The 57097-nt window shown below is 60.9% G+C and carries 55 protein-coding genes and 1 riboswitch (1 of these 56 running past the window's edge); of the genes, 34 read left to right on the top strand and 21 right to left on the bottom strand.

Annotated elements, in window-relative coordinates; genetic code table 11:
- The 11 genes from OIT41_RS16595 to OIT41_RS16545 all read left to right on the top strand — a co-directional run.
- Positions 1-1409 carry the 3' portion of a PEP/pyruvate-binding domain-containing protein gene (locus OIT41_RS16595; RefSeq protein ID WP_264636889.1) on the top strand. Its footprint begins 1366 nt before the window's first position, so 1409 of the gene's 2775 nt are visible here — the last part of the coding sequence; the start codon falls outside the window, past its left edge; its stop codon occupies positions 1407-1409.
- A 606-nt stretch (positions 1410-2015) separates the two neighbouring features.
- Entirely contained in the window at positions 2016-2252 is a 237-nt protein-coding gene (locus OIT41_RS16590) for a Flp family type IVb pilin (protein WP_241709351.1), read from the top strand.
- Positions 2253-2319: 67 nt separating this feature from the next.
- Positions 2320-2556, top strand: coding sequence for a Flp family type IVb pilin (locus OIT41_RS16585; RefSeq protein ID WP_241709352.1), 237 nt, complete (start codon positions 2320-2322; stop codon positions 2554-2556).
- A gap of 124 nt (positions 2557-2680) precedes the next feature.
- The gene (locus OIT41_RS16580; protein WP_264636888.1) at positions 2681-3055 is read left to right on the top strand and encodes a TadE/TadG family type IV pilus assembly protein; all 375 of its coding nucleotides are present in this window, start codon (positions 2681-2683) and stop codon (positions 3053-3055) included.
- Complete coding sequence (locus OIT41_RS16575; RefSeq protein ID WP_264636887.1) at positions 3043-4077, top strand: Tad domain-containing protein; 1035 nt, start codon at positions 3043-3045, stop codon at positions 4075-4077. The genes OIT41_RS16580 and OIT41_RS16575 overlap by 13 nt, the downstream gene beginning before the upstream one ends.
- A gap of 33 nt (positions 4078-4110) precedes the next feature.
- On the top strand, positions 4111-4884 hold the full coding sequence (locus OIT41_RS16570) for a Flp pilus assembly protein CpaB (protein ID WP_264636886.1): 774 nt from the start codon (positions 4111-4113) through the stop codon (positions 4882-4884).
- Positions 4881-6074 carry an AAA family ATPase gene (locus OIT41_RS16565; protein WP_078107731.1) on the top strand — a complete coding sequence of 398 codons (1194 nt, stop codon included), beginning with the start codon at positions 4881-4883 and terminating at the stop codon, positions 6072-6074. The genes OIT41_RS16570 and OIT41_RS16565 overlap by 4 nt, the downstream gene beginning before the upstream one ends.
- Positions 6074-7600 carry a CpaF family protein gene (locus tag OIT41_RS16560; RefSeq protein ID WP_264636885.1) on the top strand — a complete coding sequence of 509 codons (1527 nt, stop codon included), beginning with the start codon at positions 6074-6076 and terminating at the stop codon, positions 7598-7600. Before OIT41_RS16565 ends, OIT41_RS16560 begins: the two co-directional genes overlap by 1 nt.
- Positions 7601-7607: 7 nt before the next feature.
- Positions 7608-8540 (top strand): type II secretion system F family protein, encoded by a 933-nt coding sequence (locus OIT41_RS16555; RefSeq protein ID WP_264636884.1) that lies wholly within the window; start codon positions 7608-7610, stop codon positions 8538-8540.
- An 8-nt stretch (positions 8541-8548) separates the two neighbouring features.
- Positions 8549-9433, top strand: a complete 885-nt coding sequence (locus tag OIT41_RS16550) for a type II secretion system F family protein (RefSeq protein WP_078107734.1) — start codon at positions 8549-8551, stop codon at positions 9431-9433.
- Positions 9434-9559: 126 nt separating this feature from the next.
- Positions 9560-10015: an Hpt domain-containing protein gene (locus tag OIT41_RS16545; RefSeq protein ID WP_264636883.1), complete on the top strand. Its 456-nt coding sequence runs from the start codon at positions 9560-9562 to the stop codon at positions 10013-10015.
- Positions 10016-10025: 10 nt separating this feature from the next.
- Here the strand turns inward: OIT41_RS16545 and OIT41_RS16540 are convergent, their stop codons facing one another.
- Positions 10026-10844 (bottom strand): response regulator transcription factor, encoded by an 819-nt coding sequence (locus OIT41_RS16540; protein ID WP_241709359.1) that lies wholly within the window; start codon positions 10842-10844, stop codon positions 10026-10028.
- 755 nt (positions 10845-11599) lie between these two features.
- Here OIT41_RS16540 and OIT41_RS16535 point away from each other — a divergent pair.
- The 10 genes from OIT41_RS16535 (at position 11600) to OIT41_RS16490 (ending at position 19913) form a co-directional block, all read left to right on the top strand.
- On the top strand, positions 11600-12799 hold the full coding sequence (locus tag OIT41_RS16535; RefSeq protein WP_319801828.1) for a HAMP domain-containing sensor histidine kinase: 1200 nt from the start codon (positions 11600-11602) through the stop codon (positions 12797-12799).
- Positions 12800-13038: 239 nt separating this feature from the next.
- Complete coding sequence (locus tag OIT41_RS16530) at positions 13039-13431, top strand: hypothetical protein (RefSeq protein ID WP_308196806.1); 393 nt, start codon at positions 13039-13041, stop codon at positions 13429-13431.
- A 450-nt stretch (positions 13432-13881) separates the two neighbouring features.
- A complete protein-coding gene (gene paaA / locus OIT41_RS16525) occupies positions 13882-14877 on the top strand; it encodes a 1,2-phenylacetyl-CoA epoxidase subunit PaaA (RefSeq protein ID WP_078107737.1) in 996 nt (331 codons plus the stop codon).
- A complete protein-coding gene (paaB, locus tag OIT41_RS16520; protein ID WP_241709361.1) occupies positions 14874-15203 on the top strand; it encodes a 1,2-phenylacetyl-CoA epoxidase subunit PaaB in 330 nt (109 codons plus the stop codon). Before paaA ends, paaB begins: the two co-directional genes overlap by 4 nt.
- Positions 15200-16144: a 1,2-phenylacetyl-CoA epoxidase subunit PaaC gene (paaC, locus tag OIT41_RS16515; protein WP_264636881.1), complete on the top strand. Its 945-nt coding sequence runs from the start codon at positions 15200-15202 to the stop codon at positions 16142-16144. Before paaB ends, paaC begins: the two co-directional genes overlap by 4 nt.
- A gap of 8 nt (positions 16145-16152) precedes the next feature.
- On the top strand, positions 16153-16692 hold the full coding sequence (gene paaD / locus OIT41_RS16510) for a 1,2-phenylacetyl-CoA epoxidase subunit PaaD (RefSeq protein WP_264637981.1): 540 nt from the start codon (positions 16153-16155) through the stop codon (positions 16690-16692).
- A gap of 10 nt (positions 16693-16702) precedes the next feature.
- The gene (paaE, locus tag OIT41_RS16505; RefSeq protein ID WP_264636880.1) at positions 16703-17938 is read left to right on the top strand and encodes a 1,2-phenylacetyl-CoA epoxidase subunit PaaE; all 1236 of its coding nucleotides are present in this window, start codon (positions 16703-16705) and stop codon (positions 17936-17938) included.
- Between the two features lie 11 nt (positions 17939-17949).
- Positions 17950-18729, top strand: coding sequence for an enoyl-CoA hydratase/isomerase family protein (locus tag OIT41_RS16500; RefSeq protein ID WP_078107741.1), 780 nt, complete (start codon positions 17950-17952; stop codon positions 18727-18729).
- Positions 18730-18810: 81 nt separating this feature from the next.
- Positions 18811-19134: a PadR family transcriptional regulator gene (locus OIT41_RS16495; RefSeq protein ID WP_241709365.1), complete on the top strand. Its 324-nt coding sequence runs from the start codon at positions 18811-18813 to the stop codon at positions 19132-19134.
- Positions 19083-19913: a permease prefix domain 1-containing protein gene (locus tag OIT41_RS16490; protein WP_264636879.1), complete on the top strand. Its 831-nt coding sequence runs from the start codon at positions 19083-19085 to the stop codon at positions 19911-19913. The genes OIT41_RS16495 and OIT41_RS16490 overlap by 52 nt, the downstream gene beginning before the upstream one ends.
- Positions 19914-20192: 279 nt before the next feature.
- On the opposite strand, the gene OIT41_RS16485 is transcribed toward OIT41_RS16490, so the two are convergent.
- Positions 20193-21677 (bottom strand): HNH endonuclease, encoded by a 1485-nt coding sequence (locus OIT41_RS16485; protein ID WP_264636878.1) that lies wholly within the window; start codon positions 21675-21677, stop codon positions 20193-20195.
- A gap of 159 nt (positions 21678-21836) precedes the next feature.
- Between OIT41_RS16485 and OIT41_RS16480 the strand changes: the two genes are divergently transcribed.
- Entirely contained in the window at positions 21837-22493 is a 657-nt protein-coding gene (locus OIT41_RS16480; protein ID WP_264636877.1) for a cation diffusion facilitator family transporter, read from the top strand.
- On the top strand, positions 22490-23164 hold the full coding sequence (locus OIT41_RS16475; RefSeq protein WP_264636876.1) for a hypothetical protein: 675 nt from the start codon (positions 22490-22492) through the stop codon (positions 23162-23164). Before OIT41_RS16480 ends, OIT41_RS16475 begins: the two co-directional genes overlap by 4 nt.
- A gap of 32 nt (positions 23165-23196) precedes the next feature.
- On the opposite strand, the gene OIT41_RS16470 is transcribed toward OIT41_RS16475, so the two are convergent.
- Positions 23197-23712: a DUF2127 domain-containing protein gene (locus OIT41_RS16470; protein WP_264636875.1), complete on the bottom strand. Its 516-nt coding sequence runs from the start codon at positions 23710-23712 to the stop codon at positions 23197-23199.
- Between the two features lie 38 nt (positions 23713-23750).
- Here OIT41_RS16470 and OIT41_RS16465 point away from each other — a divergent pair, with 38 nt between their 5' ends.
- Genes OIT41_RS16465 through OIT41_RS16455 form a run of 3 tightly spaced genes read left to right on the top strand, consistent with a single transcriptional unit; the run spans position 23751 to position 26172 of the window.
- Positions 23751-24680 carry an ABC transporter ATP-binding protein gene (locus tag OIT41_RS16465; RefSeq protein ID WP_264636874.1) on the top strand — a complete coding sequence of 310 codons (930 nt, stop codon included), beginning with the start codon at positions 23751-23753 and terminating at the stop codon, positions 24678-24680.
- Positions 24677-25486 carry an ABC transporter permease gene (locus OIT41_RS16460; RefSeq protein ID WP_264636873.1) on the top strand — a complete coding sequence of 270 codons (810 nt, stop codon included), beginning with the start codon at positions 24677-24679 and terminating at the stop codon, positions 25484-25486. Before OIT41_RS16465 ends, OIT41_RS16460 begins: the two co-directional genes overlap by 4 nt.
- Positions 25483-26172: a hypothetical protein gene (locus OIT41_RS16455; protein ID WP_264636872.1), complete on the top strand. Its 690-nt coding sequence runs from the start codon at positions 25483-25485 to the stop codon at positions 26170-26172. The genes OIT41_RS16460 and OIT41_RS16455 overlap by 4 nt, the downstream gene beginning before the upstream one ends.
- A gap of 2 nt (positions 26173-26174) precedes the next feature.
- Here OIT41_RS16455 and OIT41_RS16450 read toward each other — a convergent pair whose 3' ends face one another.
- Both OIT41_RS16450 and OIT41_RS16445 read right to left on the bottom strand, forming a co-directional pair.
- On the bottom strand, positions 26175-26642 hold the full coding sequence (locus OIT41_RS16450) for a peptidase (protein WP_264636871.1): 468 nt from the start codon (positions 26640-26642) through the stop codon (positions 26175-26177).
- Positions 26639-27004: an ArsR/SmtB family transcription factor gene (locus tag OIT41_RS16445; RefSeq protein ID WP_264636870.1), complete on the bottom strand. Its 366-nt coding sequence runs from the start codon at positions 27002-27004 to the stop codon at positions 26639-26641. Before OIT41_RS16445 ends, OIT41_RS16450 begins: the two co-directional genes overlap by 4 nt.
- A gap of 47 nt (positions 27005-27051) precedes the next feature.
- A riboswitch (M-box (ykoK) riboswitch) is annotated at positions 27052-27223 on the top strand.
- A 309-nt stretch (positions 27224-27532) separates the two neighbouring features.
- Between OIT41_RS16445 and OIT41_RS16440 the strand changes: the two genes are divergently transcribed.
- From OIT41_RS16440 to OIT41_RS16430, 3 genes are all read left to right on the top strand, one after another.
- Complete coding sequence (locus tag OIT41_RS16440; protein ID WP_264636869.1) at positions 27533-29170, top strand: NRAMP family divalent metal transporter; 1638 nt, start codon at positions 27533-27535, stop codon at positions 29168-29170.
- Between the two features lie 114 nt (positions 29171-29284).
- Positions 29285-30619 carry an LCP family protein gene (locus tag OIT41_RS16435; RefSeq protein WP_264636868.1) on the top strand — a complete coding sequence of 445 codons (1335 nt, stop codon included), beginning with the start codon at positions 29285-29287 and terminating at the stop codon, positions 30617-30619.
- A gap of 38 nt (positions 30620-30657) precedes the next feature.
- On the top strand, positions 30658-31140 hold the full coding sequence (locus OIT41_RS16430) for a carboxymuconolactone decarboxylase family protein (protein ID WP_264636867.1): 483 nt from the start codon (positions 30658-30660) through the stop codon (positions 31138-31140).
- Between the two features lie 116 nt (positions 31141-31256).
- On the opposite strand, the gene OIT41_RS16425 is transcribed toward OIT41_RS16430, so the two are convergent.
- Together OIT41_RS16425 and OIT41_RS16420 are read right to left on the bottom strand one after the other, a co-directional pair.
- Positions 31257-31565, bottom strand: a complete 309-nt coding sequence (locus tag OIT41_RS16425) for a hypothetical protein (RefSeq protein WP_264636866.1) — start codon at positions 31563-31565, stop codon at positions 31257-31259.
- A 120-nt stretch (positions 31566-31685) separates the two neighbouring features.
- A complete protein-coding gene (locus OIT41_RS16420) occupies positions 31686-32204 on the bottom strand; it encodes a hypothetical protein (RefSeq protein ID WP_264636865.1) in 519 nt (172 codons plus the stop codon).
- 438 nt (positions 32205-32642) lie between these two features.
- On the opposite strand from OIT41_RS16420, the gene galU reads away from it, so the two are divergent.
- Positions 32643-33533: a UTP--glucose-1-phosphate uridylyltransferase GalU gene (galU, locus tag OIT41_RS16415; RefSeq protein ID WP_264636864.1), complete on the top strand. Its 891-nt coding sequence runs from the start codon at positions 32643-32645 to the stop codon at positions 33531-33533.
- On the opposite strand, the gene OIT41_RS16410 is transcribed toward galU, so the two are convergent.
- The 7 genes from OIT41_RS16410 to gmd form a co-directional block, all read right to left on the bottom strand.
- Positions 33530-34132 (bottom strand): low molecular weight phosphatase family protein, encoded by a 603-nt coding sequence (locus OIT41_RS16410; protein ID WP_264636863.1) that lies wholly within the window; start codon positions 34130-34132, stop codon positions 33530-33532. The genes galU and OIT41_RS16410 overlap by 4 nt on opposite strands.
- A 319-nt stretch (positions 34133-34451) precedes the next feature.
- Entirely contained in the window at positions 34452-35066 is a 615-nt protein-coding gene (locus OIT41_RS16405) for an LPXTG cell wall anchor domain-containing protein (RefSeq protein WP_264636862.1), read from the bottom strand.
- Positions 35067-35257: 191 nt separating this feature from the next.
- Positions 35258-37141 (bottom strand): DUF4012 domain-containing protein, encoded by a 1884-nt coding sequence (locus tag OIT41_RS16400; protein WP_264636861.1) that lies wholly within the window; start codon positions 37139-37141, stop codon positions 35258-35260.
- A gap of 2 nt (positions 37142-37143) precedes the next feature.
- Positions 37144-38457 (bottom strand): UDP-glucose dehydrogenase family protein, encoded by a 1314-nt coding sequence (locus OIT41_RS16395; RefSeq protein ID WP_264636860.1) that lies wholly within the window; start codon positions 38455-38457, stop codon positions 37144-37146.
- A 42-nt stretch (positions 38458-38499) separates the two neighbouring features.
- A complete protein-coding gene (locus tag OIT41_RS16390; RefSeq protein ID WP_413542291.1) occupies positions 38500-39858 on the bottom strand; it encodes a sugar transferase in 1359 nt (452 codons plus the stop codon).
- A gap of 115 nt (positions 39859-39973) precedes the next feature.
- Positions 39974-40948 carry a GDP-L-fucose synthase family protein gene (locus tag OIT41_RS16385; protein WP_264636859.1) on the bottom strand — a complete coding sequence of 325 codons (975 nt, stop codon included), beginning with the start codon at positions 40946-40948 and terminating at the stop codon, positions 39974-39976.
- Positions 40948-41976 carry a GDP-mannose 4,6-dehydratase gene (gene gmd, locus OIT41_RS16380; protein ID WP_264636858.1) on the bottom strand — a complete coding sequence of 343 codons (1029 nt, stop codon included), beginning with the start codon at positions 41974-41976 and terminating at the stop codon, positions 40948-40950. The genes OIT41_RS16385 and gmd overlap by 1 nt, the downstream gene beginning before the upstream one ends.
- Positions 41977-42293: 317 nt before the next feature.
- On the opposite strand from gmd, the gene OIT41_RS16375 reads away from it, so the two are divergent.
- Complete coding sequence (locus OIT41_RS16375) at positions 42294-43094, top strand: WecB/TagA/CpsF family glycosyltransferase (protein ID WP_264636857.1); 801 nt, start codon at positions 42294-42296, stop codon at positions 43092-43094.
- 126 nt (positions 43095-43220) lie between these two features.
- Here the strand turns inward: OIT41_RS16375 and OIT41_RS16370 are convergent, their stop codons facing one another.
- The 6 genes from OIT41_RS16370 to OIT41_RS16350 form a co-directional block, all read right to left on the bottom strand.
- Positions 43221-44078 carry a glycosyltransferase family 2 protein gene (locus tag OIT41_RS16370; protein WP_264636856.1) on the bottom strand — a complete coding sequence of 286 codons (858 nt, stop codon included), beginning with the start codon at positions 44076-44078 and terminating at the stop codon, positions 43221-43223.
- Positions 44079-45347: 1269 nt separating this feature from the next.
- Positions 45348-46520, bottom strand: a complete 1173-nt coding sequence (locus OIT41_RS16365; RefSeq protein ID WP_264636855.1) for a glycosyltransferase family 4 protein — start codon at positions 46518-46520, stop codon at positions 45348-45350.
- The gene (locus OIT41_RS21025; RefSeq protein WP_413542336.1) at positions 46501-46977 is read right to left on the bottom strand and encodes a glycosyltransferase; all 477 of its coding nucleotides are present in this window, start codon (positions 46975-46977) and stop codon (positions 46501-46503) included. The genes OIT41_RS16365 and OIT41_RS21025 overlap by 20 nt, the downstream gene beginning before the upstream one ends.
- 647 nt (positions 46978-47624) lie before the next feature.
- Positions 47625-48890, bottom strand: coding sequence for an O-antigen ligase family protein (locus OIT41_RS16360; protein ID WP_264636854.1), 1266 nt, complete (start codon positions 48888-48890; stop codon positions 47625-47627).
- Positions 48891-49168: 278 nt separating this feature from the next.
- A complete protein-coding gene (locus tag OIT41_RS16355; RefSeq protein ID WP_413542335.1) occupies positions 49169-50599 on the bottom strand; it encodes a polysaccharide biosynthesis tyrosine autokinase in 1431 nt (476 codons plus the stop codon).
- Between the two features lie 718 nt (positions 50600-51317).
- Positions 51318-51782, bottom strand: coding sequence for an Lrp/AsnC family transcriptional regulator (locus OIT41_RS16350; RefSeq protein WP_264636852.1), 465 nt, complete (start codon positions 51780-51782; stop codon positions 51318-51320).
- Positions 51783-51953: 171 nt separating this feature from the next.
- Between OIT41_RS16350 and pdhA the strand changes: the two genes are divergently transcribed.
- Genes pdhA through OIT41_RS16335 form a run of 3 tightly spaced genes read left to right on the top strand, consistent with a single transcriptional unit; the run spans position 51954 to position 55755 of the window.
- On the top strand, positions 51954-53186 hold the full coding sequence (gene pdhA / locus OIT41_RS16345; protein ID WP_264636851.1) for a pyruvate dehydrogenase (acetyl-transferring) E1 component subunit alpha: 1233 nt from the start codon (positions 51954-51956) through the stop codon (positions 53184-53186).
- Positions 53183-54310, top strand: a complete 1128-nt coding sequence (locus OIT41_RS16340) for an alpha-ketoacid dehydrogenase subunit beta (protein ID WP_264636850.1) — start codon at positions 53183-53185, stop codon at positions 54308-54310. The genes pdhA and OIT41_RS16340 overlap by 4 nt, the downstream gene beginning before the upstream one ends.
- Positions 54311-54312: 2 nt before the next feature.
- Positions 54313-55755, top strand: coding sequence for a dihydrolipoamide acetyltransferase family protein (locus OIT41_RS16335; RefSeq protein ID WP_264636849.1), 1443 nt, complete (start codon positions 54313-54315; stop codon positions 55753-55755).
- Positions 55756-55812: 57 nt separating this feature from the next.
- On the opposite strand, the gene OIT41_RS16330 is transcribed toward OIT41_RS16335, so the two are convergent.
- A complete protein-coding gene (locus OIT41_RS16330) occupies positions 55813-56706 on the bottom strand; it encodes a polysaccharide deacetylase family protein (protein WP_264636848.1) in 894 nt (297 codons plus the stop codon).
- Between the last annotated feature and the right edge of the window lie 391 nt (positions 56707-57097).

Here is a 57097-nt window from a genome sequence, read left to right as displayed (position 1 = left end):
TCTCGCATCCGCGCTACAAGGAGGTGCTCAAAGACTGGTCGGCGAAGTCCGCAGGGGAGCTTTCGGGAGAGGAACTGCTTGGGGGCGTCCGGACGTTGCTCGAGGCCGGAACCGTGTACTACACAGCCGTGGAATCAGTCATTCCGATCGCCGCCACGAGCGAAATCTCCTTCCGGACGTTCTACGACAAACTCATCCGGCGTGCGGGAGATCCTCCAGCCGAGACATTCCTCCTGGGCTATGACAGTGAACCCATCCGTGCGGAGAAGTCGTTGTACGACCTCGCGGCATGGGCCCGGGAGGTTGAGGGGCTGGCCCAGGCGATCCTCAATCAACCGACGGCGGCGCTGGCCGAGTCGCAGAGAAACTGGCTCCCGCCTGCCGGGATGGACCCGGCCCTTTGGCAGCAGTGGCGGCCGCGTTTCCAGGCCCATCTCGATCGGTTCGGCCATGCGGTCTACAACCTGGATTTCCTCAGCCCGGTACCGGCAGATGATCCTTCGGTGCTGCTGGATACGGTGAAGTTCTACCTGCGGGGGCACGGAAATGACCCGCACGAGCGCCAGCGTCTCTCGGCCGCCCGACGAGAGGACCAGACCGATCGGATCCTCGCACGGCTGGGTCGGACCCGGCTCGGGCGGAGTCGCAGGGCCCCGTTCATCCGCCTGCTCCGCTGGGCGCAGAAGTCCGCGCCGGTCCGCGAAGACGCGCTCGCCGACGTCGGGCTCGCCTGGCCGCTGATCCGGCGGATGCTGCTCGAACTCGGACAGCGGCTGGTCTACTCCGGCATCATCGCCAGTCCCGCCGACGTGTTCTGGCTGCGGCAGCAGGAGCTGCAAAGCGCCGTCGAGTTCGGCCTCGCCGCGCCGCAACCGCCGGGCACGACCGAGCCGCTAGCACCGGTGGCGGTGGCGATTACTGGGGCGGCCCGACCCGTCCGGGCCGACGTCGTCGAGGAGCGCAAGATGCTTTGGCGGGGCCAGGCCAAGGCGGCTGCCCCGCAGCTGCTGCCGGAGACCCGTTGGATGAAGGGCGTCTTCGAATCAATGATGCCGGCGCGCTCCCAGGACCAGCCGAGCGACGTCATCAAAGGGGTCGGCGCCAGCGCGGGCCGGGTCACTGCTCCTGCGCGCGTCCTGACCGGGCCACAGGATTTCGGCCAGATGGCGCCCGGGGAGGTCCTGGTTGCGCGCATCACCACTCCCGCGTGGACCTCGCTGTTCGCGATGGCCTCAGCCGTGGTCACCGACGTTGGAGGCCCGTTGAGCCATAGCTCCATCGTGGCCCGGGAGTACGGCATACCCGCCGTGCTCGGCACCGGAGTCGCGACCCAGCGGCTCACGAGCGGCCAACAGATCACCGTCGACGGCGACGCCGGCACCGTGACCGTCGAACACCCGGCCGGCTAACTGAGCGCCCCCTCCCCGGACGCCCGCTCACGTATGTCGGGTTTTTGGCCGACGCCCGCTCACATATGTGGTGTTTCCGGCGGACGCTCGCTCACGTATGTGGTGTTTCCGGCGGACGCTCGCTCGGTTGATGTGAGCGAGGGTTTTGGGATTTGTGCGTATATGTGAGCGAGCGTCCTGGAGGGACCGCGGACAGGTATGTTAGAGCCCGACGGCGGGAGTCGGGTTGCGCTGTCTTCTGGCCTCTCGGGGTGCCCCCACCGACGCCCGCTCACGTATGTGGTGTTTCCGGCGGACGCTCGCTCACTTGATCTGAGCGAGGGTTTTGGGATTTGGGCGTATATGTGAGCGAGCGTCCTGGAGGGACCGCGGACAGGTCGGTTAGAGCCCAACGGCGGGAGTCGGGTTCGCTGTTCCGGCCATGGCCGGGGGCGGCAGGGATGCCCAAGATCGCCGGGTTTCCCTAGGTTTAACCCAAGAAATGCGCAGGATCGCGAGTCTTGACACAGGATGTCCCAAGGACTGCTCCACGGGGTATCGGGCGTTGCTAAGTTGCTTGTGAGCTGGTGCTGGACCAGCCCACCCCAACTCGCTCAGGAGTTTCACATGTTTGCTTTCTTCTCCAATGCCGCATCCCGGATCCGCCGTGATGAAAAGGGCGCCACCGCCGTCGAATACGGCATCATGGTTGCCCTCATCGCTGTTGTCATCATCGCCGCCGTCACCCTTCTCGGCGGTACCTTGAAAGACACGTTCACTCAGATCCAGTGCTCCGTGAGCAGCGGACACTTCACGGCTGGCACCACCACTGGCGGCGTCCACACCGCTGCCACCTGTAGCTAGGTGCAACGCGGCACTACTTAGCCCGCATCCGGCCATTTTCTTTGTCTGCGTTCAGTCAGGAGCCTAAATGCTTTCGATTTTCCGTAAGTCCGCATCCCGCGTCCGCCATGACGAGAAGGGTGCTACCGCCGTCGAATACGGCATCATGGTTGCCCTTATCGCTGTGGTCATCATCGCCGCCGTCACACTTCTCGGCGGAACCTTGAACGACACGTTCACCCAGGTCCAGTGCTCCGTCAGCAACGGACATTTCACGGCTGGCACCACCACAGGTGGCGTCCACACCGCTGCCACCTGCTCCTAGGAGCCGCGCCGGTAGTGCCCGGGAGGCACTACCGGCACGCAAGGCAATTACCGAGTGGCGGCGGCATTCACGCGGCCGCCACTCTGCTTGATCCGAACCATCTGTTCTCTGGAAGGGCAACACAATGCCGAGGTCTTCAGAGCGCGGTGCCGTGGCAGTCGAGTTCGCCATCCTGGCGCCCCTCCTGATCATGCTGCTCCTGGGCATCATGGAATTCGGCAGGGCTTACAACGTGCAGGTGTCGCTCTCGAACGCGGCCCGCGAAGGCGTCCGGGTCATGGCGATCTCAAACGACCAGACGGCCGCGAAGACAGCGGCAAAAAACGCAGCGGTGGCGTTGAATCCTGGGCTGGCAGACACGAACTTCACCTTCAGCCCGGCCAACTGCACGGCCGGAGCCCAGATGTCCGTGACGATCAAGTACACCCTCAGCACCCTCACGGGAATCGCGGGGCCTTTCCCCATGCAAGGAGTAGGAGTCATGGTATGCGGCGGCTGATGGTCCCCAAAAACGACGACGGCGAGCGCGGCGCGATTGCCGTCCTCGTCGCGCTCTTGTTGGTGGTGCTGCTCGGTTTTGCCGCCCTCGCCGTGGATGCGGGCATGCTGTACTCGGAACGGGCGCAAGTTCAGAACGGATCCGACGCCGCGGCACTCGCGGTAGCCCAGAAGTGCGCCGCGAATACGAGCGATCCGAATTGCTCCACCACCTCCCAGATCGCCAGCGACATCGCAAACAAAAATGCTAACGATGGCCTGAACAACATCAAGTCGATCAATCTGGACCTGGCAAACCGGAAAGTCACCGTGACCGCCGGAGCCCAGCAAGCAGGCGGGGCGCCGAACGCCGTCTCGCTCTTCTTCGCGCGTGTGCTGGGCGTCAACTCCACCAGCGTTGTGACCAGCTCCAGCGTTCAATGGGGTAGCCCGGTCGCGGGCACGACCGCGTTCCCTCTCGCGTTCTCCATCTGCCAAGTGCAGGGATACATCGGCGGAGCACTCCAGCTTCTTCAGGACCACAGCTCAGGCGCCAACCCCAGCTGCAACTACGGCCCTTCCGGCGCTGTCGCGCCGGGGGGTTTCGGCTGGCTCGCTCAGGATGCCGGGGTGTGTGGCGCCACGATCAACCTCGCCACGAGCGAAGCCGGCAGCTCCCAGGGGAACAGTCCGCCTAACTGTCCGCTCCAAAAGTGGGCCGATACCATCAACGCCGGGCGGGATGTCGTCGTCTTGCTCCCGGTCTTCGACGCCATAACGGGTACAGGAGTCGGAGCCGGCGCCATCTACCATTTGGTGTCCTTCGCCGCTTTCAAAGTGACGGGGTGGAAGTTCAGCGGCGGCAACAACACTCCCCCGGACAGCTTCCATAACATCAGTCCCTACGTGTCTCCAGCGGTGTCCTGCTCCGGAGGTTGCCGCGGAATCATCGGGAGCTTCGTCAAATACGTCTCGCTGGCGGACGGCTACTCGCTGGGCCCGGTAGATGCCTACGGGGCCACCATTGTCCGTCTCACCCCCTAGTTTTCATCCATCCTTTGAGCACAGGAGTTGTAAGTGAAGTCACGCTTGTTGGCCGGGTCGGCAGCGGCAGTGCTGGCACTCGTCGGTGTGATTCTCGTCTTTTCCTACGCGCAGGGAGCGGATCAACGGGCAGTCCAGAACCTGGCCCCTGTTGACGTGTTGGTGGTCAAGACGGCCATCCCGGCCGGCACCTCAGTCGATGCCATGAAGGATTCCCTGGTCACCCAGCAACTCCCGGGATCGGCGGTTCCCAAGACGGCGCTACACACCTTGGCGGACGCAGCAGGCAAGGTTGCCGCCGTCGACCTCGTCCCCGGCGAGACACTGGTGTCGGAAAGACTGGTCGCCCCGGACGCGCTCAAGACCCCCGGGGACGTCAAGGTGCCCGCAGGGCTTCAGGAGGTCTCGTTCCAGTTGGAACCCCAGCGGGTTGTCGGGGGACGACTCGTTCCTGGAGACCATGTTGGCATCTTCATCTCCATGTCCGGCGGCGGAAGTGACTCGAAGTCGGACAAAGGGACCACGCAACTGACCATCCCCAAGGTTCTGCTGACCGCGGTGCAGCGCGCTCCCCAAGCGACCGCAAGTGCGCAGCCGACGCCGGCTCCCGGGTCTGGTGCCGCTGCCAACCCGGGCGATACGAGCCTTCCCACCGGTTCCCTCTTGCTCACCGTTGCGGTCAGTGATGTGGACGCAGCCAAGATTGTCTTCGCTGCCGAGTACGCCAAAATCTGGCTGAGCAAAGAGCCGTTGGATGCCAAAGACAGCGGACCGATCGTCATACAGCAGAGCGGGGTGTACAGGTGAGCCGTTTTGTCCTCATAACTCCCAACACCGAATTTGACCAACGGTTGCGCCAAGCTGTTGCAGGTGGCCTGCCGGGAAGCGTACAGACCTTCTTCACGAGCATTTTGCCGGCCGATCCGGCAGAACTGTTCGGTGCGCTCAACCAGGAACAACTCGAAGTGCTGATTCTCGGGCCCGACGTGCCCGTGGAGGACGCCCTTCGCCTGGCCACGGTCTTCGATGTGCAGTTGCCGGAACTGAGCGTGATCCTCGTCAGTGAACTGGATCCCGCGTTTGTCCTCCAAGCCATGCGCTCGGGAATCCGCGACATCATGAGCCCGGATGCTGACCTGGCCCAGATAAGGGTCATGCTTGAGCGCGCGTGCCAGTCTTTCGCCAGCCGACAGCGCACCGGGGAACCAAAGCAATCGGGTTCGCCGAAGGGCCTGGTGATCGGCGTCTTTTCGCCCAAGGGTGGCGTGGGCAAGACAACCATTGCCACGAACATCGCAGTGGGCCTGGGCAAGATCGCGCCGATGAGCGTGGTGATCGTGGATCTCGACCTGCAATTCGGTGACGTTGCCTCCGGGCTCTACCTCAACCCGGAGCACACCGTTACTGACGCCGTCACGCCGTCGGCCAGCCAGGATTCGCTGGTGCTCAAGGCCTTTCTCACCGTCCACCCGGCGAGCATCTATGCGTTGTGCGCGCCGAAGGACCCCGTCGAAGCTGATGAAATCTCGCCGGAACAAGTGGGCAGGCTGCTCGAGCAGCTCGCTCATGAGTTCCAGTACGTGGTTGTCGACACGGCACCCGGACTGCCGGAAATCGGGCTCGCTGCCCTCGAGCAGTGCTCGGACGCAGTCTGGGTGACCGGCATGGACGTTCCAAGCGTCCGGGGCCTTCGCTCCGGGCTGGACATCCTCCGCAGGTTGAACCTCCTTCCCGAAACCCGCCACGTGGTGCTGAACATGGCTGATTCCAAGTCGGGGCTGTCGGTCCAGGACGTCGAATCGACAGTCGGCGCCCCGGTTGACGTGAGCATCCCCCGATCGAAGGCCGTAGCGTTCTCCACCAACCGCGGCATTCCCGTGCTCCAGGACTCAGTGAAGGACCCTGCCGTCAAAGGTCTCAAGCAACTTGTGGACCGCTTCAACCCCACGTGGCGTGCCACAGCACAGCGAAAACTGCACAGAAGGGTCGTCGTCTAATGAAGCTGTCTGAACGGCTGCATGCCGCCGAGGACAAGACCGAAGCGTCTCCCGGCTCCGGGGTGGATCTTGGCGCGAGCGCACCCTCTACCCCTAAACCGACATTCGCTGACTCGACGCAGCAGGTCAGGCCACTTCCCTCGGGGAAGCCTGGCGGCGCCCTGAAACCCCACACTTCGGTCAAGCTGTCCGACGTCCCTGACTCGCCGAAGCTCAGGGCCCAGCAACCCGTGGACGCTTTCGCTGCCCTCAAGGTGCGCGCGGCCACCGCGTTGTTCGAACGGCTGGGCGCGAGGTTCAACGACTCGGGTGTCAGCGAACACGAGTTGCGGTCAACTGCCCGGGAAGAACTCATCCGGATCATCGACGCCGAACAGGTCCCGCTGTCCGCGGACGAGCGCAGCCGGCTGGTCGCGGACGTGGCGGATGACGTCCTTGGCTATGGGCCGCTTCAACGCTTGCTGGACGACCCGGAAGTCACCGAAATCATGGTCAACAGGATGGACCAGATCTACGTCGAACGAAAAGGAAAGCTGACCCTCACGGACTCCGGATTCAGCTCAGAGGAGCACCTCCGGAGAGTCATCGAACGCATCGTTTCGAAAGTGGGCCGCCGGATCGATGAGTCGTCCCCGCTTGTTGACGCGCGGCTTGAGGACGGGTCCCGAGTCAATGCGGTGATCCCTCCGCTTGCGGTGGGCGGTTCGTCGCTGACCATCCGAAAATTCAGCAAAATACCGTTGACCATCAGGAACCTGATCGATTTCGGAACGCTCACGCCCGAAATGGCGGAACTGCTCAATGCGTGCGTCAAGGCGAAGCTGAACATCATTGTTTCCGGAGGTACCGGAACCGGAAAGACGACACTGTTGAATGTCCTCTCGTCTTTCATCCCGGAAGACAACCGGATTGTCACCATCGAAGATGCCGTGGAACTGCAGATCCAGCAGCAACACGTGGTCAGGCTTGAGAGCAGGCCACCGAACACCGAGGGCAAGGGGGCCGTGACCATCAGGGAACTTCTCAGGAACTCGCTTCGTATGCGGCCGGACAGGATCGTCGTCGGCGAGGTCCGCGGTGGAGAGTCCCTCGACATGCTGCAGGCCATGAACACCGGCCACGACGGTTCCCTCTCCACGGTGCACTCGAATTCCCCTCGCGACGCCGTGGCGCGCCTCGAAACCCTTGTGCTCATGGCCGGTATGGACCTGCCATTGCGGGCAATCCGCGAGCAAATAGCGTCCGCGGTGAACCTCATCATCCAGATCTCCCGGTTGCGGGACGGAACGCGCCGCATCACCCACGTGACTGAGGTCCAGGGCATGGAAGGCGACATTGTCACCCTTCAAGACGCCTTTGTTTTCGATTACTCGGCAGGCGTCGACGCCCACGGAAGGTTCCTGGGACGGCCGGTCCCCACGGGTATCCGTCCGCGCTTTATCGATCGCTTCGATGACTTGGGTATCCATGTATCTCCCGGAGTATTCGCCGCGCCGCTGGCAACAGCAACAGCAGCAAGGACGTGAGCGGAAAATGATGCTCTTGACCGGAATGGCCCTGATGTTTTCAGCCATCCTGCTCCTCGGCGTGGCCGTGATCCTGCCGAAAACTCCGGAAGTTCCGTTCGATCGACGCCGGCCCTACCACATAGGCTCCGGCTCCCAGCTGACGCGTTTTGCAGGCTCTGCCGCCGACGCAGTCCACGGGGTGTTGACCAGGCGCAATGTCCGGCTCTTCAACCGTGAACAACTGGAGAATGCCGGGCTGCGAATGAGCCAGGCGGATTTCTTCATCCTTGTCATTGTCGGTGCATTCGTGGGTGCCTTGATCGGTCTGGTCATCGGCGGTCCGTTGGTGGCCTTCCTGTTCTTTCTCCCGGCGCCCCTCGTAGCGCGGGTCATCTTGAGCTCCCTGGCCGGCAAAAGGCGCGCCAAATTCGATGAGCAGCTGGGGGACACGCTCCAACTACTGGCTGGCGGCCTGCGGGCCGGGCACAGCATCCTCCGCGCCATCGATGCTGCCGCCACGGAATCTGCCAGCCCGACGTCCGAGGAAATGCGCCGGATCATTACAGAGACAAGCCTTGGCCGTGATCTTGAGGCATCGCTGAACGACACAGCGGAGCGGATGCGGAGCGAGGACTTCGTGTGGATAGCGCAAGCCATCCAAATCAACCGCGAGGTGGGTGGAAACCTTGCGGAGGTCCTGGACCAAGTCAACGAGACCATACGCGAACGCAGCGAGATCAAGGGACACATCAAATCCTTGGCCGCGGAAGGGAAGTTCTCGGGATACATCCTGATGGCGCTTCCCTTCGGCATCGTCACCATGCTCTTGCTTGTCAACCCCGGCTACATGAACGTGATGTTCACCCAGCCGCTTGGGTGGGGAATGATCGGCTTGTCAGTCATTCTCATGACGATCGGCGGTCTCTGGATGCGCAAGATCATCGACTTGAAGTTTTGAGGTGACGAGTGAATCCCTCTCTTCTAATCTCCCTCGTCCTGGTTCCTCTGCCTATCGCCTACCTCGCCTGGTCATTCCTGTCGGTTGACCGCAAAGCCCAACGTGCCGTCCGGGATCTTTTGACCCAAGGCGCAGCCATTGCCGAAGCTGGTCCACAAAGTCGTGGCAGTGCACTCGAGCTCATTGGCTACCGTTTGACCCCCGGCGGCTACGTCCAGAAACTGGACCGGCTGCTCTCGCTGGCCGGCCGCCCGCCGTCGCTCCCTTTGGGGCGCGTCCTCGCTGCCAAACCCCTGCTCGGATTGTTCGGCGCACTTTTTGGGTTTCTCATCAGTGCCAACAGCTCAAGCGGAATCCTTAAGCTCGTAGGGATATTTGTCGTATTACTCGGATACTTTATCCCGGACCTAATGCTGTACAGCAAAGGGCAAGAGCGCCAAAAGGCCATGCAATTGGAACTCGCAAATACCATGGACCAAATGCTGATTTCGGTGGAGGCTGGCCTCGGTTTTGAAGGAGCAATGGCCCGGGCCGGAGAAAACGGGAAGGGGCCGCTGGCCGAGGAGTTGGTGCGGACGCTGCAGGACATGCAGGTCGGAAGGAGCCGCCGCGAGTCCTATCTCGCCCTCGCCGAACGAACCAACGTTCCGGAGCTCCGGAGCTTTGTACAGGCCGTGATCCAGGCGGACACTTACGGCATTGCCATCAGCCGGGTCCTCAGGGTCCAGGCGAAGGTTATGAGGGTTAAGCGCCGGCAACGTGCAGAAGAGAAGGCGATGAAGCTTCCGGTGATGGTTCTCTTCCCGCTTCTGCTCTTCATCTTCCCTGTGTTGTTCATCGCCATCCTGGGACCGGCCGTCATCAACGCTATAGCCACCTTCAGCGGAGGGTAAGCGCAATATCACATTCTCCGAATGGGTGTGCTGGATGAAAAGGATTTAAATCAAGAAAGGCCTAAGATTTCCTTAAGATAGGCATAAGTTCGGTTTTTTCCGGAATTCAGAAAGTAGCATTGGGCTATGTTCAGTTCAGGTTCAAGCGAGGTCAACGAGGACTCAGACCCCAGCCATACGGGTTCGGTCGGGGGCTCCGCTGCGCTGCCAATCGTCCCGCTTATCGAACTTCCCATTCTGGACCTGGCTGAATTCCAACTCCTGGAAGATCAAGTGGACAATCCGCTGATCGCGCGAACGTTCGCCGGCGACTTCGCGAAACTCTGGGCGAAGCGATACGAAATCCTGGCAACCGCCGTCGAGCGCGGCGACATGGCCGCAGCCCTGAACGCGGTCCTTAGCCTCAGGACCTCTTCCATCATGGTTGGCGGCGTCCGCCTCGCGGTACTTGCAGCGCAACTGGAGGAACGCATTCGAAAGAGCGAACTGCGTGAAGCCAGGCCGCTCCTCAAGGAAGTTGCAGAATGCGGGCACCTAACGGTCCAGGAACTCAAGGACAGCTACGTACTCAGGAACGATTGACGGCCGCAGCTTAATCCGAACTTTTCGGCGTCAGGCGATAGCCGACTCCTCGGACAGTCTGTAAAAAGCGCGGCGATTGTGGATCTTCACGAAGCTTTCGGCGGAGGTTCCCGATGTGGGTCTCAACGGCCCGTTCGTCGGCGTCGCTGATGTACGCATCGTCGTCATAGTACTCACCGCGCGCCGCCCGCACCAGGTCAGCCCGGGTGCGCACCTCGCCATTGGCCCGAAGCAAGTCGAGAAGCAGATCGAACTCGCTTCGCGTCAACGTCACGGCTGAACCTTGAAGCGTCACCGTGCGTGATTTGTGGTTCAGTGCCAAGCCATTGTGCTTGATCACTGCATGGTCGACGCCGGCAGAGCCGCCGTCGGCGCCTCTCGAAACAGCGCCGGCGTTAGCACCGCCGTCGGGCACCGAACCAGAGCGATCCTCCTCCAGCAACGCAAGCCTGCCGTCCGCGCGGGGCCGCCGCATCATGGCCGTGACCCGGGCCCGCAATTCACGCGGCAGGAACGGCTTCTTGACGTAGTCGTCTGCGCCGGTCAGGAACGCGGTTAACGTGTCCGGCTCGTCGCGCCTGGCCGTCAGCATCACCACATATGCGTCGCTGAATTGCCGAATCCGACGCAGGACCTCGTGGCCGTCCATATCGGGAAGCCCGACGTCGAGCGTCACCACGGTGGCGTGGTGGTCCCGCACGACCTCCACGCCTTCGCGTCCGGTGGCGGCAGAGTGCACCACAAATCCAGCTTCTTTAAGGATGGCGTCGACCAGATTTCGCACGTCTTCGTCATCCTCAATGACTACAGCTACCCCAGGCTCGCTCATAGAACATCCTCGAGGGTGCACATCGCCGCACAGCCCAGCGCAATGCGGTAAATGCCACCCAAATACTCACGATACAAGCATTGAAGCCATCTGGCATCTAATATGTGGATTAAGCGCATGCTTCGAACTTCCAGTTGGATGGTTTGGGCCGTCGTATTGTGGTTCCTTGGGGGAATAGTGGGCTCCGGGTGCTTCCTTCGGGAAGCGCGCGGAGCGGTAATTGGTTCGCGATTCTCCAAGGAAGGGTCTTGACTTTGAGTGAGCAGCCATTTTTCCGCGCGGCCGCCCGTTTCTTCCGAAAACTCACACCTCGTGCCCGCCTGGCTGTCTGCGAATTACCACTAACGCTCATCGTCGCCGGCCTTGCGATCGCAGCCCCAACTGTTTGGCCAGGGTTAATCCAGAATTGGCTGTTTGTTACCGGGGTTTTCCTTCATGGGGCGCTGTTCCTTGGCTGCCTGCTGGTTCCCTGGGAGCGATTGTCGCCGAGCGCGGGCCTGGCAATCCCCGTTTTGGATTTTGTCGCCCTCTGGTTCACCCGAAACGGCGCTTTCAGCGCAATACCGGGCCTCATCACTTTGGCTATCTTTCCCGTGATCTGGTTGTCTGCCTCAGGCATGCTTTCGAAGACAAGCCTGGTCCTCAGTTTTGTGGGTCCTTTTGTCATTGCGTTTCCGCCAGTGGTTACGCACTTGCCACGTCCCACGCCGTCGGACATTTCTTCCGTACTGCTATTACCGCTGATGATGTTCGCAATGGCAGTGTCCATTCGCTTGGCTGGCTCCAATGCCCGTCTCCAGCAACGGCGGGTAAGCCAGCGCGACCAGTCCCTGCGGCAATTGTTGGCTGCCAGCCGGGAGCGGGAAACGCTGCTCAAGACGATCCTGGACACGATCGACGTCGGAATTGTCGCCGTCGATTCGAAGGGCGAAACCCTCCTGATCAACAATCAACAAAAGGCGTTCCTCAAGATGGCGATGCCCGCGGGAGGCTCGCGGGGTCCCGCGGAACGGGACTGGCTCGTTTTTGGCCAGGACAGGCGGACGCCGATTCCGCTTGAAAAGGGCCCCGTTCGGAGAGCCGTTCAAGGGGAAACATTCTCCGACTATCTCCTTTGGTTCGGCGCCGGAACCGACCAACGGGTCATCTCAACCGCCGCGCGGGGTATGAAGAGCGACGTCGACGACGGGTTTGGCGGTGCGGTGATCGTTTTCAAAGACGTGACGGATGTTGTCGATGCCCTTGCCGCCAAAGACGAATTGGTTGCCAACGTTTCGCACGAATTCGGTTCTCCGCTCACATCGATCTTGGGCAACATCGATCTTGTGCTGCGCGGCGCCCAGGAACTCCAACCAGCAACAAGGCTTGGATTGGAAATTGCGGAGCGGAATGCCGAGCGGCTCCGGGCCCTGGTGGAGGACCTGCTCTCGTCGGCCGCGGCAGTAGAGAGCGTACATCTGAGGCGCACGGATTTGGCAGGGTTGGTCGAAAACAGCCTGGTTTCTGCACGCGCACAGGCCGACGCTGCCCACGTGGGCCTCGTCGCCGACGTTCCTGCACCCCTGTGGGCAAACGCCGACCCCTTGAGGCTGGGACAGGCCTTGGACAATCTGGTGTCCAACGCCATCAAGTATTCGCCCGGTGGCGGACTGGTGACCGTCAGGGCGGAGCGGAACGACGGTTGGGTCCGGCTTGAAGTGAAAGATACGGGAATGGGCATGACCACTGACGAGTCGGCCAGGATCTTCACCCGGTTCTTCCGGACAAACGCCGCCCGTCAGGCCGCGATTCCCGGCGTCGGCCTCGGGCTGTCCATCACCAAGTCCATCGTCGAGCGACACGGAGGCAGCATCTCCTGCCGCAGCGAGCCCGGCAGCGGAAGCACTTTCACGGTGGCACTGCCGGCTGGACCGCCGCAGGAGCCGTCCCAGGCAGACGTGCCGGCGCTGTACTAAGCCGGCACCGCAAGGCCGGATCCCGGACCGGGTAGCGGCCAGCCGTGCAAGTAGCCGACCGGGCAAATTAGAGTACCCACTACTCGTGACCGGCCCTAGAGGCAGCCGATTCAATGGAACTCAGTTGGTCTCAAACGCAGTTCCTGGTCTCTGGGGGTTATCCGTATGTGTGCTTTCTGCAATTCCGTTGTGCCCTTCCCGCGTCTCACAGTCAGTTCCAAAGCGACGGAGGCAGTCCGTTGAGCGCGGCAGCGATGTTCGCCGGGTCGTTGCCCGGGCTGATCCTGATGGACTTCGGCCAGGCAATGGTGGTGGTGTGCGTGTGTTTCGACATGGTCCGTGCCGTGTCCGTGCCTCGATCGCATCGACGTTACGTCGCCAACACCATCTTCAGGACCCTGGCGGTGCCGTCGATTCTCGTCATGGGCGTCAGCGTCCTGGCGAAGGCAATCCAATGGAATTGGACCGACGTGGTCATGGGCGTTTTCGTGATCGTGATGATCATCTTCCGCTGGCACCAGGACAAGGACGAGGACAGCTGGTGGAAAGGCAAAGGCAAGAAGCTGGCCCGCTGGGCGCGGAAGCAACTGACGCCGCGACCCGCCTTCGTCCCGGCGTCGGCGTCAGCCTAAGCGCCTAGCCTCCCCGGACGCTCGCTCACCTTTAGGCTGTTTTCCGACGACGCTCGCTCACTTTTTGTGAGCGGGCGTTCCGGCATTTGGCCCCATATCTGAGCGAGCGTCCGGGCTGATGCGCTGGGAACAATGCCTTGGCGCCCGACGGCGGCAGTCCCGTTTCGCCGTCGTCACGCCTTGTGTGCCGTTCCCCTCAGACGCTCGCTCACCTTTGAGGCGTTTTCCGCCGACGCTCGCTCACTTGATGTGAGCGGGCGTTCCGGCGTTTTGCCATATATGTGAGCGGGCGTCGGGGAAGTGAGCCATATACGTGAGCGGGCGTTGGGGGAGGGGGCTGTATAGGTGAGCGGGCGTTGGGTTGACGCCCCCGAGCGACCCGAACGCTTGACGCATCTCGCGCCTTCCGCATATTCTGAACGAACGGTCGGTAAATATTTAGGAGCAACCATGGCATCGCAGAATCTGCAGTCTGTGCCCGCTGAGCTGTCCCCCGAAGAGCTTGAGCGGGAACAGGCCGGTCAGGCGTACTTTGACCGCATCATCTCCGAGGATTCGCGCATCGAACCCCGCGACTGGATGCCGGAGGCCTACCGCAAGACCCTGCTCCGCCAGATCTCGCAGCACGCGCACTCGGAGATCATCGGAATGCAGCCGGAAGCCAACTGGATCACCCGGGCTCCGAGCCTCAAGCGCAAGGCCATCCTCATGGCCAAGGTCCAGGATGAGGCGGGCCACGGCCTGTATCTCTACTCGGCCGCGGAGACCCTCGGCCAGAGCAGGGACAAGATGACCAGCGACTTGATCGCCGGCAAGGCCCGGTACTCGTCCATCTTCAACTACCCCGCGGTTTCCTGGGCGGACATGGGTGCGATCGGCTGGTTGGTGGACGGTGCCGCGATCTGCAACCAGGTTCCCCTGTGCCGTGCTTCTTACGGCCCCTACGGACGCGCAATGGTGCGCATCTGCAAGGAAGAGTCGTTCCACCAGCGCCAGGGTTTCGAGATCCTCCTTGAACTGTCCAACGGGACGCCCGCCCAGAAGGCGATGGCCCAGGATGCCGTCAACCGCTGGTACGCGCCGGCGCTGATGATGTTCGGCCCACCCGACGATGATTCGCCCAACTCCAAGCAGTCCATGGCCTGGAACATCAAGCGGTTCAGCAACGACGAGCTCCGCAGCCGCTTCGTCGGCATGATGGTGGAACAGGTCAAGGTCCTGGGCCTCACGCTCCCGGACAAGGACATCCGTTTCAACGAAGAAACCAAGAAATGGGAGCACGGCCCCCTCGACTGGAACGAGTTCAAAGACGTTCTCGCCGGGAAGGGTCCCTGCAACGCGCAGCGGCTTGAGCGCCGCCGTGAAGCGCACGACGACGGCGCCTGGGTCCGCGAAGCGGCCGCCGAGTACGCCCGCAAGCAAGCAGAGAAGGAATACGCAGCATGAGCACCCCAGCCACGCCAGAGGCGAACCAGGCCAACGAACCCCACGAGACCCCCTGGAGCCTCTGGGAAGTCTTCGTCCGCTCCAGCCGCGGCCTGTCGCACGTCCACGCTGGATCCTTGCACGCACCCGACGCGGCGATGGCGCTGCGCAACGCCCGCGACCTGTACACCCGCCGTAACGAAGGCGTGTCCATCTGGGTGGTTCCGGCCGACGCTATTTCCTCGAGTGACCCGGACTCCAAGGGCTCCTTCTTCGAGTCCCCGCAGGGCAAGGACTACCGCCATGCGACGTATTACACCAAGAGCGAAGGCGTGAAGCACCTGTGACCGCCCCCGTAAACGAAAACGAAAACAAAGACTTCTCCATCGAAGGCCACGGCGACATCTCCGTCGGCGTCAAGGGCGCAGGTGCTTCCGGAGACGGTTCCGCAAGCGCCACGCGCATCACCCCCGGAAACGCCTTGCGCCCCGAGGACATTGCCCTCGAAATCCGCAGGGGACAAGTCAAGCCGAGCGACGACGTCGCGGAATACGCCCTGCGCATCGGCGACGACGGACTGATCCTCGCCCAGCGCCTGGGGCACTGGATCTCCCGGGCTCCTGAGCTCGAGGAAGACGTCGCCCTGGGCAACATCGCCCTCGACCAGCTCGGCCACGCCCGTTCCTTCCTGACCTACGCCGGCGCGGCATGGGACAAGTCCGAGGACGATCTGGCGTACTTCCGCCGGGAGCACGAGTTCCGCTCAGCGCACCTGTTCGAGCAGCCGAACGGGGACTTCGCCGTCACCATCGCCCGGCAATTCATCGTGAGCCACTACCAGTTCGAGCTCTACAAGCGGCTGACCAGATCCACAGATGCCACCATCGCGGCCATCGCCGCGAAGGCACTCAAAGAGGTCGACTACCACCGCGACCACAGCGCACAGTGGGTCCTCCGGCTTGCCGGCGGCACGGAAGAGTCCCGCCGTCGTATCGTTCGGGCGTTCAAGCTCGTCTGGCCCTACGTCGAAGAACTCTTCGAAGACGACGAGCTCACGGGGCGCCTCGCGGAAAGCGGAGCAGGCGTGCAGCCCTCCAGCCTCCGCGCGGACTTCGACCAGCTCACCGGAGAAATCCTGAGCGAAGCCGGCCTCGACGACGAACTCGCCCTCGAACGTATCCCGCAATCCTTGGGCGGCGGCCGCCAGGGCAAGCATTCCGAGCACTTGGGTTACTTGCTGGCCGAGATGCAGGTGCTGGCCCGCGAACACCCCGGCGCAAGCTGGTGACGGTGGACATGTTCGTTCACGAGACACCAACCCAGGCCAAGCAAACCGCCGAGCAAAAGGCCTGGGGGATTGCCGCCACGGTCTGCGATCCCGAGATTCCCGTCCTCACCATCGAAGATCTGGGGATCCTCCGCAACGTCCAATTGTTCGACGACGGCGGGCTGGTCCCCGCGGTCCAGGTCACCATTACGCCGACCTACTCGGGCTGCCCCGCGATGGACGCCATCCGCGACGACCTCAAGACCGCGTTCCACAAAGAGGGCTACCCGAGCGTCTACGTCGAGCTCGTCCTGGCTCCGGCCTGGACCACGGACTGGATGACTGAGCGCGGCAAGGCCAAGCTGCAGGAATACGGCATCGCGCCGCCGTCCGGAAGGGCAGCAGCCGGGGGACATGCCGGCAAAGTGCGGCTCAACCTCGCCGTGAAATGCCCCCAGTGTTCGTCGCTGAACACCAAGGAACTCACCCGCTTTGGTTCCACGTCCTGCAAGGCGCTCTTCGTCTGCCAGGACTGCAAGGAACCGTTCGACTACTTCAAAGTCCTGTAAGGAATCCGACATGCCCGTTGTCCGCCAGACCGCAGCCGAACAAGCGCAGGCCACCGGCCGCCGTCGTGCGTCTTTTCATTTCCTGAGCGTTTCGGAAGTCCGCCGCCTGACTGAAGACGCCATCGAGGTCACGTTCGATGTTCCGGCGGAACTTGCAGGCCAGTATGACTACCTTCCCGGCCAGTATGTGGCGCTCCGGACCACGCTTCCGGACGAGAGTGGTGAGCCCCACGAGGTTCGCCGCAGCTACTCCATCTGCGCAGAGCCGCGCAGCTTCGCGGACGGAAGCAGCGAGATCCGCGTGGCGATCAAGAAGGACCTGGGCGGCATCTTCTCCACCTGGGCGAACGCGGAGCTCAAGGCCGGCGACACCCTGGATGTCATGAGCCCGATGGGCGCGTTCATTTCGAAACATGGCAAGGACGGCAAGACTGTCCAGCAGAATGTCATGAACTCCATGAACAATCCGGAGAACATGGCAGGGGAGTTCGGCGACGCCGGTTCTTTCGTGGCCATCGCCGCGGGCTCGGGCATCACCCCGGTGATCGCGATCGCCCGCACGCTGCTGGCCGCGAACCCGGAGACGCGCTTCGACCTGATCTACGCCAACAAGGCCGCGATGGACGTCATGTTCCTCGAGGAGCTGGCGGACCTGAAGGACAAGTACCCCTCGCGACTGGCGCTGCACCATGTGTTGTCCCGCGAGCAGCGCATCGCGCCCCTCATGACGGGCCGTATCGACGCCGAGAAGCTCCAGCAGCTGCTGGGCACGGCCATCCACGCGCAGGACGTGGACGAATGGTTCCTGTGCGGGCCGTTTGAACTGGTCCAGCTGTGCCGGGATACCCTCGCAGCCCGCGGGGTTGAGCCCGAGCACGTCCGCTTCGAGCTCTTCACCACCGGCCGCCCGGACCGCCCCGAGGGCAACGCCGGCCGGCCCGTTGTGGAGGACGACTCGAAGGACACGTTCAAGATCACCTTCACGCTGGATGGTTTGACCGGCGACGTCGCCAGCCCCACCCACGCGCGGGAATCCATCCTCAACGCCGCCTTGCGCGTCCGCCCGGATGTTCCGTTCGCGTGCGCAGGTGGCGTGTGCGGCACGTGCCGCGCCAAACTGGTCTCCGGGACGGTCAGCATGGACGAGAACTACGCCTTGGAGCAGGATGAGTTGGACAAGGGCTACGTCCTGACCTGCCAGTCCCACCCCACCAGTGAATCCGTCACGGTCGATTTCGACGTCTAAGGAATAAACGAATGATCGAGCTCTCCATCGCCAACGGCATCGCCGAAATTGTCCTCAACGCCCCGGAAAAGCTGAACTCGCTTGACGAGGCAGCGCTTGCCGAACTGGATCGAGCATACGACGACGCCGCTGCCGCCGCCTCCCGCGGGATGGTGCGGGCGCTGCTCCTCCGCGGAGAGGGCCGCGCCTTTTGCGCGGGACGTGACATTGCCGGCGTGACCCCGGAGAGCGACGACGCGAAGGCGTACTTGAATGGGCTCGTCGAGCCGCTGCTCAAGAAGATGGCAGCCTTCCCGGCACCGACCTTCGCGGCAGCGCACGGCGCGTGCCTCGGCGTCGGGCTCGGCCTGTTGCTGGCCACGGACGTGGTGTACGTGGCGGAGACTGCCAAGTTCGGTTCGCCGTTCGCCAAGCTGGGCGCCACTTTGGATTCGGGCGGGCACTGGTACTTCACGGAACGCCTGGGCATGCACCGGACCTTGGACCTCATCTACACCGCGGACCTGATCAGCGGTGCAGAGGCCGTGGCGCAGGGAATGTTCAGCCGGGTCATGCCGGACGACGCCTTGCTGGAGGCCACCCGGATCATCGTGGAGCGGGTTGCGGCTGGGGCGACCGGTGCATTCACGGCCAGCAAGGAGCTCGTGGCCCATATCCGCGATCAGCGCCTGGGCTTGTGGGCCGCCATGTCCGAAGAGAACGACGAACAAGCACGGCTGTGCAAGACCGAGGACTACGCCGAAGGTTTCCGTGCGTTCCAGGAGAAGCGGGCGCCGGTCTTCAAGGGCTAGCAGGGGTCCGGGTATACAGCCGCGGATAACCCGGTCCTTTGATCTTGTCAGCACTTCGTCCCATACCTAGACTCTCTAGGTATGGGACGAAGTTCAGTGAACGGACAGCTTGACCTGCTTCTGCTCAGCTCGCTCGGAGCGGGCGAGGCACACGGCTATGCGCTCATCGCGCGCATTCACGAGCGCAGCGGCGCACGGATTGAGCTTCAGGAGGGCTCGGTCTACCCCGCGCTGCACAAGCTCGAGGCGGCGGGGTGCGTCGCGAGCCGCTGGGCGGACGACGACGGCGGCCGCCGTCGCGTCTATGCGCTCACCGGGGCCGGACACGCCGAGCTTGCCCGCAAGGTGGAGGAGTGGAGAGGCTTCTCGGCGGCGGTGCGGGGCGTTCTTGGGGCGGCATCGTGAACGCGGGGAACAGCGCCGGGGCCGACGAGGGGCCCATCGACGCATACCTCGGCGAGCTGTTCGTGGCTGCGCGCGACGGCGATCCCGCCGCGGCGCGCAGGCTCCTCGCTGAGACCGAGGCGCATTTGCGCGAATGCGCAGCCCGGCTCCGCGGGCAAGGCTTGGACCCGGAGGAGGCCGAGCGCGAGGCCGTCCGCCGCTTCGGCCCGGTCGGCACCGTGACGCCGGTCCTGCGCCCGTCACTTCGCGACGTCGCCAGGCTGCCTTTGCGAGCATTCGTGCGCCCTTTGGTTGGCCTCGCGGCTGTTGGCGCGATCGCCGTGGGCGTGAGCGGCGTCGTATCGGAGCTGTTCGGCCGGATCTGGGGCGCAGGCTTCGTGGCCGGCGACCTCCCGGGCGTGGCCTACACGGCCGCGAGGTGTGCGGTTCTGCAGGCTCCTTACGCTGGCCTCGACTGTGCCCAGGCCGCCGCTGAACACCACTGGGGCGAGGTGGTCGAATACCGCGTGGTCCTCGGGGTGCTTGGCCTGGTCCTGTTGCTTATTTGGCGGCTCCTGCCGCGCGACGCCGCGCTCCCGGCAGGCCTCGCGCCGTCGCTTGCGGCCGCGGCTTTCCTGCTGGCCGCGGCGGGGACCGGCGTCCTGGCCCTCAACGCCGCCGTCCAGGGTTGGCAGGGCACGGGGGCTTGGCTGAGCGCCGTCGTCGTCGCCCTGCCCCTCGCCGTCGTGTTCGCGGTAGCCGCCCTGCGCAGCATGCGCATGAAACCCCAGGGTTCCTAAGACCGCATAGTGGTGTTTGATGGCGCCCGAACACGGGCAGCCGTTGTAGGCACGGTCCGGTGGATTGCCGCCGCAAGAGCGCTTGAGGCCGCCCGGGCCCGATGCGAACGAAGATGTGTCCCCGACGCCGCAGCCCTCTCCGCGGGATGATCCACCTTCCTGGCGGATATTTTTGGCACCGTGCTTTTGGCGTTGGAGGGCATGGCCCGCAGAAAACTTCGGCCGGCAAACCAGGACCCCGAAGCCAGGGAAGCCGGGCAGCAACGGCGGCCTGGAGTCTCAAGCGACTCGGAGTTCCGTGAGATGGGCGTATTTCAGCGCCTTGGCTTGGTGGCGTAGTAGCCTCCGGTGGTGTTTGGAACGTGGTGGCACGGTGGCAGATGACTCGGTGCCTGGCAGGGGCGGCGCTGTTGATCGGTAGTGGTGTCCGGTGGGGGTGCGGATGTCGAGGACGTGCCGTGTTCCGGGGCTGGTTGTTGCTGTCCCGGTTTGTGCTGTCCGGGTTTGTGCTGTCCAGCCGGGGAGTTCTTTGGTGTGGTTGCAGGCTTCGCAGAGTCCTGCCCCGTTGGCCAGGCTGGTGGTGCCGCCGTGGTGCCAGGGGATGATGTGGTCGATGTGTCTGATGGGTGCGTCGCAGTAGGGGGTGCGGCAGGTGTCGTCGCGGGCCTGGATGAAGCGCCGCAGCCCGGGCGGGTACAGCCGGGCGCGGGAATCGGCTCCGACCAGTTCGCCGGTTGCGGGGGCGGTGTAGAGGCGCCGGAGCCAGACCTTGAGTTCTTGGCCGCTCTCCGGCTCGCCCGCCGTGAGCAGTGACCTGGCCCAGCGGGCGGGGACGATGCCGTAGCCGGGGAGCCGGGCTGGTTCGGCGTCGCTTTGGAAGAGGGTGCGGTCGGTCATGACGAGCTGGAGTTCGACGCCGCTGATTCCTGCGGGGGTGCCGGTGGTGCGTTCGACGAGGGTGTCGGCCATGATCTGTCCCCGGGACCGGGTGTCCTCTCCGGCGTTGCGGAGGGTGTCGGCGTGCCGGGACAGGGCCGCGTGCACGGCCACGCCTTGGGCGACGGGAAGCAGCGTGGTCAGGTAGGTCATGGTGTCCGGTGCCGGGCGGAGGCTGACGTGCCGTTCGGTGGCGGCGTGGCTGGCGCGTTGGGTGACGGTGCGGGGGTCACGCCGGTAGGCCGCGGCCCGGGCGGCCGCGAGGATGGCTTTGTCTCCGGCACCGTCGAAGGTGCCGGTGTCGGCGGCGAGTTCCTCATCCACGGCGCAGCGGTCCTCGGCGGACAGGCAGGCCGTTTCCTTCACCAGCAGGGTGGCGCGCCATTCGTTCAACCGTCCCGATTCCAAGGCGGCGAGGGTGCGCGGCATTTCGGTGACCAGCGCCTTCGCGAGTCCGAGGAGCCGGGATCCTTTGGCGGGGGATTCCCGCCGGGCCAAAGCCACCTGGGCTGCGACGCCGCGTCCGCGTTCATCGGCCGGGACACCGGCCGCGGCGTCGGCGCTGCGCTGGACGGCATCGAACGCGACGGCGATCCTCGCCTGCGCGGCCGCTGCCGCGGACTTCAAGTCCTCCAGGCCGCGCAGCTGGTCGATAAGTTCGGCGCGGTCAACTGGTGCCGTGCCGTTCGGGAGGTCTGGCCGGAATGAGGTCACGGCATCGATCAAGTCCCGCACCCAGGCACCAGACACCGGAGCCGCGCTGCCCGCTGCCGCACCGCCGGACGGCGTGCCCGTCCCGATCAGCTGCGTTCCCCGAGTCCTCTCCATAACCAAAGCATTCCAGAGGGGTACGACAATAATGGGCTCAAAAAGGCCCTCCCGCGCCCAAAAACAGGAAAATTAGTAGAACTTTTTCGGGACCGCTGATGGACCACAGCCTTGCCGGTCTTCAAGGGGCCCGCAGTCCCGCATGGTTACCCTGAAGGGGTGACTCGTACACGTCGGCTGAGCGTCGTCCTGATCTTGAACCTGGTGCTGGTGGCCGGGTTGGTAGTCGTGGGGATCTCGGCGAATTCGTTGGGCGTGCTCGCGGAGGGCGCGGACTACCTGGCAGATGCTGCCGCTATCGGGGTGTCCTTGTTGGCCGTCCGGGTGTCGAAGCTGCCGCCGACCCCCACGCGTCCACACGGGTACCCAATGGCCACGACGTGGGCTGCAGGGGTAAATGCGGGCTGGTTGCTCGTCTTGAGCGTCGCGATTCTGGCGGGCGCCGCCGGACGGCTGATCACCGGCACCAGCGAAGTTCACGGACTGCCGGTGCTCATCGTCAGCGGGATTGCCGCCGTCGTGATGTTCGTCGGCGCCCTTATCCTCGGCGGTGACGACGACGGCGGCGACGGCGGCAACAAAGCCGGCGGCGACCTGAACATGCGTGCCGTCCTTCTTGATACCGCCGGCGACGCCGCGGCTGCGGCCGGGGTGGCACTGGCCGGTGCCGTCATCTACGTGACGCAGGGCCTTTATTGGCTTGATCCAGTCGTCGCGGCGATCATTGCCCTTGTGGTGGGATATCACGCGGTCCGTTTGCTGATCGAAATCTTCGGGGCACTGAGGGCGCATCGACGCAGTGGCTCGCGGCCATGAGCGCCCCGGCGATGCGCGGGACCGAACGGGTGTTGCGGATAGTCCTCGCGATTGCGATCGTCGGCGGACCCTTGGGCTACCTCGTTGGCGGGCTGCTAGCCCCGGCCATCCACACTTCCGGAGCCTCAACTATTGACGCGAATGCGGCGGCTGATCCGGTCACGAACGCCGTGCACGTGGCAGCGTTCGTGATCGCCTCGTTCCTGCTCCCCGTTGGAGCTGCCGGCCTCGCCTACCTCTGTTACCGTCGCATGCCGTGGTTCGCCACGATCGGTGGTCTGCTGGGCGTGGTGGGCTGGCTGCCCTTCTCTGCCTTGGCCGCCTTGGATGATCTCGCGAGCACCATGGCTCAGCGTCGGGACCGCGGTTCTTATGCGGCGTTGCTGGATCAGTTCACCAATGACACGGTCATGAACACGTATCTGGTGGTCTACGTTGTTTGCCACTTGGTTGCCTACGTGCTGTTCGGAATCGGGTTGTACCGGGCGGGGGCCATCCCGCTTTGGGCGGCTTGGGCGATGATCGCCAGCAGCCCCCTGACGGTCGTCGCGTTCGCTTTCCACGACGGCGGCCGCACCGCCGTCGGCGTTGTTGCGCTGGCCTTGTTGCTGATCGGCGGCCTGCCGGCAGCTCAGTCCATGGTCACAGCCCGACGCCGGACCCTCCCGTGACAGGGCCGCGTGCTCAACCTGCGGCCGGTACCTCAGTCCGCCGGCTGGGACGTGGCCGAGGACTCTTGACTTCGTGCCTTGTGGAGCCGGTATTCGCGGGCGGTGATCCAGACGATGAAAATATCGAAGGCGGTCAGGAGGACAAGGCCCCAGGAGAAGGCCACGGCGATCCGGTAGCCCTGGTAAAGGATAAAGACCAGCAGGAACGCGATCATCCACGGGTAGGCCCAGAGCTTGTCCTTCAGGACGGCCCAGACCAGGACGATTTTTACCAGGCCATGGAGCAGCAGGTAGATCGCGCCGAACACTGATGCCGATACCGAGAGGTTCGAGCTCATGTGCACCAAGCTGTTCGCCACGAAGTCGTGGGGATCCTGGGCGAGTTCATGCTGGGTGAGGAACCGGACCAGATCACCGATTTGTTTGGGCGTCACCAGCAAAAGAAGGACGCCGCCGATCAGTTCCAGAACACCGTCCAGGCCCTTCAGGACGAGGCTCACGCGAAAAGTCCGGTCGAGCAGGGTTGTTTGAGCCGATTGCGTTGTCATGACACTTCCCTTCGGTACCTCAAGATACATTCTTTCCTATGTCCCTCTCCTCTGAGCCCGCACGAGTTCCCGCCATTGAAACACATGGCCTGAGCAAGCGGTTTGGCAGCCAAATCGCCGTCGAGGGCCTCACCATGCGTGTGCCGGCGGGAGCCATTGCGGGTTTCATCGGTCCCAATGGGGCAGGCAAGACGACTACCATCCGCCTGCTCCTCGGGCTGGTGCGGCCGGACGCGGGCAGCGCCACGGTCCTGGGCCACGCCCTCACGGAACCCGAACGCTACCTGCCGCGCGTCGGAGCGCTGGTCGAAGCGCCGGCGTTTTATCCGGGCCTTTCAGGGCAGACCAACTTGGAGGTGCTTGCCCGCCTTGGAGGCCATCCCGGATCCCGAGTGGCCGAACTGCTGGAGGTGGTGGGACTCTCCGATCGGGCGCGAGACCGTGTCGGGACGTATTCGCTGGGTATGAAGCAGCGCCTTGGAGTGGCGATGGCCCTGCTGCCCGATCCGGAGCTGCTCATTCTCGACGAGCCAGCCAATGGCCTTGATCCCCTCGGCATCATCGAAATGCGCGAGATGCTGCGCCGCTTGGCCGGCCAAGGGAAGACCATCCTGCTCAGCAGTCACTTGCTTGGCGAATTGGAACAGCTCGCTGACTGGCTGATTATGCTCAATCAAGGGAAGGTCCTGTTTTGCGGGCCGGCGCGGGAGCTGTTGGCTCAACGCGTCGAAGTAGTTGTCGAATCCCAGGACGCGATCCAGCTGGATGTGGTGGCCCGGATTGCGGGCGACGCCGGTCATGCGGTCACGAGGGAGGACGGAGTCTTGCGCATCGCTTGTCCTGCCGGTTTTGCCGAGACCTTGAACCGGATGGCCGGGGAAACCGGCGCGCCGGACCTGACCCTCCGGATACGGGAAGCCAGCCTCGAGCAGCTGTTCCTGGCTTTGATAAAGGGAGACCACCCATGATTTCCGTGATCCGTGCGTTCCGCAGCGAAGTGCCCAAGTTCCGCCGTTGGAGTGTTTTGGCGGTCGCGGGAGCCATGCTGGTGGTGAGCACCTTTATCGCTTATCTGACGTTCCACCAGATCGCATCCGGAGCCACGGGGCGCGAGATGGCAGGCCTGATTACCGCGTTCCCCACACCCCAGGGATTGGTCTCGATCATTGGCCAGGCCCGATCCTTGATCATTGCCATCGCGCTGGTGATGGTGACAGCCAATCTCGCCGCGGAATGGTCCCAAGGGACGCTGCGCAACTTGTTGGTCTGTGAGCCGCGGCGGCTGCGGTGGTTGGCGGGCAAGATGCTGGCACTAGTGCTTTTCGTGCTGCTCTCGATGCTGCTCACCCTGCTCATCAGCGGCACATTCATCCTCGTGGTTGCCCAAGGCCAGGGGATTCAGACGGCTGCCTGGACCTCCCCGGAGGGTCTGCAGGTCTTCCTTGCGTTCTTGGGCAATGAGGTGCTGTGCCTCGTCGGGGTGAGCGCCCTGGGCATGCTCATCGCCATACTCACCCGTTCGGTCGCGGCCGGCGTCGGAATCGCCCTGGCCTACATCCTGGTGGTCGAAGGCATCATCGCGGTGGTATTGCCGCAGGTCACACAGTGGTTCCCGGGCCGGGTGTTCAACACCATTGTGGGGACCGCTGTGCCCCTGGTTGGCCCGGCCCCGCCCCAGGGCTATCCGGCGGCCCTGGGCGCAGCACTCTTGTGGATTGCCGTCTTCGTTGTGGTGAGCGCCGTCATTTTCCCACGCCAGGACGTCAAAGCGTGACGGATCGAGCGCGAGGCGAGGCTTCCGGCGTCGTCGGCAACGAGCGCCTCACCGCACTGACAGGTGCGGTGGTGCTGGTGCTGTCGGTGGCGGAGATCGCTACCGTCCCGACCCTGGGCAGCCTGATGGTGGCCCACTTCTTCGTTGGCGTGCTCCTGGCGGGCCCGGTGGTGGCCAAGACGGCCAGCACCGGCTGGCGGTTCATTCGCTACTACTCGCGGGATCCCGCCTACCGTCGCAAGGGGCCTCCCCGGCCGCTTCTGCGAGTGATCGCTCCGCTGCTCGTCGCGTCGACGTTCACGCTGATCGGCAGCGGGATCGCCTTGGCCGTCACCGGACCTGCCCCGGAGATCCTGGTCCGGGTGCACGTTGTCAGCTTCTTGGCCTGGCTCGCCACTCTTGCAGTGCACGTCTTCGCCTACGTGAGGCGGGTACCCCTGCTAATAGCCGACGACTGGCGCCCCACCCCGCTGCAGAAGCGCGGGAAACCCGAGCGGTCGCGACGCCGGATACGCCTGGCAGCCAACATTGCGGCGCTCGCGCTGGCCGGGATCCCTGCCGTGCTGCTTCTGCCGACAGCCGCATCATGGGAAGCGTGGCGCGGTCAGGCCGTGACCGGACCCGGGGTCCTCGCCGTCGTAGTGTGCATTGTGACCGCGGTTGCGGTGTTGCTCAAGCGCCGCTGAACTCAGATATCGCTGAGCCCGACCCCTGAGTCATCGAGGCAAGGCGAGCGTTTTCCGGCCGGGGCGCCGATGGATCTGCGGCAGACGCAGGGATGTCCTTGGACTGAGGGCATCGATAGCCAGATAAACCGTTCCATTTTGTTGTAGTTGCCGAAGTGCAAAACCGCACGGTCCAGCTTCGGTGCAAGCTCGCGGCTGACACTGATCGCCATTTCCCGTCCGTCGTTCAGGCCGGCAGCGGACTCGTGGCCGGGCAGTTCGGTGACGAGGCACTCGAGGTACTTTTTGGGCTCCGTCCGGGAGAAGTAGAGGCCTTGTTTGCGGCAGCCAGCAGAACCCTGGTAGCAGTGCAGGGTTCCACCGAACACGTCGATCATGTGCACTGCTTCCGCCGTCACCGTGAAGCTGCCGTGGCCCGGGATCTGAACCACGACGCCGGTGAGGCTCGCCATTGCAGATGGCCGGCTCACACCTCGTCCATGACGTCTGAGTGGTGGTGGCGCGGTGTTCCGTCGAGGGAGTGCTCGGCCTGGAAGATGGCGTCGGTGACGAGCTGGCGGACGTGCTCGTTCGCGAGGCGGTAGTACACGCGGGTTCCGGCTTGCCTTGTGGTGACCACGCGGCCGAGGCGTAATTTGGCCAGATGCTGGGATACGGCCGCCTGGGATTTGTGGACCAGTTCCGCCAGCTGGTTGACGGGCATCTCACCGTCGCGCAGCGCAAGGATGATGCGGACCCGGGTGGCGTCGGCGAGCATCGCAAAGACCTCGACGGCTAACTCGACGTACTGGCTGTCCGGCTCCCGGCCGCACACGGCGTTATCTGCATCCATGCTTATATTGTTTCATACGGATAAAATGAGGTATATATATTGCGCAAGGTGCCGTTCGTTAGCTGAGGCTCCTTCGCGGAAACATGCCAGCGACCCCCAACGTCGAGAGACGCCCCGGGTCAGGACAGGCCGCCCCGGCATTAAGGGGTGGCCCCGATTGGCTCCCGGAACGCCGGGTTCACGCCGCGAAGTGCCAAAGGTCTTACGAGGAGGGGCATGTGCAGGCTCCCATGCCTGCCCTCCCCGCGGCGCGTCCAACGGCAGCAGGAGGTGACGGTTCCATCATGAACGATGGTCATAAACCCAGTCTCCCGTCCCGTTTTCCGGACACCGTTTCAGCTTCCTGAAACCCTGCGCTGGCTGATTCCGCCACGCCGGAGCCTGACCCAGCCGGAGCTTGATCCACACGGCACGCAACGTGCCCCCTTTACTTGGCAACGCCCACCCACGCCCGCCACGCCTTTTTGGCCCGGTGAGGCTTGTCCACGACTTTTTTGTGCCCGGTTCCGGGCAGAAAGCCGGTGCATCATGACCGAAACCAAGACGCTGCCAGCTCCCTCCGCAGCCCTCGACACAGCCCATGTCGGTGACATCAAGGGTGCCTTCGGTACTATCCGCGTCAATGACGAAAGGCCGCGTTCGGGCGTCAAATCACGCCTGAAGACCCTGCTGGCGATCATCGGGCCCGGGCTGATCGTCATGGTCGGCGACAATGATGCCGGCGCTTTCGGGACCTACACCGAGGCCGGACAGAACTACGGAACGTCGCTGCTTTGGACTTTGCTCCTTCTGGTCCCGGTGCTGTACGTGAACCAGGAAATGGTGCTGCGCCTGGGGGTGGTCTCCGGTGTGGGGCATGCCCGTTTGATCCTGGAGCGGTTCGGCAAGTTCTGGGGCGCGTTCAGCGTCATCGACCTGTTCATCCTCAACGCCCTGACGATCGTCACCGAATTCATCGGCATCAGCCTGGGCCTGGACTACCTGGGCATCCCGAAGGTCCCTGGAATCCTCTTGGCCACCGCGGTGATCGTGGGCGCGGCAAGCACTGGTTCGTTCAAGCGCTTCGAGCGTGTCTGCCTGACCCTGGTTGCCGGGTCCTTGCTGCTTGTGCCGATCATCTTCATGGTTCATCCCGACGTCGGACAAGTCGCCCATGACTTCGTGGTGCCCGGCATGCCCAAAGGCGCGGACCTGTCCACGGTGACGTTGCTGATCATCGGGATCGTCGGAACCACGGTGGCGCCGTGGCAACTGTTCTTCCAGCAGTCGTACATCATTGACAAGCGCATCACCCCTCGCTTCCTGAAGTACGAGAAGGCTGATCTCTGGCTGGGAATCGTCATTGTCATCGTGGGGGCAGCCGCGATCATTTCCTTCACGGCGGCGACGTTTGCCGGTACCCCACAGTTCGGCAACTTCACGGACGCCGGCGGGGTCGCCGTCGGCCTGGAACAGCACGTCGGAAAGGTTGCAGGTGTCCTGTTCGCGCTGGCACTGATCGATGCCTCGATCATCGGGGCTGCCGCCGTCGGGCTTTCCACGTCGTATGCCCTCGGTGACGTCCTGGGGCTCAAGCACTCCCTGCACCGCAAAGTGTCGGACGCCAAAGGCTTCTACGCGGTGTTCGCGGGAGTCCTGCTCCTCGCGGCCATTGTGGTCCTGATCCCGGGCAGCCCTTTGGGTTTGCTCACGGTCGGGGTCCAGGTGCTGGCGGGGGTCCTGCTTCCCTCGGCCACGGTGTTCCTGTTGCTTCTGTGCAATGACAAGCAAGTGCTGGGACCCTGGGTGAACGGACGGTTCATGAACTTCTTCACCTCGGCCGTGATTGCGGTCCTGGTGATCCTTTCCTTGGTCCTGACCGCCGGGGTGTTGTTTCCGGACATGGGTTCGGACGCCATCCTGGGCATCCTCATTGGAGGTGGCATCGTTTCCGCCGTCGCGGGGGCCGTTTTCCTGGTCTACCGCAGCATCCACCCCGCAGCGCCGAGCGCGGACGCGGTCGACCGGTCACAGCGGCAGACGTGGCGAATGCCCCCGATTGCCCTGCTCAGTGCCCCCAAACTCTCCACCGGGCACCGGATCGGCCTGACGGTTCTGCGCACGTATCTCTTGATCGCGATGGTCCTGGTGATCGTCCGGGTGGTTCAGCTCGCGCTTGGCGGTTGACGGTTTCCCGCGTCATCGGGGCCATAACCGGGATGGCCGACTACAATCTGCTTACCCGCTGGTCGCGTCGCGGACCCAGCCACCACGCCAAAACAGCGGGGACAGGAGAATTTCATGAGTGATGGACACCAGGCAAGCTCGCCGGGCCCTCGCCACATGCGCCGCAAGTCCCGGCGTAAATCCATCATCCTGATCTCGGCCACGGCGGTTGTCGCCGCCGTGGCCCTGGCAGCCGCCAGCGCCGTCACCTATGTGGGCGCGACGGCGGTTGCGGTCAACAACAACGTCCAGCGCTCGGATGTCTTGAAGGACATGAAAACCCAGCCCGCGGCGTTGCCGAAACTGACCCAGGACACGAACATCCTGGTCATGGGCCTCGATACAAGGGTTGACGAGAAGGGCAAGCCCCTTCCCCCGGAGATGTACGATGCGCTGCACGCGGGCGATGAGAATATCGGTGGTTACAACTCCAATGTCCTGATGCTCATCCATATCCCCGCGGACGGTTCCAAAGCCACGGGCATTTCCATTCCCCGGGATGACTACGTCCAGGTGGACGGCATCCCGGGGAGCGGCCCGTTCAAGGCCAAGATCAAAGAGGCGTACGGCTACGGTTTCGCAGCGGAGAAGACCTCGTTGATCAACGCGGGAAAGCCCGACGACGATACCACCTACCAGGCGGCGCGCGACGCCGGGCGCAAGGCCGAAATCGCCACCGTCACCTCGTTTCTGGGCAGCGTCCACATCGACCACTTCCTCGAAGTCACCATGGCGGCGTTCTATCAGACGGCCCAGGCCATTGCGCCCATCACCGTGTGCGTCAACAAGGCCACCCAGGACACGTTCTCCGGGGCCGACTTCAAAGCGGGCATGCAGCAGATCAATGCCAAGCAGGCCATGGCCTTCGTGCGGCAGCGCCGGGACACGTCAGACCCGACGTACTTGTTCTCGGACCTGGACCGTGAGCGCCGCCAGCAGGCCTTCATTGCCTCGGTCTCCCACCAGCTCAAGGACGCCGGGACCTTCACCGATATTGGGAAAATGCAGGGTGTCCTGGATGCCGTGAGCAAGAACATCGTGGTCGATTCCGAGCTGAACCTCATTGAACTGGCGCAGCAGGCCACGTCCCTGACCGGCGGCAACATCTCCTTCTCCACCCTGCCGATCACAGGCTTCGGCACGTCCCCTGATGGTGCCTCCATCAACACCGTGGACATCAACCAGGTGCGGGCCACCGTCAAGGATCTCCTCACCCCGGTCCCGCCGGCTCCCGCACCGACCCCGACGGCGACCCCGACGACGGCGGCTGCCTCGACGGCGGCGACCGCACCTCCCGTGGCACCCGCCCCAGGGGCTGCAGCGCCAGCCGCTCCGCCTGCACCCCCAAGCAACGTCTACGCGGATTCAACCGGGGCGCTGCAGGGCGGTGCCATTCCCTGCGTGAAGTAGCGCAGCATCTAGGTAGCTCTCTCCGATAGGCTCGGCGAATGAGTGAAAATACCCCGAAGCTCGCAGGCTATTTGGACAAGCAGCAGCCGGGGCTTTATCAGGCCCTCTCCGGCTATGCGGGTCAGGTCTCTGCCGAGGCGGACAGGACTGGGATCCCGCGCCGCACCCTGGAGTTGTTGAACTACCGGGCTTCGCAGATCAACGGCTGCGCCTTCTGCCTGGATCTGCATCACCGCCGCGCCATCGGCTACGGAGAGACTGAGCAGCGGCTTTCCCTGGTGTCGGTGCATGGCGAGGTGGGGCTCTTCGACGAGGCCGAACAGGTGGCGCTTGAGCTTGCCGAACAGATCACGCGCATGAGCACTGCCCGTCCCACTCCCGAGCTGTTCGCACGCGCGCGGAAGGTCTACACGGAGGAGCAGATCAGCGTGCTTTGCATGGCGTGCATCGGCATCAACGCCTTCAACCGCTTGTCCATCCTGAGCGAGCACCCTGTGCGCAAGGCCCGTCCGTCGTCCTGAAGGGCGCGGAGTCGCAGGATTCCCTCAGTCTGGTGGAGGCTTGGTGCTCGAATTCTTCCGCCTAATGTGCCACCACAGGTACAGACCCCAGCATCCGATCCGCAGGACGTCATTGACTAGCTAAGCGGTGTTTTCCGAAAAGGCCCGCGCTTGGCAACAACCCTGGCTTCCCAACGTGCGAGGTCCTCTGGACCATCGTAGATTAATTCAACCCCGAGGACAATGAACGTGGTTTTAGGATTTTTGCCGCGAAATTCCTCGAGGGAGACAGGGATGAAGCTGCCGTCTGGTAGTTCCATGTCAAATGTATATCCGCCATGATGTTGGAGCGCGAACTCCAGGCTGATTATTCCCTTGTTACTCGGGTCAGGAGACTCCCCTGAAGGATAATCCCCTACATATTCAAGAATTAGTTTGTTTTTCACGTCAAACTCCTTATTTTGAATAGTTTCGGCGATGTCCTGGTGGAGCCAGCAAAGCACGCATTGGTTTATCGCGCGATCCGGCCCGCAAGTCCCGAGGCAAACGGTGCAATACGCTTTGTACTATTGGTTCCTCGGCTCCAGTACAAGAAGGCTGGGGGCGATCTGCTTCCATTGGCCACCCTTGCTTGCGGCCGCAACGGCGTCGGCGCTCTTCAGCGTATTTCCGGCCGCGCCGTGGGGAGATATCAACCAAGCCTGTTCGCTACGGTCATCGTTGCCGACTCGAAGCCCATAGCCCTCGAAGCCCTTGACGTTGGTGCAGGCCAAACCGAGCGGCTCGGCAGCTTTCCCGATGGTTGCGATGCAAATCTTGTCCGAACCGCGAGTGACGGCGAAGTATCGAGCGTTCTGGCCGGCCCCAAGAAACCGGGCGTTTGTGAGATCGGCGCCGGTTGGCGCAAAGGTGGCAATGAATGTGTCCGGTAATTTATCAGACTCCGCCGGTCGCGATAAGAAAGCCGGAACGACGTCTGAGGCTGATGATATCGACGGAGGAGCGTTGAGCGTTGCGGCGGTAAGTGTGATGGCGGAAACGCCGACTGCACCGACGAGAATGGTTGTTTTTATTGATGTGCGCATGAATTTCCCCCCGAAATTCCAAACGTCTTTGTGAGTTCCCCGAAGGTAGCAGAAAACAGAAATTTGTTCAATGATAGTGTGGTGAGGCAAATATAATGATGCTTACAATCTCCTCTGCCTGTCTGGCGTGGCATCTAGGGGAGCTAATTCCGCCAATTTCCCCGACCTTCCGAATGCAGTCAGCGCCCGAACATCTGCCACCGATCCACACCCACCCATGGGCTGGAGCGAACCGACAATGGTCCGGGCTGGACAGCCCGCGGCAAACTTCGGTCGGCTAGCCCAGGTCGCCTGGTGCAGGAGGCGCCGGACAGCAAATCCCCACCTACCTGTCGACGGCCACGCTTTGCGCCCGGAGCTGACGACTTCTCGACCGGAGGCGCAGAAATCTTGCCTCCGGGATTCGCACTTTCGATAATCCATTCGTAGGATTTGCCTATGTCTATGGGGAGATCAGTTCGTAAAGCAGTTATTCCGGCCGCCGGTTTGGGCACGCGGTTCTTGCCTGCCACCAAGGCGATGCCGAAGGAGATCTTGCCGGTGGTAGATCGACCGGCCATCCAATATGTGGTCGAGGAGGCCGTGGAGGCGGGACTCAGTGACTTGTTGATGATCACCGGTCGTAACAAGCGCGCACTTGAAGACCATTTCGACCGGGCACCAGATCTTGAGCGCACGTTGGAGCTGAAGGGCGACGAGGCCCGTTTGGACGCCGTGCAGCATGCCTCCGGGCTCGGGCCCATCCACTATGTGCGGCAGGGCGAACCGAAGGGACTCGGGCATGCGGTGCTGTGCGCCAAGCAGCACGTCGGGGATGAACCGTTTGCCGTGCTTTTGGGGGACGACCTGATTGACGAGAACGATCAGCTCCTGTCGACCATGATCGACGTCCACGCGAAGACGGGCGGCTCGGTGATTGCTCTCATCGAAGTGGATCCGTCGCAGATCAGCGCATATGGCTGCGCGGACGTTACACCCATCGCCGGGGAGGATTACGTCCGGGTCAACAGCCTTGTGGAGAAGCCTTCCGTTGAGGAGGCGCCATCAAACTTGGCTGTCATAGGGCGCTATGTCCTGCACCCGGCTGTGTTCGGTGTCCTCGAAGAGACCGGGCCAGGGCGCGGTGGCGAGATCCAGTTGACCGATGCGCTTCAGACCCTCGCTAAGGGCGAAGGCGAAGGCGCGGGCGTTTACGGGGTGGTCTTCCGCGGACGTCGCTACGATACCGGGGTCAAGCTTAGCTACTTGAAGGCCGTCATTACGCTGGCATCCGAGCGGGCCGAATTCGGCGAAGACCTCAAGACCTGGATGAAGGCGTTCCTGGGTTAGGAGTGCTGCATGCTTAGCCGGGCATAGCGGAGAATCCTGAGGATGGCCGGGGCGAGTTCGTCTTCCATCCGCAGGTACGCGTCGGCGCCCTGTTTGTAGGGGTCGGCGACGTCGTTGTCCGAGGATGTTGCCGCAAGGACGAGGTGACGCACGGAGGATGCCCGTGCCGGCAGTTCTCGCCATAGTTGGGTGTAGTCAGAGTCCGACGGCGGCGCGTCGCCTCGTTCTTCAAGGGCCGTCACCATCCGTGCGAACTCCCTGATGGTGAACGTCCGTTTGAGCAGGGAGGCGTCCAGCTGCAGCACTTCACCGCGATGGTGGGACGCCATAGTGAGTACCAGGTCCGATTCCCGAAGGATTTTCGAGGTGAGCTGGCGGGCCGCGAAATCCTCGGGAGTGCCGCCGTAGGTTCGGATGATGTCTGCGGACAGCGGTTGGATCGGGCTGCCGACCATGGCGCGGGTACCGGCGCTGCGGACTTCGAAGCCGCCGGGGAGGACCTGGTCCAGGCCTGCCTGAAGCAGTCGTTCGGCCACGGGGGAGCGGCAGATGTTTCCGGTGCAGACGGTCAAGATCCGAATGGGTTGGGGCGATTCCAAAGGTATAGCTCTTTCACTAGCTGGCAGGCGTGCGTGGCACCTGTGTTTTACAAGTTAACACGGGAGTCGTGATCAGGAATGCCGCATCAGTGCGAAAGCAGCGACGCCGATGGAAACCATGGCCAGCAGGATCAGAAAAATGACGGGCCAAGCCTCACCCGGAATGGCCGGAATACGTGGAATCGTAGGCAACTCCACCCTGAAGCTCAGCCTCTTGCGGCGTCGCCAATGTCTCCCCATGTTCATAAGTTACCGTAGGCGCAAACAAGGAGGGGTTGTTTCCGGATCACCGGAAACAACCCCTCCTTTTGTTTAGCGTTTAGGCTGCTGCTACGGGTTCGTTCTTTGCGCGGCGGCGAACCACCACTACGGAGGCCGTGCCGGCGACGAGTGCGCCAGCGCCGACCAAGCCCCAAAGAATCAGGCTGGAGTCGACGCCGGTGTTGGCCAAACCGGTACCACCGGTGTTGGCCAGTCCGGTGCCACCGGTGTTTGCAAGACCAGCGGCCGGTGCGGCCGCAACGACGGTCGCCGTGACGGTGTGCCCGGAGGTCGCACCAACGGCGGTGAGCTGGTAGGTGCCTGCTTCGGTAAGCGTTACCGGCAGGGCGAAAGCGCCGTTTGCGTCAGCAACCGTAGTCACTTCGGTGGGAGCGAGCGAAAGTGAGCTGCCAACTGCCATGACGGCAGCACCTGCGCCGGGTGCTGCTGCGCCCTGAGGGTTGCCGGGTGCTGTTATGACGATGCTGATGTGGATGGTTTCGCCGTGGGCGAAGCCGGTTCCGGAGAAGGTAATGGTTGCTCCGGGTGTAACGATGGAACCTGAGACGGCGCCATGGTCTACCGGTGCCGGGTAATTAACGGCCATTGCCGGAGCCGAGCCGACGAGTGCGATGCTGCCCGCAAGCGCGAGCACTGCAAGTGTTTTCTTCAATTTTTGTCCCCCTGAGACCTTTGGTACGTGCTTGAGACCTGATACGAACGAAATTCATTGTGATGATGTGATTTCATTCACCATGAACACGTGAACTGAAATCTGAGATCTACCCAAGAGAGAAGCTATCATCCTAAGGGTACTTAGGGCAAAGTAAATCCAAACTCGTTACAAAGGATTAACACCCCTGTCTATCCTTTGGCTCCACAGGCTTCCGATTGGCTGGGGAGGACTACCTTATCCACCGATTGGACCGTTGGCGTCACCACCACCTCCGGCTGGCTGTGTTGGACGATTTTGACAAAAGTGAATTCAGTGGTGCTGCTCTGTCCCGGAGCGAGCCGCACTGAAAGGATGCCAACCGGCCGGTCGTCGTGGCGTTCGGCGCCGAAGGGGACCTTCTTCCCATCTTGGGTGGCGGCTTCAACGTAAGCCTGGGCAGGACCATAGGCAATCACGTTGCTTTGCGCGGTTCCGGGCGGCACACCAAAGGCACCTCCTCCGGTCACATATGCAGGTAATGAGGTTGCAGCGTCAAGAGGTGCAGTATTCGTGCTAGTGATCCGCACCTTGACCGTGGTGTAACCGTTAGCGGGGCATTGAGTAACGAGTTGGACTGTGCGTTTCACGTAGTAGTCCATCTTTGCGCCCGTGCCGTCGTTGAAGTAGGCGCCGAATTGGGCCGCCGCCACGCTCGGGCCCGAAATTGAGCCGCTGAGCGGGTACTTGCCGAGGATGGATTGTTCGCTGGGGTCCCCGGACCACATCAGAATCCTGTGTTCGTCCACGCCCTTCCCAACGCCGGTCAGGAGGCTTTTCGCCTCGCCTTTGCCGGAAGAGAGAGCGCCGAAAATCTCCTTGGCCACAGCAGCGAAGTAGCTGTCCTGAGTGATTGGGTCCTTGATTTGAGCGTAGACATCCGAAAGTAGGGTTTTCACTACGTTCTTGCCAGTGAGTTGGGCCGGCAGCTTTCCCTCAGTCAAAGCAAGCATCTGCGGGTCTTGGAGCCTGACTGGTCCGGTGGCATCGAGTATGTAGCCGAGAGCTACCGGGTCGATCGAAATGGCGCCGTCAAGCGTCTCACCTTTCTTTTCTTGCCACATTTCTAGCGCGGTAGCAGCAGAAGTGGGGAAATCCGGGGTGAAATTGACATCCTGCATGAAGGTTCCCATGCGGTTGCTGTAGATGCGCTCTTGTTCGGCATCTACTGGAACTGGCGGATTGAAGACGCCAAGCTCATTAGCGCTGCTCTCGGCCGAGAGGCTAATCTTTCCCTTATCCGCCGTGAGAACCGCCAAGGCTCCGGGGATCCCACCCGTCGCTCGAGCTTCGGCATTGTTTTGGACAAGGAGCAGGTAGTGCCGCGGCTTGTCAGAGCCCAACATGGCCGGGGCCAGGCCTGCTGCGTCCGATGCGCTGTCCAACTCATCCACCACGGCGCCGAGTTGTAGACGGGCCTGTGTTAGCGGGCCGGAAATTTGTGGGAGCAAGTTGCTGGAATCGATCTTATCGAGCCGTTCGGCTGAGACGCGCACAGCATGCGCCGCTGACGCCACCGCGGGAGCTGCCTTCCGAATTGGCCCCAGATCGGTACCGTTGCCGCTAGGTATTAGTTTGTCCCAGTTCATGGAGTCGTACACATTCACTAACGGTGCGACGCCCAAATTTGCAACGTCATCTGCCGAGCGGGCTATTTCGGCTGTTGCGGAGAAGTTCGCGCCGATCCAAGGAACCGCCGATGCAAGAGTCCAAACTGGATCAGACGCGGCGTCGCGTGCGGCCGCGGTGTGACGACGCAGCTCGTCGACGGCGGACGACGCGTCTGCCGGACGGTTCTGCAGCAAACTCTCTTTGAGCCTAGGCACTAACTGAGTGGATGCCTCAAGTTCTGCCTTGATGGTGGAGGCCTTGACCCCCAGCCAAAACGTAGCGCTCCCTGCAACCACCAAGAGGGCCACAAGGGAAACTCCGGCTATCAATAGGCGACGACCGCGCCTGCTCTGTAAGGGAGTCTTTGTACTCTGCCGCACCTCCCTTTCATTCGAAATGGCTGTGGAGTCTTCGTTTTCCGTCACGCCTAAGGCCTTCCAAGTCCTCGGTACTGCCATCCGGCAGCCCGCCATTTTGCGGCATCCAGGACGTTACGTCCGTCAAGGATCCGGAGGCCGGTGACGCCGCTGCTCACCTCAAATGGGTCGAGTTCCTTGTATTGCTGCCATTCGGTGAGCAAGAGCAGAGTATCTGCACCCGCCATCGCCGTTTCCAGATCGGGTTCATATTGCAGTTCCGGGAACCGTCTTGAGGCGTTTTCCAGGGCCTTCGGATCGGTCACGGTAACCACCGCGCCCTGGAGCTGAAGTTGCGCTGCGATGCTGAGCGCTGGCGAGTCGCGAACGTCATCGCTTTCGGGTTTAAAAGCGGCACCAAGAACCGTGATGTTCTGTCCGAGCAGGCTTCCTCCGCAGAGTTCCCGGGTGAGTTCAACAACGCGTGTCCGGCGTCGCATATTGATGGAATCCACTTCCCGTAGGAAGGTCAAGGCCTGATCCGCGCCCAGTTCGCCGGCCCTTGCCATGAAGGCCCGGATGTCCTTGGGGAGGCATCCACCGCCAAAACCGATGCCAGCGTTGAGGAATTTGCGGCCGATCCTGTCATCCATGCCAATGGCGTCTGCGAGACGCGTGACGTCTGCTCCGGATGCCTCGCAGAGTTCTGCCATAGCGTTGATAAAGGAGATTTTGGTAGCCAGGAAGGAGTTTGCCGCAGTCTTGACCAGCTCGGCGGTCGGCTGGTCGGTGATCAACCGAGGTGTGCCAGCCGAGAGGGCATTAGCGTAGACCTCATCCAGGACTGAGACCGCCACGTGATCCTCCGAACCATCTGCTACGCCGTACACCAAGCGGTCCGGGGACAGGGTGTCCTTGATGGCGTGGCCCTCGCGCAGAAATTCTGGATTCCAAACCAGGTGGGCGCTGGGTTCACTTTGGACCAAAATGCCAGCCAGACGGGCAGCGGTCCCCACCGGGACTGTAGACTTTCCCACCACGATGTCGCCCGGCCGTGTGTGGGGGAGGAGCGCCTCTACTGCGGCATCAACGTAGCGAAGGTCGGCACCATTCTCACCTTTCTTCTGTGGTGTCCCTACGCAGATGAAGTGGACAGCGCAACCTGCGGCCGCGGACATGTCTGTGGTGAAGGACAGGCGTCCCGTCTCCTGCACGTCTCTGAGAAGTTCATCCAAACCGGGTTCGAAGAACGGGGCATGGGCCGCGGAGAGGCTCCGGATCTTCCCTTCGTCTACGTCGATGCCGACCACCTCGTGGCCAAGTTTGGCCATGCAGGCAGCATGGACGGCGCCGAGGTAGCCGCAACCGATGACTGAAATGCGCATTGTGATGCCTTCCGCAGAGGGTCGTTTTTGCGTCAGAAGTGATTAGTAGGCCCCATGGCCGCCGACGACGGCTCGGGCAGTGCGTAGCAAGATGATGAGGTCCCCAGCAAGTGACCAGTTTTCCACGTAGTAAAGATCCAGACGGACCGAATCCTGCCAGGAGAGACTGGATCGCCCACTGACCTGCCAGAGCCCGGTCACCCCAGGCTTAACGAGGAGCCGCCGACGGACGTCCTGTTCGTAGTCTTCCACCTCGCTCGGCAAAGGAGGCCGCGGGCCGACCAGGCTCATGGAACCGGACAGGACATTGAATAGCTGCGGAAGCTCATCCAAACTGTATCTGCGGAGGGATCCTCCAACGCGGGTGATGCGTGGATCGTTCTTGACTTTGAACAAAAGCCCGTTGCCTTCATTCCGATGAGCGAGCTCGGCTAGCCTCGACTCGGCATCCACCACCATGGAGCGGAATTTAAGCATTTTGAACGGCGTGCCTTGGAACCCCACCCGTTCCTGTCGAAAGAGGATGGGGCCGGGACTATCGATCCTCACCAACAGAGCGACGGCCGCCAGCAACGGCGAGAAAAGCAATGTGAGGCCGGCGGAAACCACAATGTCGAATAGTCGTTTGGCGACGCGTTGCCCTGCCTCAAGCGTGGGCGTAGTGACATGAATAAGGGGCAGGCCGGCAACTTGTTGTGTGTGGATCCTAGGTCCAGCGATGTCGGTGAGCGCGGGAGCCATGATGAGCCCGACGTTCCGGTCGGCCAACTCCCATCCGAGCTGGCGGAGGGCTTTTGGATGTAGTTGCACTCCTGCGGTGACGGCGACCGCATCAGCTTTGCATTGTTCGATGGCATCCAGAATTATTTGCGTTTCCGGCTTATACCCAAGTACCGGCAACCCCACGCTGCTCAATTCTTGAGAGGGGGAGGGATCACCAGGCGTATATGCGGCGATGGGCAAATATCCGGCGTGCTTCTCTCGCACAAGTGTCTCGGCGAGATGGACAATTGCGCTGGGTCCGCCAAGCAGTAGGAGCCGCGACATACGTCGACCCTTTTGACGGTGAACGCTCAGATGCTGGCGAAGAAGCCACCGTGCGAGTAGCAATCCGCCAAGGCCGGCAGGTAGGGCGATTCCGACATAGCCTCGGGCAGTTTCCACGCGGAATACGTAAGAAAATATGGCAACTAGGCCGAATAGCCAAAGGGACGCAGCGGCTACTCGCTTGTACTCATCCGGCCCGGAGCCGAGAATTCGACTTTGCCGGGTGCTCCAAGCTCCAAGCATGAGCCACCAGGCGAGGCCCAAGAAGATTGACAGCCAAACGTAGCCGGAGTCCTGTCCGGAAATGGTGAAACCAGAATCCAGCCCGAACCGGATGCTGTAGGCGCCTGCCACCGCCCAGACAATGACAAACCCGTCGACTATTCGCAGGGTACGCGAAGTACGTGCCCTCCAATTTGCCTCCTGACTCAAAGAGCCCCCATTCCAGCTTGAGTACGGTTCCGACCTCTTAGTTGCGGATCTTAGCCAAGTTTGATCGGTACCAATCCACGGTGGACCTGACCCCTTCTTCCAAACCAATGGAAGCAGACCACCCGGCTTCAGAGAGCTTTGAAACGTCCAGAAGTTTTCGTGGCGTGCCATCGGGCTTCGAAGTGTCCCATTTGATGTCCCCGGAGAATCCAACGGAGTTCGCCACGATCTCCGCCAGTTCCTTGATGGTTACATCCATCCCAGTACCGACATTTATCTGGCCCGGGCCGTCGTAGTTCTCGAGTAGATGAAGGCAAGCTGACGCCATGTCGTCTACGTGCAAGAATTCTCTTCTCGGCATACCGGTGCCCCAGTTGGTGACCACCGGGTTACTGGACTTGGCCGCTTCGTCGTAGCGGCGAATCAGGGCAGGCAAAACGTGTGAACCTTCTGGCGAGAAATTGTCGCCAGGCCCATACAGATTGGTGGGCATGGCTGATATCCATGGGAGTCCATATTGTCGGCGAACTGCTTGCACCTGCATGATGCCTGCGATTTTCGCGATCGCATAAGCGTCATTGGTAGGTTCGAGGTGGCCTGTGAGTAGCGAATCCTCGCGGATTGGTTGGTCTGCGAATTTGGGATAGATGCAGGATGACCCAAGGAAGAGGAGCCGTTCGACACCATGCTCGCGGGCCGCGTCCAGAACATTAACCTGTATCCGCAAATTGTCGCTGAGGAAGTCCACGGGATAAGTGTTGTTGGCGAGAATACCTCCCACCTTCGCCGCAGCCAAAACGACGTAACGGGGCTTGGCCTGGGCAAAGAACTCGAAGACAGCGTCGCGGTCCTTGAGATCGAGTTCGGCGGAAGACCGGCCCGCAAGCTGGGTGAAGCCTTCGTTTTCAAGCTTCCGCCAAATAGCCGAACCCACCAAGCCACGGTGCCCGGCCACGTAAAATACCGCGTTGCGGTCGAGGTTGCCAGGCGTGAAGTTAGCGGACTCCAACATCAGTTTTTCCAACTGTCGAGATCGACACGATCGATCCAATTGTTGCCGGCGTGGCTCAATGCTTCGATGTCAGCATCCACCATGATCCGAGCGAGTTCAGGAGTGTGCACTGTTGCCTTCCAACCAAGCTTCTCTTGTGCCTTTGAAGCATCTCCTACCAACGCGTCAACCTCGGTTGGGCGCAGGTATCGTTCGTCAAAATGCACGTGATTTTCCCAATTCAACCCGGCGTGTTCGAAGGAGATTTGGAGGAAATCGCGGACTGTGTAGTTTCCGCCAGTTGCAAGAACATAGTCGTCCGGTTCATCAACTTGAAGCATGCGCCACATGCCCTCGACGTACTCGGCTGCATAGCCCCAGTCGCGCACGGCGTCCAAGTTGCCCATGTAGAGGGAGTCCTGTTTGCCGGCTCTGATGGCGGCCACAGCGCGGGTAATTTTGCGAGTAACGAAAGTTTCTCCGCGGCGTGGCGATTCGTGGTTGAACAAGATGCCGTTGACGGCAAACATTCCGTAGGCCTCGCGGTAGTTCTTTGTCACCCAGTAGCTGTACACCTTGGCCGCGCCATACGGGGAACGAGGATAGAACGGTGTCTCTTCGTTCTGTGGAGGCGGCGTGGCACCGAACATTTCCGAGGAGGATGCCTGGTAAAACTTCGTGTCAATACCAGACATTCGAACGGCCTCAAGCAGACGAATGGAGCCGATGCCAGTTGTGTCTCCAGTATGTTCAGGCTCATCGAACGACACGCGAACGTGGGACTGAGCTGCAAGGTTGTAGACCTCGTCAGGTCGGATTTGGGCAAGTAGAGTCACTAGGCGCGCGCCGTCGCTGAGGTCCCCGTAGTGGAGAAAGAGCTTCGCTTTGACGTCATGAGGGTCTACGTACAAGTGGTCGATCCTTGCAGTATTGAACGTGGATGCCCTGCGAATCAGTCCGTGGACTTCATAGCCCTTGCCGAGAAGCAGTTCAGCGAGATAGGACCCATCTTGGCCCGTTATGCCAGTTATGAATGCTCTTTTGGCCATGATTCCCCCGAGGTCCGAATAGTGAGATGACCCGCAACCTACCGATATCACAGATCGAAGGGCGTCATCGTGATGATAGTAGCCGCATGGGGCAATGATGACGGAATCGGTCCGTATATAACGCCGCGGGGCCGGCGACTTGGCTCCGGCCAACGTGATACTCAGTTCCTCAACTGTGAACAGCTCCCAACTCACCTGGGCTGCATATGCTTAGGATTCTACCGCCGAGCCTGGTGCGTGAGCGCTGCCGAGAGCTCCTCACTGATGCTCACGAGCAAGTCAATTGCTACGGTGCTCACTCGATGATAGCCTGCACATTGGACAATATTGACGATCTTTCGTGGAGCTATTTGGGGGATATTTTGGGATTTTCAACAACCAAAATAGGGTCAGTTTCATTCTCAGTGGCGAGAATTGACGAGGTTGTTGAGAGCGCACTCAAGAATGCAATTTCCGGTCAGGGTCAAAATCTTCGCTTTTCAAATGCTTACTGCGTCGGCTTAGCTGACAGGGATGAGCTCTATCGTCGCGCGTTGGAGGCTCCAGGACAGAACTTTGCGGATGGACTTCCAGTCGCCTGGCTCATTCGAAGGGCATCTGGACGGCCCGAACCGCTGTCAGCATTTAGGGTAAGAGGGCCAACTTTCTTTGAGAACGTGATTGCCAATGGATGCAAACACGGATTGCGCCACACGTTCGTTGGGGCTACGTCGTCGACATTGGACCTCCTCGTAGAGTGGGCCCGGGAGAACTACCCAAATTCCACGATCGCAGGGGTTTACGCACCGCCGTTTGCCCCGCTCGACGGTGAGTTCATCGAGGGAATTTGCAACGAAATTGAGAAGCAAGATCCCCAAATCGTCTGGTTGGGGCTAGGTACACCTAAGCAGGACCTGGCAGCCGAAAAACTTGCCTTAAGGTTTCCCAGCCTGACCTTTGCAAGCGTCGGTGCTGCCTTTGATTTCAAAGCGGGAACTGCCTCAGAAGCCCCTCTTTGGATACAGAAATCGGGATTTGAGTGGTTCTATCGCCTTATCAAGGAGCCTCGCAGGCTCTGGAAGCGATACACGATTGGAAGTTTCTATTTTTTGCGATCCGTTCTCAGAACGAGGCCGTAGCCCCGATCGACGGAACCAGCCGTGATCCAGCATGAGTGCGAACTCGGCCCAGACTCGTCGAATGGTAGAACACAACTAGTTGATCCTGGGGCGAGGCTCGAGAAATCCGCGCTCCATCTAGTTCAGTCAATCCTTCTCAGCTAGCCTGCAACCTCCAACGAGCGCTTCGTATGCGTAGCCAAGGTTCCTCGCGCCATGGTCGAGGAAATAACGGAATGCCTTCGTCGAGAAAGGCAGAATAAGCAACTGGAATGAGCTGAATGCCAGCGCGAGAGTGCGAGCTGGCAAGCGGTCAGGAACGGACGTAAGAGAGCGCTGAGCCCTATAAAGGATGCGACCGTTTGAAAAATATCGCCTGATCAACCATCTGCGAGAGAGTCGATTAGCAGCAACTGGCTCAAAGGCTTCTCCTTCATCGCACCAAACTATTGGACCTTCATTCGCACTTAGTCTGAGGGTGAAATCTGTATCTTCGCCACCCGCTAGGCCCCAATCAAGGTTAAAGTCGGTGACTTTCGCCCGGTTTAGATCGAGCAGGAGGTTCCCAGCACCTGCGGACGGGACGATGGTTCCCGTTGCGTGGCGTTTCCTGGCGTGAAGCGGGAGGTCGGCAGCCCTCAGTCCCACAGGCGTGACAGGCCCCGCAACCGCAGCGCATTGGTGTGCTTTCGCGGTCTCAAGCATCCGGGCGAGCCAAGTGGGAGATACGACTTCGTCATCATCGATAAAGGCGATATAGCCATAACCCTCAACCCGGGCCTTATTGAGCAAAAACTGCCGTCCAGCCGAAATGGAGCCGAATCCCATTTGCACCCTATTTGCGCATAGTAGATGGGTCGCCACGCAATTTGAGCCGGGCTTGTTATCGCCGATGACGACGTCGACGGACACATTGACATTCTCGATCGCTACGCCTATTGATTCAAGGCAAAGCTCAAGTTCGATCTCCCGATCGTACGTCAGAACGGCGATAAGAATCTTCACAGTATTTTCCTTCTGAGAGAGGGGAAGAACTGGTATTACGAACCTGCGTGGGGTCGGTCCTGAGCTTGCGATGGTACTTTCTAGTTCGTCTCGGAACATTTCTCGAAAGAATGAGGACGGACATCAACGCGGTCGCTGCCGAAGATACTGCCAAACCTGTGGCAGCCAGGAGCCCACTTCCCGTCAAGGCTCCGGCGGCAACGATTCCGATTTGGGGAGCGATCAAAAGCAACCTCCAACGATTCAAGCTCTGCGTTGCCCCCACCACACGCGCTGCGGTGCCGACTCCAAGCACCACACCGCCGGAGGCTAAGGCAGCTCCACAAACCGCCACTATCGGAGGAAGGCTGAGATCTCTGTGCCCCGTGAGTAGCCCTAGAAGACTGAATCCTGAAACCTCAACGCTTAGCCCAAGGCTGAGAAGACCTGCCCCCGCAAAAGAGCAGGCGGCAAGCAACAGACCGAAATTCTGGCCGGCTCTCGATACGGCTCGTTTGTTGTTCTCGCCCAGCCGACCCAGTTGCCGAAGCAGTTGTGGGGAAAGCCCCGAGTAGACGACGGACATGGGGCCCAGAAGTGTTTGGGCGATTCTAATTCTTCCCGCGGTTTCGACATTGGAAAGGACTGTAACAAGTAGAAATAGGAGTTGCTGGGTGATAGATCCTAGTGAAATCTCGAGAAGGAATGGCCCAGATCTCCTGCGGTTGATAGAGGCATAACGAAATGATGGTAAGGGAGGGCGAAGTCCAAGCGCAAAAAAGCCGGAAATCGTAGTGATTACAACTCCCGCCAGATAGACGCTCAAGAGTACAGTTGCATTTCCCCCGACAAACAACACATACGCAAGCCCAACAAGAGTCAGTGACTGGGTGGCCACCGAGACCCAAGTCTTTCCTGCGTGGAGCAGCAGGATTCTTACAGCATCCAAAAGTACGATGACAGGGGTTGCCGCCCAGTAAAGAATAATCGGAGTGCCATGGGCGGTCTGGAATACCGCAGGGACTGTATTGACGAGAAGCACGCCAATGGCCAGGAGAACACTTGAAGAAAGGGCAGGGCGCCGATCGGCAGGTTTTGCGCCTGACGCAGCCCAGACATCGACTCCAATAGCACGTGCAGCCGCAAGTCCTGTTAGCGCGATCGTCTGAAAGATGGCGATCGACCCAACTGTAGACGGACCGCCTGCCCTAGACAGACCCGCAATCAGGACGAATGTGATCATGCTGCTTACGGCCTGATCAATAACAAAGAACGATGCGAAAAATCTCTTCAATTGTCAACAACAGCCAGAATATGTTGCCGAATGTCTTCGGTTGCCGCGATCTGACTGTAAGCGTCGTAATATCTCTCAAATGCTCTTTTGCGAAGTTCAATTAGCCGCGACTGATCCCTAACGACACTAAGTGCCTGCGAGACGTTCGGCGTAGTGAGGTCGTCCAGAAGAATCCCGGTATCGCCTACAATTTCCACCAAGGCACCTCCATTGGTATGGATTACAGGCGTGCCGACACTCATAGATTCGATGGCAGCTCTTCCAAATGGCTCGGCCCATTGTGAAGGCACGATGCTGAGGGAACTTTCCTTGAGTAGACTCAGGACCTTCGAGGCGGGCTGGGTGCCCAGCCACCTAATCTTGGCTGCCTCATCCTCTGATGCGCATCGGACTACGCCGGCAAGAGGGCCATCACCGACCAGGGTCAGAAGGGGAGCGTCCTCTATTTCGGTCCAAGAGGTTATTATTTCAGAGATGCCCTTTTCTTCGGAAAGCCGCCCAACGTAAATCACCCCGGAACCGAGGTCAAACGAAGGTTCAACGATTGAGGTGAGGAAGTTATGGCGGATGCGGATTCTGTCTGAAGGAATGCCATGCCTGACAAGCAGACTTTTGGTGATAGTACTGGTGGCTAGATAGAAATGGTTCCGCCTGCGTATGTTCGAAATTCGAACATTCCACGAAAAAAGGGAGACTAGAGCGGTTTGCACGCGACTGTGATTGTAACAACCATGCATTATGCACTTGAAGGGAAACGAGGACGCTCCGCAATTTAAGCAGCTCCCTTCATTGCTAAGCTTTCCAGAAGGGCAGACAATTCGATAATTACGAAGTGCCTGTAAAGTTGGAATATTGCAGATACGGGCGGCCCATAGCACAGCGGGCGAAAGGGCGGGCCAAAGATTGTTGACGTAAACAAACGCCGGCTTGTTCTGGCGCATCAACCGCATAGCAGTCTTGAACACGGCTAAGTTGAAGATTGCGCTAAGCGCCGAAATAAAGCTCGAACCAAGATCAGCGTTGGACAACTCAAATCTAACTACCCGGAATCCAATAGCCTCTAACAGCCCGGCCTCCTCATCAAAGCTTCGCTCCTCGCCGCCGAGTGTTCGATAGCGGGCATGGAACATCAGGGCGACCGGTGCGGTTTCATCGAATTGCTTTGTCATACCAATTCCCCAATTCGACGGACAGATTCTCCAAATAGTATGAGGACAAGTCGACATCACCAGGATGTACGGCGGCGCCCGCGATAGCTTCTGCAAGTTCTTGAACACATTCAGGGCCCGGCGGCGTCGTTGTCCCACAGCCAGTGAGTCTAACGATTTCTGCGGGACCGCCATGGTTCCACGTATGCACGGGAGTTCCTACAGAGATCGATTCTGCCGCAGACCAGCCAGCAGCATCGTGAGTCGAGAGGAGTAGCGAGCAGCGAACTTTTGCCAAGCGCTTTAAGACAGCATCTCGCGGGAGTCGTCCGTGAAAAAGAACTCGTTCTGCTACACCGAGTGACTTGGCTTGATTCTGTAATCTATCTCGTATGGGTCCATCACCGATTACATGAAGGGTCCACTCTTTTAGTGCGTCCGATGTCATGGCCGAGATGGCAATGTGGACGCCTTTCATTTCAATGAGACGCCCAACTATTGCAATGTCTTTTTCCAGTCGGGGACCGAAATCGTCCTTAGCTGGTGGTGTAATCACGTAGTTTGGCCGCACGAAAACTTGTCGGACACTGGAATAATTTGTGGCTGTGTCCTGATTTTGTGCGATCAGGATATCAACATACTTTCTGGCCCAGCGACGGGTGAATACCCGGACGGCGCCAGTCAGGCATGAGCGAAAGGCCTCCTTTGCAAGGAGTTTTCGAGAGAACAACCCACCTAAAGCCTTGGGAAGGCCTGTGGACCCGCCAACAGGTCCCCAAACTAGAGGGACGCCTTCGAGCTTCGGAGCCGGTAGCCAATCATTCGCATAGGTTATGTGGTGTACCAAGGAGATAGGACCAGCCGCATGCAATTCGGTCAACTTCCTCTGAGCTTGGAGTAGCCATCGCATGTAGGACAGTTGAGGAACCCTTTGAAAATGCCTCACTACTATTTCATTGACGGTGATTCCGGCCGATTGCAATGCCTGCCGTGTCTCCGGGTCCAGGGGTCTAGTAATAATTTCGACCTTCGCAGACTTTGCCGCGGCAATTGCCCAATGATAGCCAGCGCCTGGTTCACTCCCCTCGTTGATTCTGCAGGCATATGCAAGTACGGCTATTCGTCTCAATGGAACTCCCCGTGTTTTGATCGATAGTCACTAAGAAATACCCAAGCCAAGAACCAGGTGAGGCCAAAGAAGAACGTCGATTCGGCCAAATCCATTGTTAGAAGGAGGACAACGTATCCGATCTTCCAAGGATACTGCGTCGTCGCATTGGTCGACTTTAATGTGCGATAAATCAACATCCAGAGCCCTGAGGCAAATAGGCAGATTCCGAAAAGCCCCAGTTGAAGGCGTAAGTCGATGAGGCCGTTATGAGCACTGCCAGGGACGAAAGTCAATTGCTGCGATATCGCATCGCCAACGCCACCGGGGGTTTGCCAGACCGCACCGAATCCCCATCCAAAAATAGGCTTTTGATCGGCAAATTGATTGGCAAAAGACCAAAGAAACGTCCGGCCGGTGAGCGTAGTGTCTCTGGAAAGATAGCCTGCAACTATCGGGCCGGCCAATGGTATGAGATTCGACAACACGAGATAACTTGCCACAAGTATTGTCGCGAAACGTGAGGCCAGGTTGCGCCGAGATCTCCTTCGTTCGAGGATAAATGCAACAGCAAGGCCAGCCAAAGCAGCCACCAGAGCCGTCTGACTATCTGAGTTTAGAATTACGGCGACGCTTAGAAGTATAGAAAGCAGCCAGACTATTCTTAGGAATCCAGATCCTTTGACGAATAAGTAGGCCGCCAATAGTAGTTCGATGGCCGCAACTCTTCCTAGTGAATTCTTATTTAGAAAGATTCCGCGCCAAGCAATCGAACGCGTATCGTTATCGATTCCGTAGGTTGGGAACAGTGCTACGACGAGAACGGATATGACTAGCAATCCGCCTATTACTAAAGCTGCCGTTCGCAGCCGTGTCTCGAAGTTAAGATATTTGGATATCGTAATTCCGAGAAGGCCAAATACTACGAGAGTGATGGCATCATTGACTGTCTTCTGTTGGTAACTGGACCATAGGACGCTAAGTGTTGGCGCGAGGCACAGTATCAGTAGTGGAAGTAATTCTGCCCAACGTTCTTTCGGAAAATGAACGGGACTTAGGAGCTGAATGATGATCAACCAGCATGCGACAGCTAGTGGAGCGTAGACGAGAGTTGCTCCGCCCCCGGTTTGAGCGAATACTTGAAATGCTCCAGTGGAACCTACGAGCACGCTCGCTAAAGAAAGCTGAACCACGATCGGGGAGCCTGGTTTGCGTTCACCTGACTCAGTTTGGAGTCGAGCGCGATAAGTCGAGGCCTTTGCCGTTTGTTCCTGCTGATCCACGGCGGAAGTCTCATAGCTGCGCGTCGATCTTGGAAAGGATGTGAGCGGCCCCGCACTTTTGTGAGATTGAGGCTTCATGAGCTCAATCCTCCTTAGGGTTTTACGTGAGCAGTTTCTCACTCGCGTGGGATGCATTGCCGGTAGACGCGAACTGTGCACGAGACGCTTCATGTCGGTCCGTCTTGAATGCAAAGTCTGGAGACCTAATTAGATGGTCTCCGCTAGCAGCTCAGTGAGTTCCCTGGAGATCGTAGATGTGTGATGCCAAGTGCTTGAATTTAGGGACGATCGATTTGAGCGTAAGGATAGGTACTCGCGGGTCTGGGATCCGTATTTGAAATATGATCTTGCGACCTGATGCTGGCGCTGGTTTCGATGTATTGGGTGCTGGATTTCGAGGCGGAACGTGGCTCTTTATCTTGACCGTAATAGCCGTAACCGTACGTGTATGCATCGGGGCCTTTTCCGGGCAATAGATTGAGAACCACTCCAAGAAGATTGGACTCCACCATAGAGAGGGCATTAAGGGCCTTCTGCAAGTCATGCTGTTTGACTTTCGTCGCTCCGACCACAAGTACTACCCCTCCTACATACTGCGAAAGGACGGCTGCATCTGTGACGGGGAGAAGGGGAGGAACATCGATTACGACCGTATCGAAGGCTCGTTCGAGTCGTGAGATTAGGTCCTTCATCTCTTCAGAGCCAAGCAGCTCGCTTGGATTCGGGGGAATCTGTCCTGAGGTAAGAACGAAAAGTTGATCGTCACCCCAGTTTTGCAATAGGTCGTTAACATCTGCTGCGCCGAGTAATGCCGTTGTGAGTCCCGCGTTAGAGTCGAGGCCGAGATACTCGCTCACCATGGGGCGTCGGAGGTCAGCGTCAATGAGACATACGGATTGTCCCGCTTGTGCAATCGCAATTGCCAGGTTGGTTGCAGTGGTGCTCTTACCCTCACCAGGCAAAGACGAGGTAACCAGTACGGTCTTGGCCCGTCCTGAGACGTTCGTGAATTGCAGATTTGTGCGCAGCTGTCTAAAAGACTCTGCCCGCCTACTTTGCGAAGCCGTTTGGGTCAAGAGCGGTTTTTTAGCCGCGTCTTGGTCGAACGTGATGGCGCCCAGCAAGGGCGAATCCGTGATTCGGCGAAGGTCGACCTCGCCTCGGACCCTATTGTCCAACGTCGTTCTAAGGACAGCGGCGATGACACCCAGGGCAAGTCCAGCTAGGAGGCCTATCAGGAGGTTAAGCGTTGTGTGGGGAGCTGACGGAGCCGGCGGGACCGTTGCAGGCTTGGTGACGGAGAGCCTCACAGGGGAGGAATCGCCGCTCTTAGGCTTCTCGAGCGAGTCGATTGCGTGGATCAGGCTGTCGGCAACGGCTCGGGCGATTGCGGCTGCTTGAGCCGGGGAATGATCATCCACGGAGATGTTGATTAGCACTGTGTTAAGATCAGTACTCGCTTTGACCTGCTTGGATAGATCTTCGGCGGTCACTGACAGGCCAAGTGCGTCGATCACAGGTTGGAGTACAACCGGCGAGTCCACTGTCTTTACGTAAGACTGAACTCGTGCCTGACTGAACGTATTGCCCTGTTGGAGCTCTTGAGCAGAGCCAGAATTTTGAATAGCCACGAAGAGCTGCGTCTCTGAGGTATACGTAGGTTTCGTCAAGATGGAGACAAGACCGCTGACAAGAAGTCCAGCCAACATGATGGCGACTACCAAAATCCAGTTGCGTCGCAGAATTCGCACGTAATCGCGTAGGTCCAAAGCGGGGTCCCCCTGTGTCGCTTCCCGGAGCCTGCGTGCAGGACGCGCCCCAGTACGTCATTCAATCATGTGGTCCCGGTCATTCTACCTGCATAACTATTCTGAGCTGTCCGTTGTTACCTGAGCCTCCCCCCGCCGTGCTGGCCGCTTGTCTTGAGGCGCAATGACGGTCGACAGTCTTTTCTGTTTGGATTGGACCTTTCTACAATCAGGCGGGATCAAGCGACACTGCGGGCATCGGGAGGCGAGCACGACTTACGTAGCCCGGTTCGTGGTCGATACTTATTCAGGGGATGTTCAGGTACATCAAAAATGGAGGACGCTTTGCCCGGCTACGTGGACATCAATCCATACCGCAAAAGTACGCGAAGGCGACGCAAGTATGCGGGGCTGGCCGTCCTGATTTGCGCTACTGCGGCGGTTCTCTGTCTCGCTTTGGTCCGGTAGCTCCGGTACGTCCCCGGATTATTTCGCCATCGGCCAGGCAGGCAAGTTCGCGCCTGTGGGCATCATAGGAGAATCTGCGATCTTGACACTCGCATGTCGGAAGTAGTGAAGCCTATTGCGTTCCCGTGCTGATGTAAGGGCGTCTCGCCTCTTAGATTTACAGGATGCCCAAGCATATGAGGACTTCCGAGCACGGCGATCACTCCGAGTCTCACCGCGTATCCAAGTCCTCGAACACCAGGAACGTCTGCGTGTCCTGCACTCCTGGCATCGACTGCAGCCTGTCGAAGATGACCCTGCGCAGGTGGATATTGTCGGTGGCACGGACCAGCAGGATGACGTCGAAATCGCCGCCCACCAGCGCAATGTGCTGTACCTCCGGAATGAGCCGAAGCTCTTCGCGGAGCTCACGCCAAGAGTGCTGCTGCACTTTCAGCGTGACGTAGGCCGATGACTTCAAGCCGGCCTTGATGGGGTCCACCAGTGCGGTGAACTTGGTGAGCACCCCTTCGCCCGTCAGCCGCGAGATTCTCGAATACGCGTGCGCCCTGCTGATGTGGACGTTTTCCGCCACCTGAGTGACGGACATCCGGCCGTCCCGCGTCAGCTCGGCAATGATGTCCCTGTCCACTTGGTCAAGAGGAACCTCTGCCTGATCCGGTTCGACCTCGGCCATGGGATCTCCAATTCGTCTTCGGCGTGGGCCAGTTAGCCAGCTCACATTTGCGATTTGTCTTCCAGATTAGATGTTTCCAGCAAGCTTTTCCATGATTCTGCCCAGAGCTGGATACGAAACTTCTCCAGGGAACATACTGGTGACAAATAGTGGATACAGAAGGACGGACCAATGACGATCTCCGCGGACCATGAGGCCCAGGGTCTGGCTGACGCTCGGCCGGACGATGCCGAAGCCAACGACCAAGCTTCCGAAGTGCGGCGCAAGTTCGGAATCAGCGTGGAAGACTACATGCTGCCTGCACGCCATCAGATCCAGATGGTCGATCCCTCTGGCGCGCTCAAGCCCGAAGGTGAACAGGGCACGGAACCCGGCCACGAATATCCCATCCCCGGCGACGCTGAACTCATGGCAGCCTACGAACAACTTGTTGTCGGGCGCCGCGTCAATGACCAGAACTCCGCCCTCGTCCGGCAGGGCCGCATGGCCGTTTATCCGTCCAGCCACGGCCAGGAAGCGTGCCAGGTAGCGGCAGCTCTGTGCCTCCGCGAAGGCGACTGGCTCTTCCCCACCTACCGCGATGCCGTAGCAGTCATGTCCAAGGGCGTCGACCCTGTGGAGACCATGACCATCTTCCGCGGCGACTGGCACGGCGGTTACAACCCCACCAAGCACAAGGTGGGCATCCAGTGCACGCCTTTGACCACCCAGCTGCTCCACGCCGTCGGCGTTGCGCATGCCGCCAAACTGCGCGGTGAGGACACCGTGGTGTTGGCCATGTGCGGCGACGGTGCCACGAGCGAAGGCGACTTCCACGAGGCCCTCAACTTCGCTGCCGTCTTCCACCTGCCCGTCATCTTCTTCGTCCAGAACAACAAGTACGCCATCTCGGTACCCCTCAGCCAGCAGTCCGTGGCGCCGTCGCTGGCGCACAAGGCCGTCGGTTACGGCATGGCCGGTGAACGCGTTGACGGCAACGACCTCGTCGCTTTGCTCGCCGTGCTGGACCGGGCAGTGAAACTCGCCCGCGAAGGCTCCGGTCCCCTCCTCATCGAGGCCCACACCTACCGCATGCAGGCCCACACCAACGCCGACGACGCCACCCGCTACCGCGAGGACAGCGAAGTTGCCGAATGGACCGCCAAGGACCCCATTACCCGCATGACGGCGTACCTTACCGATCGTGGACTGCTCGACAATGACGGTTCCACCCGAATCGCAGCGAAGGCCGAATCGGTTGCCTCGCAGCTTCGCGAAGGCCTGGGGGAGGACGTCCCAGTAGACCCGCAGAACCTCTTCCGCTACGTCTTCTCCACCCCCACGCCGCAACTGAAGGAGCAGTCCGCCCTGCTCGCCGACGAACTCGCCCGTGAGGCATCCAACCAGAAGGAGGCAGGCAAATGAGCCCCGCCGTCACCACATCCTCTGAGGCCACCGAACACGCCGCAACCGGCGACGTCAGCTCCGCCACCGCCAGCGCGGCAGCCAGCGCAGCAGCCGTCGCCGAAGCCTCAGGTCCGCAGACCATCACCATGGCCAAAGCGCTCAACACCGCGATGGCGGACGCCATGGAAGCCGACTCTTCCGTCCTGGTATTCGGTGAAGACGTTGGCCGCCTGGGAGGCGTCTTCCGCATCACCGACGGCCTCATGGCCACGTTCGGAGAACAACGCTGCTTCGATACCCCGCTGGCCGAGTCCGGCATCGTGGGCATGGCCGTGGGCATGGCCATGAACGGAATGCGTCCTGTGATCGAGATGCAGTTCGACGCGTTCGCTTACCCGGCCTTCGAACAGATCGTCAGCCACGTCGCCAAGATGCACAACCGGACCAAGGGCGCCGTCAAGCTGCCCATGGTCATCCGTGTCCCTTACGCGGGAGGGATCGGCGGCGTGGAGCACCACTGTGACTCCTCCGAGTCCTACTACGCCCACACCGCAGGCCTGAAGGTCTACACACCGGCGACTGTCGCGGACGGCTACCGCATGCTCCGCGAAGCCATCGATTCCGACGACCCCGTCATGTTCATGGAACCCAAGAAGCTCTACTGGTCCAAAGACCAAGTGGACCTGGGCGCCTTGCGCGCCGAACACGACGCTAACGTTTCCGCGGGTTCCAGCAGCGAAGGCCGGGCCGCCGTCGCGCGTCCCGGCACTGATGCGACGCTGATCGCCTACGGCCCCTCGGTCCCGACCGCGCTTGCCGCCGCCGCTGCCGCCGCTGAAGAAGGCCGCTCCCTCGAGGTGATCGATGTCCGCTCGATCGTTCCTTTCGACGACGAAACCGTCTGCGCGTCGGTGCGCAAGACCGGGCGCGCTGTCGTGATCGCCGAGGCCCATGGATTCGCCTCCGTGTCCTCCGAAATCGTGGCCCGCGTGCAGGAACGCTGCTTCCACTACCTGGCCGCGCCGATCCGCCGGGTGACCGGCTTCGACGTCCCGTACCCGGCTCCGAAGCTGGAACACTACTACTTGCCGAGCGTCGACCGCATCCTCGACGCCGTTGACGACCTTCAATGGGAGAACTGACCATGAGCGCAGAAATGCAGGTGTTCCTGCTTCCGGACCTCGGGGAGGGCCTTACCGAGGCTGAACTCGTCAACTGGCTTGTGGCCGTGGGCGACGAAATCCGCATCGACCAGCCGATCGCCGAGGTGGAGACCGCCAAGTCCATGGTGGAGGTGCCCTCGCCGTACGCAGGCATCGTCGCCGTGCTGCACGGCGAGGCCGGCCAGACACTCGACGTCGGCAAGCCGCTGATCTCCGTGGCTCCTGTTGGTGCTTCGATTGCGGCTGGACCAGAGGCTGAGCCCGAGCCTGTGGAAGAAAAGGTCTCCGAGCCATCCGCGGTCGCCGCAGCTGCCGAAACCTACCGCACCGAAGAGAAGGCCGGATCCGGGAACGTCCTCATTGGCTACGGAACATCCGGAGGTGGCGAGGCCCGCCGCACCCGGCCGCGGAAGGTTTCTGCCGGTTCTGCCGTTGCGGTGAGCCCGGAGCCAGACTTTGCCGAACTCTCTTTGTCCCGTACGCGGATTCCGGGGAAGCTCTCTGCAGTGATTTCCCCCTTGGTGCGGAAGATGGCCCGGGACCATGGTGTCTCGTTGGACGCAGTGCCTGGCTCGGGGGAGAGCGGGCTCATCCTGCGTCGCGACATTGAGGCTGCCATCGGAGGGGCCACGCGCGAGACCACGCCGGTAGAGGTGCCCGCCGTTGTCCAGTCCTCTACCGGAGACCAGGATTCGCGTACCGGCCTGACGGTGGCTTCGCGCACTCCGGTCCGCGGAATACGGAAGGCTGTTGCGGCGAACATGACCCGCAGCCGCTCCGAGATCCCTGAGGCAACTGTCTGGGTCGACGTGGACGCCACTGCGCTCCTGGAGATGCGTGCCGAACTCAAGAAGCGTGATCCGCACGGCGCTCCCGGGCTGCTCGCGTTCATCGCTCGTTTTGTCACAGCCGGGCTAAAAAAATTCCCGGAGCTGAACACCCGGTTTGTCACAGCAGAGGATACGGCCGGCGGTGAAATGCAGGAGATCATCGCGTTCGACGGCATCAACCTCGGCTTCGCCGCGCAGACGGACCGCGGACTCGTGGTTCCGTCGGTCCGCAACGCTCACTTGTTGAACGCCCGCGAACTCGATGCTGAGATCCGCCGGCTCACCGCCGTCGCCCGTGAGGGAAAGGCAACGCCGACGGAGTTGGCTAGCGGCACTTTCACTCTGAACAATTACGGCGTGTTCGGCGTGGACGGTTCTGCAGCGATCATCAACTACCCCGAAGTAGCGATGCTTGGCGTAGGCCGCATCATCGACAAGCCCTGGGTTGTGGACGGGAAACTAGCCGTCCGGAAGGTCACCGAGCTGACGTTGGCTTTCGACCACCGGGTTTGCGATGGGGAAACGGCTGCTGGATTCCTGAGATACGTTGCGGACGCGATCGAGAATCCGGGGACGGTCCTGGCGGACTTGTAGGAGTCGAGGCTGGCCCAGAACTGGTCAAATAAGTACTGCGAGTAGAAATGTGCCGATTCAGCCTGAGATGCCGAAGGTTTCGTCGAAGCTAGTACTCCTTAGTCCCTTCGAACTCGCATACGCGACGAGAGCCTGGAAGTCACCTATGGTCCAGTCCTCGGGAGCTGTCGGCGTGCCTGTGGTAAGAGAGTGGAACGCAAAGTGCGCGGTGTTTCCGTTTGCGGCGACCCTGTCGATGTAAGCCTGGGCGTCGGCGAGCGGCCGAGTTTGCGTGATGTAGTAGACCGGTGTGTCGCATGGGTCGTAGACGCCCGGGATTATGTTGTTGACCATGGGGCTCACTTTGCGGCGCGTGAGGAAATATCGGCTTGCAATCATGTCCTTTTGCGGATCCGACTGCCCTCCGGGCCATACCCAGTGTGAGGTTCCCCGGAGGAAGCCGTTATTTTGGGCCCATTCCCGAGCGCCGCGGAACACTTTCTCTGCATCCGCGTCGCTCAGTGACGTGATCTGAGTTGTGTGGTGCCCGATGAATTCCCAGCCTGCTGCGTAGAGTTCCTTGTACTGGTCGAGAGTGCACCTGTTCACCGCTCCGACATTCGTCCATTCCACAGCAATCGTTCCTGTGTACCCGGCGGCCTTGAGGATGGGATAGGCTACCGAATATTGGTCTGCTCGGCCGTCGTCGAATGCCCAGATAACCCGGGGAGCGCCGTCACCTTGGATCACGCGCGGCTCGGCGAACTCAAGAGTCGCCGGTTGTCCTGCGGCAGGAATCGCCTTGATCTGGAGTTCGATGCACCAGTTCATGTCAACACCCGGGTCCGAATACCTCGTCAAGAAGGCGGCCGGTAGGACCATGTCATACCACTGCCCCACAGGGACGGGGTACGTACCGGTGTCGGTATGAAGCGTCCTTGGTTGCGAGTATGGGCCTGTGACGACCACCACTTGGATTCCCTGAACGGTGGCACTTCGCCTAATGCGGATGGCAATGCCGCCACCTTTGCGGACCGTGAAGGTAATTGGTGCGCCTACGGTGGCCGTCAATCCCGGGGCAGTCACCAGCTTCAGGCGCCTGGGCTGATCTGGGTCATCAGTTTCAACGGTGAGGACTCCGCCGCCTTCCTGTCGAACCCATGAGTTGAGGGTGTCCCAGTTTCTGATAGGGATGCCAAGACGGCGCGCGTTGAAAGGTCCCGGATCAGATGTTGCTGCCGTCGTGAGTGGTGTAGCGATATCGGTGGCGGCGTGAGCCAGGGTAGGTGTGAACGTGCTTAGTGCGGCTGCGCCGGTCCCGGCTGTCAGCGCTGCCCCGAAACGAAGAAGAGAGCGCCTGCCG

Origin of the sequence: Arthrobacter sp. YA7-1, assembly GCF_025960325.1 — a bacterium.
In the GTDB taxonomy this organism is placed as follows: domain Bacteria; phylum Actinomycetota; class Actinomycetes; order Actinomycetales; family Micrococcaceae; genus Arthrobacter; species Arthrobacter bambusae_A.
This window is presented reverse-complemented; position numbering and strand designations above follow the sequence as displayed.

Excerpts from the sequence above, each read along its gene's own strand:
- OIT41_RS16535 (WP_319801828.1), top strand. The coding sequence starts at position 11,600 with ATGGCAGTGTCCATTCGCTTGGCTGGCTCCAATGCCCGTCTCCAGCAA.
- OIT41_RS16365 (WP_264636855.1), bottom strand. The coding sequence starts at position 46,520 with ATGACAAAGCAATTCGATGAAACCGCACCGGTCGCCCTGATGTTCCAT.
- paaD (WP_264637981.1), top strand. The coding sequence starts at position 16,153 with ATGTTCGTTCACGAGACACCAACCCAGGCCAAGCAAACCGCCGAGCAA.
- OIT41_RS16590 (WP_241709351.1), top strand. The coding sequence starts at position 2,016 with ATGTTTGCTTTCTTCTCCAATGCCGCATCCCGGATCCGCCGTGATGAA.
- OIT41_RS16495 (WP_241709365.1), top strand. The coding sequence starts at position 18,811 with ATGGGACGAAGTTCAGTGAACGGACAGCTTGACCTGCTTCTGCTCAGC.
- OIT41_RS16420 (WP_264636865.1), bottom strand. The coding sequence starts at position 32,204 with ATGCGCACATCAATAAAAACAACCATTCTCGTCGGTGCAGTCGGCGTT.
- galU (WP_264636864.1), top strand. The coding sequence starts at position 32,643 with ATGTCTATGGGGAGATCAGTTCGTAAAGCAGTTATTCCGGCCGCCGGT.
- gmd (WP_264636858.1), bottom strand. The coding sequence starts at position 41,976 with ATGGCCAAAAGAGCATTCATAACTGGCATAACGGGCCAAGATGGGTCC.
- OIT41_RS16465 (WP_264636874.1), top strand. The coding sequence starts at position 23,751 with ATGTCCCTCTCCTCTGAGCCCGCACGAGTTCCCGCCATTGAAACACAT.
- OIT41_RS16485 (WP_264636878.1), bottom strand. The coding sequence starts at position 21,677 with ATGGAGAGGACTCGGGGAACGCAGCTGATCGGGACGGGCACGCCGTCC.
- OIT41_RS16585 (WP_241709352.1), top strand. The coding sequence starts at position 2,320 with ATGCTTTCGATTTTCCGTAAGTCCGCATCCCGCGTCCGCCATGACGAG.
- OIT41_RS16440 (WP_264636869.1), top strand. The coding sequence starts at position 27,533 with ATGACCGAAACCAAGACGCTGCCAGCTCCCTCCGCAGCCCTCGACACA.
- paaA (WP_078107737.1), top strand. The coding sequence starts at position 13,882 with ATGGCATCGCAGAATCTGCAGTCTGTGCCCGCTGAGCTGTCCCCCGAA.
- OIT41_RS16445 (WP_264636870.1), bottom strand. The coding sequence starts at position 27,004 with ATGGATGCAGATAACGCCGTGTGCGGCCGGGAGCCGGACAGCCAGTAC.
- OIT41_RS16350 (WP_264636852.1), bottom strand. The coding sequence starts at position 51,782 with ATGGCCGAGGTCGAACCGGATCAGGCAGAGGTTCCTCTTGACCAAGTG.
- OIT41_RS16560 (WP_264636885.1), top strand. The coding sequence starts at position 6,074 with ATGAAGCTGTCTGAACGGCTGCATGCCGCCGAGGACAAGACCGAAGCG.
- OIT41_RS16335 (WP_264636849.1), top strand. The coding sequence starts at position 54,313 with ATGAGCGCAGAAATGCAGGTGTTCCTGCTTCCGGACCTCGGGGAGGGC.
- OIT41_RS16470 (WP_264636875.1), bottom strand. The coding sequence starts at position 23,712 with ATGACAACGCAATCGGCTCAAACAACCCTGCTCGACCGGACTTTTCGC.
- OIT41_RS16435 (WP_264636868.1), top strand. The coding sequence starts at position 29,285 with ATGAGTGATGGACACCAGGCAAGCTCGCCGGGCCCTCGCCACATGCGC.
- OIT41_RS16430 (WP_264636867.1), top strand. The coding sequence starts at position 30,658 with ATGAGTGAAAATACCCCGAAGCTCGCAGGCTATTTGGACAAGCAGCAG.
- OIT41_RS16500 (WP_078107741.1), top strand. The coding sequence starts at position 17,950 with ATGATCGAGCTCTCCATCGCCAACGGCATCGCCGAAATTGTCCTCAAC.
- paaE (WP_264636880.1), top strand. The coding sequence starts at position 16,703 with ATGCCCGTTGTCCGCCAGACCGCAGCCGAACAAGCGCAGGCCACCGGC.
- OIT41_RS16460 (WP_264636873.1), top strand. The coding sequence starts at position 24,677 with ATGATTTCCGTGATCCGTGCGTTCCGCAGCGAAGTGCCCAAGTTCCGC.
- OIT41_RS16580 (WP_264636888.1), top strand. The coding sequence starts at position 2,681 with ATGCCGAGGTCTTCAGAGCGCGGTGCCGTGGCAGTCGAGTTCGCCATC.
- OIT41_RS16545 (WP_264636883.1), top strand. The coding sequence starts at position 9,560 with ATGTTCAGTTCAGGTTCAAGCGAGGTCAACGAGGACTCAGACCCCAGC.
- OIT41_RS16475 (WP_264636876.1), top strand. The coding sequence starts at position 22,490 with ATGAGCGCCCCGGCGATGCGCGGGACCGAACGGGTGTTGCGGATAGTC.
- OIT41_RS16340 (WP_264636850.1), top strand. The coding sequence starts at position 53,183 with ATGAGCCCCGCCGTCACCACATCCTCTGAGGCCACCGAACACGCCGCA.
- OIT41_RS16355 (WP_413542335.1), bottom strand. The coding sequence starts at position 50,599 with ATGTTGGCTGGACTTCTTGTCAGCGGTCTTGTCTCCATCTTGACGAAA.
- OIT41_RS16575 (WP_264636887.1), top strand. The coding sequence starts at position 3,043 with ATGCGGCGGCTGATGGTCCCCAAAAACGACGACGGCGAGCGCGGCGCG.
- OIT41_RS16395 (WP_264636860.1), bottom strand. The coding sequence starts at position 38,457 with ATGCGCATTTCAGTCATCGGTTGCGGCTACCTCGGCGCCGTCCATGCT.
- OIT41_RS16540 (WP_241709359.1), bottom strand. The coding sequence starts at position 10,844 with ATGAGCGAGCCTGGGGTAGCTGTAGTCATTGAGGATGACGAAGACGTG.
- pdhA (WP_264636851.1), top strand. The coding sequence starts at position 51,954 with ATGACGATCTCCGCGGACCATGAGGCCCAGGGTCTGGCTGACGCTCGG.
- OIT41_RS16385 (WP_264636859.1), bottom strand. The coding sequence starts at position 40,948 with ATGTTGGAGTCCGCTAACTTCACGCCTGGCAACCTCGACCGCAACGCG.
- OIT41_RS21025 (WP_413542336.1), bottom strand. The coding sequence starts at position 46,977 with ATGAAAGGCGTCCACATTGCCATCTCGGCCATGACATCGGACGCACTA.
- OIT41_RS16555 (WP_264636884.1), top strand. The coding sequence starts at position 7,608 with ATGATGCTCTTGACCGGAATGGCCCTGATGTTTTCAGCCATCCTGCTC.
- paaB (WP_241709361.1), top strand. The coding sequence starts at position 14,874 with ATGAGCACCCCAGCCACGCCAGAGGCGAACCAGGCCAACGAACCCCAC.